The 57671-nt window shown below is 61.3% G+C and carries 47 protein-coding genes (2 of these 47 only partly in view); 28 read left to right on the top strand and 19 right to left on the bottom strand.

The window, feature by feature from the left end:
* From QDT79_RS03190 to fetB, 3 genes are all read left to right on the top strand, one after another.
* Window positions 1–38: the 3' end of a FaeA/PapI family transcriptional regulator gene (locus tag QDT79_RS03190; protein ID WP_063991729.1), read on the top strand. The gene continues 250 nt to the left of window position 1, outside the view; only the last 38 of its 288 coding nucleotides appear in the window; its start codon lies off the left edge, out of view; its stop codon occupies window positions 36–38.
* A gap of 190 nt (window positions 39–228) precedes the next feature.
* Window positions 229–906, top strand: a complete 678-nt coding sequence (gene fetA, locus QDT79_RS03185; RefSeq protein ID WP_308316197.1) for an iron efflux ABC transporter ATP-binding subunit FetA — start codon at window positions 229–231, stop codon at window positions 904–906.
* Complete coding sequence (gene fetB / locus QDT79_RS03180) at window positions 893–1666, top strand: iron efflux ABC transporter permease subunit FetB (RefSeq protein ID WP_033645324.1); 774 nt, start codon at window positions 893–895, stop codon at window positions 1664–1666. The genes fetA and fetB overlap by 14 nt, the downstream gene beginning before the upstream one ends.
* Window positions 1667–1702: 36 nt before the next feature.
* Here fetB and QDT79_RS03175 read toward each other — a convergent pair whose 3' ends face one another.
* Together QDT79_RS03175 and QDT79_RS03170 are read right to left on the bottom strand one after the other, a co-directional pair.
* On the bottom strand, window positions 1703–2539 hold the full coding sequence (locus QDT79_RS03175) for a TIM barrel protein (protein WP_063991727.1): 837 nt from the start codon (window positions 2537–2539) through the stop codon (window positions 1703–1705).
* Window positions 2540–2571: 32 nt separating this feature from the next.
* Complete coding sequence (locus QDT79_RS03170) at window positions 2572–4014, bottom strand: sugar porter family MFS transporter (protein ID WP_149559750.1); 1443 nt, start codon at window positions 4012–4014, stop codon at window positions 2572–2574.
* 556 nt (window positions 4015–4570) lie between these two features.
* On the opposite strand from QDT79_RS03170, the gene QDT79_RS03165 reads away from it, so the two are divergent.
* The 4 genes from QDT79_RS03165 to QDT79_RS03150 all read left to right on the top strand — a co-directional run bounded on the left by QDT79_RS03165 (window position 4571) and on the right by QDT79_RS03150 (window position 7772).
* Entirely contained in the window at window positions 4571–6076 is a 1506-nt protein-coding gene (locus QDT79_RS03165) for a CoA-acylating methylmalonate-semialdehyde dehydrogenase (protein ID WP_308316196.1), read from the top strand.
* A 77-nt stretch (window positions 6077–6153) separates the two neighbouring features.
* Complete coding sequence (gene iolB / locus QDT79_RS03160) at window positions 6154–6975, top strand: 5-deoxy-glucuronate isomerase (RefSeq protein ID WP_033636349.1); 822 nt, start codon at window positions 6154–6156, stop codon at window positions 6973–6975.
* 174 nt (window positions 6976–7149) lie between these two features.
* On the top strand, window positions 7150–7419 hold the full coding sequence (locus QDT79_RS03155; protein ID WP_033649358.1) for a hypothetical protein: 270 nt from the start codon (window positions 7150–7152) through the stop codon (window positions 7417–7419).
* Between the two features lie 14 nt (window positions 7420–7433).
* Window positions 7434–7772, top strand: a complete 339-nt coding sequence (locus QDT79_RS03150; protein ID WP_038871444.1) for a type II toxin-antitoxin system RelE/ParE family toxin — start codon at window positions 7434–7436, stop codon at window positions 7770–7772.
* A gap of 41 nt (window positions 7773–7813) precedes the next feature.
* Here QDT79_RS03150 and QDT79_RS03145 read toward each other — a convergent pair whose 3' ends face one another.
* Both QDT79_RS03145 and QDT79_RS03140 read right to left on the bottom strand, forming a co-directional pair.
* Window positions 7814–8650, bottom strand: coding sequence for a MurR/RpiR family transcriptional regulator (locus tag QDT79_RS03145; RefSeq protein WP_004930856.1), 837 nt, complete (start codon window positions 8648–8650; stop codon window positions 7814–7816).
* Between the two features lie 203 nt (window positions 8651–8853).
* A complete protein-coding gene (locus tag QDT79_RS03140) occupies window positions 8854–10785 on the bottom strand; it encodes a bifunctional 5-dehydro-2-deoxygluconokinase/5-dehydro-2-deoxyphosphogluconate aldolase (protein ID WP_063991724.1) in 1932 nt (643 codons plus the stop codon).
* A 545-nt stretch (window positions 10786–11330) separates the two neighbouring features.
* Between QDT79_RS03140 and iolD the strand changes: the two genes are divergently transcribed.
* From iolD to iolE, 4 genes are read left to right on the top strand one after another with little or no spacing between them, the layout of a single operon-like run.
* Window positions 11331–13271, top strand: coding sequence for a 3D-(3,5/4)-trihydroxycyclohexane-1,2-dione acylhydrolase (decyclizing) (gene iolD, locus QDT79_RS03135; protein ID WP_063991723.1), 1941 nt, complete (start codon window positions 11331–11333; stop codon window positions 13269–13271).
* 41 nt (window positions 13272–13312) lie between these two features.
* Window positions 13313–14326, top strand: a complete 1014-nt coding sequence (gene iolG, locus QDT79_RS03130; protein WP_033649354.1) for a bifunctional inositol 2-dehydrogenase/D-chiro-inositol 1-dehydrogenase — start codon at window positions 13313–13315, stop codon at window positions 14324–14326.
* 40 nt (window positions 14327–14366) lie between these two features.
* Complete coding sequence (locus QDT79_RS03125) at window positions 14367–15251, top strand: sugar phosphate isomerase/epimerase family protein (protein WP_308316195.1); 885 nt, start codon at window positions 14367–14369, stop codon at window positions 15249–15251.
* Window positions 15252–15310: 59 nt separating this feature from the next.
* Window positions 15311–16207, top strand: a complete 897-nt coding sequence (gene iolE / locus QDT79_RS03120; RefSeq protein WP_019455194.1) for a myo-inosose-2 dehydratase — start codon at window positions 15311–15313, stop codon at window positions 16205–16207.
* A 61-nt stretch (window positions 16208–16268) separates the two neighbouring features.
* Here iolE and QDT79_RS03115 read toward each other — a convergent pair whose 3' ends face one another.
* Together QDT79_RS03115 and QDT79_RS03110 are read right to left on the bottom strand one after the other, a co-directional pair.
* On the bottom strand, window positions 16269–17447 hold the full coding sequence (locus QDT79_RS03115) for a P1 family peptidase (protein ID WP_107227983.1): 1179 nt from the start codon (window positions 17445–17447) through the stop codon (window positions 16269–16271).
* The gene (locus QDT79_RS03110; RefSeq protein WP_060441401.1) at window positions 17440–17955 is read right to left on the bottom strand and encodes a GNAT family N-acetyltransferase; all 516 of its coding nucleotides are present in this window, start codon (window positions 17953–17955) and stop codon (window positions 17440–17442) included. Before QDT79_RS03110 ends, QDT79_RS03115 begins: the two co-directional genes overlap by 8 nt.
* A gap of 389 nt (window positions 17956–18344) precedes the next feature.
* On the opposite strand from QDT79_RS03110, the gene QDT79_RS03105 reads away from it, so the two are divergent.
* The 4 genes from QDT79_RS03105 (at window position 18345) to gntK (ending at window position 22613) form a co-directional block, all read left to right on the top strand.
* Window positions 18345–19040, top strand: coding sequence for a pirin family protein (locus QDT79_RS03105; protein ID WP_308316194.1), 696 nt, complete (start codon window positions 18345–18347; stop codon window positions 19038–19040).
* Between the two features lie 291 nt (window positions 19041–19331).
* Window positions 19332–20327, top strand: a complete 996-nt coding sequence (gene gntR / locus QDT79_RS03100) for a gluconate operon transcriptional repressor GntR (protein WP_063991719.1) — start codon at window positions 19332–19334, stop codon at window positions 20325–20327.
* Window positions 20328–20667: 340 nt separating this feature from the next.
* A complete protein-coding gene (gntT, locus tag QDT79_RS03095; protein ID WP_033636339.1) occupies window positions 20668–21984 on the top strand; it encodes a gluconate transporter in 1317 nt (438 codons plus the stop codon).
* Window positions 21985–22085: 101 nt separating this feature from the next.
* Window positions 22086–22613, top strand: a complete 528-nt coding sequence (gene gntK / locus QDT79_RS03090; RefSeq protein WP_063991718.1) for a gluconokinase — start codon at window positions 22086–22088, stop codon at window positions 22611–22613.
* A 30-nt stretch (window positions 22614–22643) separates the two neighbouring features.
* On the opposite strand, the gene QDT79_RS03085 is transcribed toward gntK, so the two are convergent.
* A complete protein-coding gene (locus QDT79_RS03085) occupies window positions 22644–23237 on the bottom strand; it encodes a YhgN family NAAT transporter (RefSeq protein WP_060431488.1) in 594 nt (197 codons plus the stop codon).
* 193 nt (window positions 23238–23430) lie between these two features.
* On the opposite strand from QDT79_RS03085, the gene asd reads away from it, so the two are divergent.
* The 6 genes from asd (at window position 23431) to glgP (ending at window position 34591) form a co-directional block, all read left to right on the top strand.
* Window positions 23431–24534, top strand: a complete 1104-nt coding sequence (gene asd, locus QDT79_RS03080) for an aspartate-semialdehyde dehydrogenase (protein WP_049205578.1) — start codon at window positions 23431–23433, stop codon at window positions 24532–24534.
* Between the two features lie 443 nt (window positions 24535–24977).
* Window positions 24978–27164 carry a 1,4-alpha-glucan branching protein GlgB gene (glgB, locus tag QDT79_RS03075; RefSeq protein ID WP_063991717.1) on the top strand — a complete coding sequence of 729 codons (2187 nt, stop codon included), beginning with the start codon at window positions 24978–24980 and terminating at the stop codon, window positions 27162–27164.
* A complete protein-coding gene (glgX, locus tag QDT79_RS03070) occupies window positions 27161–29143 on the top strand; it encodes a glycogen debranching protein GlgX (RefSeq protein ID WP_308316193.1) in 1983 nt (660 codons plus the stop codon). Before glgB ends, glgX begins: the two co-directional genes overlap by 4 nt.
* Before the next feature lie 15 nt (window positions 29144–29158).
* Window positions 29159–30436: a glucose-1-phosphate adenylyltransferase gene (glgC, locus tag QDT79_RS03065; RefSeq protein WP_004930810.1), complete on the top strand. Its 1278-nt coding sequence runs from the start codon at window positions 29159–29161 to the stop codon at window positions 30434–30436.
* Between the two features lie 135 nt (window positions 30437–30571).
* On the top strand, window positions 30572–32002 hold the full coding sequence (gene glgA / locus QDT79_RS03060; RefSeq protein WP_308316192.1) for a glycogen synthase GlgA: 1431 nt from the start codon (window positions 30572–30574) through the stop codon (window positions 32000–32002).
* A 141-nt stretch (window positions 32003–32143) separates the two neighbouring features.
* Window positions 32144–34591, top strand: coding sequence for a glycogen phosphorylase (glgP, locus tag QDT79_RS03055; protein WP_063991714.1), 2448 nt, complete (start codon window positions 32144–32146; stop codon window positions 34589–34591).
* A gap of 59 nt (window positions 34592–34650) precedes the next feature.
* Here glgP and glpD read toward each other — a convergent pair whose 3' ends face one another.
* The 5 genes from glpD to malT all read right to left on the bottom strand — a co-directional run bounded on the left by glpD (window position 34651) and on the right by malT (window position 41347).
* On the bottom strand, window positions 34651–36159 hold the full coding sequence (gene glpD / locus QDT79_RS03050; RefSeq protein ID WP_107227978.1) for a glycerol-3-phosphate dehydrogenase: 1509 nt from the start codon (window positions 36157–36159) through the stop codon (window positions 34651–34653).
* Window positions 36160–36406: 247 nt separating this feature from the next.
* A complete protein-coding gene (locus QDT79_RS03045) occupies window positions 36407–37165 on the bottom strand; it encodes a DeoR/GlpR family transcriptional regulator (RefSeq protein ID WP_004930797.1) in 759 nt (252 codons plus the stop codon).
* Window positions 37166–37215: 50 nt separating this feature from the next.
* A complete protein-coding gene (gene glpG, locus QDT79_RS03040; protein ID WP_063991712.1) occupies window positions 37216–38052 on the bottom strand; it encodes a rhomboid family intramembrane serine protease GlpG in 837 nt (278 codons plus the stop codon).
* A gap of 171 nt (window positions 38053–38223) precedes the next feature.
* On the bottom strand, window positions 38224–38550 hold the full coding sequence (gene glpE / locus QDT79_RS03035; RefSeq protein WP_063991711.1) for a thiosulfate sulfurtransferase GlpE: 327 nt from the start codon (window positions 38548–38550) through the stop codon (window positions 38224–38226).
* 82 nt (window positions 38551–38632) lie between these two features.
* A complete protein-coding gene (gene malT / locus QDT79_RS03030; RefSeq protein ID WP_063991710.1) occupies window positions 38633–41347 on the bottom strand; it encodes an HTH-type transcriptional regulator MalT in 2715 nt (904 codons plus the stop codon).
* A 460-nt stretch (window positions 41348–41807) separates the two neighbouring features.
* On the opposite strand from malT, the gene malP reads away from it, so the two are divergent.
* Together malP and malQ are read left to right on the top strand one after the other, a co-directional pair.
* On the top strand, window positions 41808–44213 hold the full coding sequence (malP, locus tag QDT79_RS03025) for a maltodextrin phosphorylase (RefSeq protein WP_063991709.1): 2406 nt from the start codon (window positions 41808–41810) through the stop codon (window positions 44211–44213).
* Window positions 44214–44222: 9 nt separating this feature from the next.
* Window positions 44223–46313 (top strand): 4-alpha-glucanotransferase, encoded by a 2091-nt coding sequence (gene malQ / locus QDT79_RS03020; protein ID WP_308316191.1) that lies wholly within the window; start codon window positions 44223–44225, stop codon window positions 46311–46313.
* Window positions 46314–46382: 69 nt separating this feature from the next.
* Here malQ and nfuA read toward each other — a convergent pair whose 3' ends face one another.
* Together nfuA and gntX are read right to left on the bottom strand one after the other, a co-directional pair.
* The gene (gene nfuA / locus QDT79_RS03015) at window positions 46383–46958 is read right to left on the bottom strand and encodes a Fe-S biogenesis protein NfuA (protein ID WP_025304558.1); all 576 of its coding nucleotides are present in this window, start codon (window positions 46956–46958) and stop codon (window positions 46383–46385) included.
* A 58-nt stretch (window positions 46959–47016) separates the two neighbouring features.
* A complete protein-coding gene (gene gntX, locus QDT79_RS03010; protein WP_130018327.1) occupies window positions 47017–47700 on the bottom strand; it encodes a DNA utilization protein GntX in 684 nt (227 codons plus the stop codon).
* Between the two features lie 40 nt (window positions 47701–47740).
* Here gntX and bioH point away from each other — a divergent pair, with 40 nt between their 5' ends.
* Both bioH and QDT79_RS03000 read left to right on the top strand, forming a co-directional pair.
* The gene (gene bioH / locus QDT79_RS03005) at window positions 47741–48511 is read left to right on the top strand and encodes a pimeloyl-ACP methyl ester esterase BioH (RefSeq protein ID WP_063991706.1); all 771 of its coding nucleotides are present in this window, start codon (window positions 47741–47743) and stop codon (window positions 48509–48511) included.
* A gap of 270 nt (window positions 48512–48781) precedes the next feature.
* Window positions 48782–49066: a YdgH/BhsA/McbA-like domain containing protein gene (locus tag QDT79_RS03000; protein WP_004930765.1), complete on the top strand. Its 285-nt coding sequence runs from the start codon at window positions 48782–48784 to the stop codon at window positions 49064–49066.
* A 43-nt stretch (window positions 49067–49109) separates the two neighbouring features.
* On the opposite strand, the gene QDT79_RS02995 is transcribed toward QDT79_RS03000, so the two are convergent.
* The 5 genes from QDT79_RS02995 to greB all read right to left on the bottom strand — a co-directional run bounded on the left by QDT79_RS02995 (window position 49110) and on the right by greB (window position 55522).
* Window positions 49110–49349 carry a FeoC-like transcriptional regulator gene (locus QDT79_RS02995; RefSeq protein WP_308316190.1) on the bottom strand — a complete coding sequence of 80 codons (240 nt, stop codon included), beginning with the start codon at window positions 49347–49349 and terminating at the stop codon, window positions 49110–49112.
* Complete coding sequence (gene feoB / locus QDT79_RS02990) at window positions 49349–51664, bottom strand: Fe(2+) transporter permease subunit FeoB (RefSeq protein WP_063991704.1); 2316 nt, start codon at window positions 51662–51664, stop codon at window positions 49349–49351. Before feoB ends, QDT79_RS02995 begins: the two co-directional genes overlap by 1 nt.
* A gap of 62 nt (window positions 51665–51726) precedes the next feature.
* Window positions 51727–51951, bottom strand: a complete 225-nt coding sequence (gene feoA, locus QDT79_RS02985; RefSeq protein WP_025304553.1) for a ferrous iron transporter A — start codon at window positions 51949–51951, stop codon at window positions 51727–51729.
* A 606-nt stretch (window positions 51952–52557) separates the two neighbouring features.
* Complete coding sequence (locus tag QDT79_RS02980; RefSeq protein WP_107227975.1) at window positions 52558–54891, bottom strand: Tex family protein; 2334 nt, start codon at window positions 54889–54891, stop codon at window positions 52558–52560.
* A gap of 157 nt (window positions 54892–55048) precedes the next feature.
* Window positions 55049–55522, bottom strand: a complete 474-nt coding sequence (gene greB / locus QDT79_RS02975; RefSeq protein ID WP_038878177.1) for a transcription elongation factor GreB — start codon at window positions 55520–55522, stop codon at window positions 55049–55051.
* A 230-nt stretch (window positions 55523–55752) separates the two neighbouring features.
* Between greB and cbpA the strand changes: the two genes are divergently transcribed.
* The 3 genes from cbpA to ompR all read left to right on the top strand — a co-directional run.
* A complete protein-coding gene (cbpA, locus tag QDT79_RS02970; RefSeq protein WP_107227974.1) occupies window positions 55753–56715 on the top strand; it encodes a curved DNA-binding protein in 963 nt (320 codons plus the stop codon).
* A gap of 5 nt (window positions 56716–56720) precedes the next feature.
* Entirely contained in the window at window positions 56721–57026 is a 306-nt protein-coding gene (locus tag QDT79_RS02965; protein WP_049202813.1) for a chaperone modulator CbpM, read from the top strand.
* Window positions 57027–57283: 257 nt separating this feature from the next.
* Window positions 57284–57671 carry the 5' portion of an osmolarity response regulator transcription factor OmpR gene (ompR, locus tag QDT79_RS02960; protein WP_004709363.1) on the top strand. Its footprint extends 332 nt past the window's final position, so only the first 388 of its 720 coding nucleotides appear in the window; its start codon is at window positions 57284–57286; its stop codon lies beyond the right edge, outside the window.

Here is a 57671-nt window from a genome sequence, read left to right as displayed (position 1 = left end):
ACAGCTGCGACGAACAGGCAGCGATAAAAAAAGAGTGATTCGACCCTGGCGGTCGCTTTTGACTATTCCTACAGCTAATGATTAATTAAATTTATCATTTGGCGGGGCGTTTTGCTCCGCCAATCCTCCTCTCCGCTCTCTGTCACCCGCGCAGGCGTTGCTAAGATGTTTTTTGCAGCCATATACTTATCGCTCAGACGGGAACAGGTGTAGGGAGCCGGCATCGTAATGAAGGAAAAGAAAGACATACTGAGATTGGATGATATTCATTATCAAATAGACAACCAGGTGATCCTGGACTCCGTCTCTTTCACGCTGGGTGAAGGCGAGTTCAAACTGATCACCGGGCCTTCCGGCTGCGGGAAAAGCACGCTGCTGAAAATCATCTCCTCTTTAATGGATCCGACGAGCGGGAACCTCTATTTCGACGGACGGGCGATCGGCGAGATATCGCCGGAGGCGTATCGCAAGCAGGTTTCCTACTGCTTCCAGACGCCGGCGCTGTTCGGCAATACGGTTTACGACAATCTGGCGCTGCCCTACCAGATCCGTCAACAGTCGCCGGATGAACGAAAAATGCAGGCCGATCTGACGCGTTTTGGGTTGCCGGAGGTGATGCTGACCAAAAGCATCAATGAGCTGTCCGGCGGGGAGAAGCAGCGCGTGTCCCTGATCCGCAACCTGCAGTTTATGCCCCGGGTGCTGTTGCTCGATGAGATCACCAGCGCGCTGGACGAAGAAAACAAGCGCAACGTCAACGAAATCGTTCATCAGCTGGTAGCGGAGCACCGGCTGGCGGTGCTGTGGGTGACGCACGATACCGAAGAGATAGCGCATGCGGATGAGGTGATCACCCTGCGCGCGCACGGCGCCGAACAACAGGAGCAACAGCATGAATCAGCATAACATCACCAACGAATCCTTAGGCTTGTCGATGGTGCTGGTGGTGGTCGCCATCCTGATCAGCCACCGGGAAAAGCTGGCGCTGGAAAAGGACATTATCTGGAGTATCTGCCGCGCGGTGGTGCAGCTGATCATCGTCGGCTACGTGCTGAAGTATATTTTCGACCTGGATAACGCGGTGCTCACCGTGTTGATGGTGCTGTTCATCTGTTTTAACGCGGCCTACAACGCCAAGAAACGCAGCAAGTACGTCGAACATGCGTTCGTGACGTCGTTTATCGCCATCACCACCGGCGCGGTGCTGACGCTGGCGGTGCTGGTATTGACCGGCTCCATCGAATTTACGCCGATGCAGGTGATCCCCATCTCCGGGATGATCGCCGGTAACGCCATGGTGGCGGTGGGGCTGTGCTACACCAACCTCGGCCAGCGTTTCAAGAGCGAACAGCAGAAGATTCAGGAGATGCTCAGCCTGGGGGCGACGCCCAAGTTCGCTTCGGCGGCGCTGATCCGCGACAGCATCCGCGCTTCGCTGATTCCGACCGTGGACTCGGCGAAAACCGTTGGGCTGGTTAGCCTGCCGGGCATGATGTCTGGGCTGATCTTCGCCGGTATCGACCCGGTGAAAGCGATCAAATACCAGATTATGGTGACCTTCATGCTGCTTTCCACCGCCAGCCTGTCGACCATTATCGCCTGCTATTTGGCCTACCGTAAGTTTTACAACGAGCGCCACCAGCTGGTGGTCGGCAACCTGAAGTAACGCCATGAAAAACGGCCTCCGCGGAGGCCGTTTTTTTCACTCTTGCAGCAGGGCGATGCTCTGGCGGATTTCCCGTTCGATATCCGCTTCGCTCCAGCCGTCCAACTGCGAAGAGAAAGGCTCGAAGGCATAGACGCCGGTATAGCCCAGGCGTTCCAGGTTCTGTACCTGGCGGCGGCTCTCCAGCCGATCGCCCTCGCTCAGCATGATGCGTTCTTCGTCGCTCAGCGCGCCTTTATCCCGCCCATCCTCCACGCCGGACAGATGCACCAGGCCGATCTGCGCCACCTGGATTTGCGCGTCGAAGTCGGCCTGCGTCACGCCGCTCAGGTAGTGGTGGAAAGTATCGAGCACGATGCGGTACGGTGCGCCCGAATCGCGGATGAGCGCCTGGGTCAGCAGCGACGATCGCAGCGAGCTGATGCCGAAGCCCAGAGGCTCGACGTATCCCTGCACGCCATAGCGCGCAAACAGCGGCGCCAGCAGCTGCAGCGCGGCGAGGGTGTCGTCCCGTTTTTGCTGCTCGCTGCGCATGTCGTCGGCGCTGCAGTGTGGGCACAGCACCAGCGCTCGGCTGTGGATGGCCTGCGCCTGCGCCAGCAATGCTTCGGCGCGCTGCAGCAGCGCCGCCGGATTATCCATCAGATTGAACATGCCGAGGGCGTTGATCGTGACGATCTCGATGCCGTATTGCGCAGCGAGCGCATTGAGCTGCGCGTCGCTAAGATCGTCGGTTACCTTGCCGCTGGGCATGTCGTTGCGCAGCTCAACGTTGCTGAGCCCGCAGCGTTTCACCAGGCGGAAAAAACTGTCCAGATCGAGATTCGGCGCGATCTTGCGGTTAATGCAGAAGCGGTCCAGCGCAATGGTCATGAGGCATTACTCCAGCGGTCAGGGTTGAGAGATCAGGATTTGCCGTTTTCCAGCGGCAGCGGCTTGCCGTCGGGCAGGGGGTGGCGGTGGCGTTTGGCCAGCACCACCTGCTCCATCTTTTCCAGCGAAACGCCTTTGGTTTCCGGAATATAGCGGCCGATGAACCAGTAGCTGAACAGGCAGCAGGCGGCAAAGATCCACATCGGGAAGGCGCCGTGGAAATGCGAGAACAGGTAAGGGTGGTCGTTGATCATCGGGAACGACTGCGACACCGCGAAGTTGGCGACCCACATGCAGCCGACGGCGATGCTCATCCCCTGCGCGCGCATGCGGTTCGGGAAGATTTCCGACACCAGCACCCAGGCGCCGACGCCCCAGGACAGCGCATAAAACACCATGAAGAACAGCATGCCGAACAACGCGAAATAGCCGGTGGCCTGGGTATAGAGCGCGTACGAGGTGAGCAGCAGGCCGGCGATGGCGCCCAGCGTGCCGTAACGCATCAAGGGAATGCGGCCCATGCGATCCATCAGCATGGCGCCGATGACCGAACCGACCAGCTGCAGCACGCCGATCCAGATGGTCTGGAACAGCGCTTCCTGCGCGTTTTCGGTGACGGTTTTCAGCACCACCGGTGCGTAGTACATCATTACGTTGACGCCGGTCACCTGCTGCAGCATGGCGATCATGCAGCCGACGAACAGGATGAAACGCACCCGCGCATCGCCGTAGTTCAGCTTCCGGTGCTGCTGCTGTTGATCCTGCTGCAGCGAATCTTTGATTTCTTTCAGCAGATTCTGCGCGTGGGCGGCGTTCGAGACCTTGGTCAACATCGCCAGCGCCTGATCGTCACGGCCCATCATCACGTTCCAGCGCGGCGATTCAGGAATGACGAACACCAGGATGCAGAACAGAATGCAGGGGATCACGCCCGAGGCGAACATCCAGCGCCAGCCCATTTCCACCAGCCAGGCTTCGCTGGCGATGCTGGCGATTTTGAAGTTGACGTAGAAAATCACGATCTGGCCGAACACGATGGCGAACTGCTGCATGCTGAGTGCCCGCCCGCGCATGTCCTTTGGCGACACTTCCGACATGTACATCGGCGACACGGTGGCGGCAATGCCGACCGCCAGCCCGCCGATGATGCGGTAGATGACGAACCAGGTGAAAGTCGGGGCCAAGGCTGCGCCGACGGCGGACACGGTGAACAGCAGCGCCGCCAGCATCAGCGCCTTTTTACGGCCCCAGCGCGCCGCCAGCGGCCCGGCGGCAAAGGCGCCGACGACGCAGCCGATCACCACGTTGGAGACTGCCCAACCGGTTTCGGCCGGGCTGAGACTGAAATAGGTTTTCAACGCTTCGATCGCGCCGGAGATCACGGCGGTATCGTAACCGAACAGAATGCCGCCCAGGGCGGCGATGCCGCAAATTCGCAATATGTAGCCGGTATTGTGCTTACGCTGATATGACATGTGTTGCTCCGATTTTTATCCTGGCTTCCGTCCGCACGGTTGGGGTGTCGGGAAGAGGGCGAGCGGAAGGGTGTGAACCGTGCCTGTCATCAAGGCGATGTCGTCGATAAATGCTGGAACAAACAAGAACATTTATTTCATAATTAGTGAATAATGGAATATTGATTTTTAGATCCAGTTCAAAAAAAACCGTCGCGAGCGATTCGGGCACCTTGGGCGAACGGGGGCGGGCGATAACGACGACAGCGCTGGCGCGGCGCGGGCTTTCTGTAGCAAAGTCAGTGTGTACTACCCTTGTTTTCTCCGCCGTCGTTGCGCTTTCCCTGGCACGCTAATGAAAGTGCTAATCCGATCGACACTACAAAATTGCGACCTCACGCACTAAAAACAAATTTTTCAAAACAATTTATTTGAAACTTTTTTTTCAATGAAATAGAGTTTGCTGCATCCGGTCAGGATTTAGCCGGCTTGCCGACGGGGTTTGGCGAGCGGGACGATTAACGCCGCGCCGCCGGCGTGTGGCCAGGCGACAGCGGACTTGAAAAGAGGGCGTGACATGAAAACCGTGGGTAACTTTATTGGCGGGCAGGTATGCCTGAGCAGCAGCAATCAAACCGTCGACGTGCACAACCCGGCCAGCGGGCAGGTTGAGCGGCGCGTCACGCAGAGCACCGCCGCCGAAGTCAAACAGGCCATCGACGTGGCCCATCGGGCGTTTGCCGACTGGTCGCGCACCACGCCGTTGCGCCGCGCGCGCATCATGTTCAATTTCAAGGCGCTGCTGGAACAACACCGCGACGAGCTGGCCGAGCTTATCGTCAGCGAGCACGGCAAGGTGTACTCGGATGCGCTGGGCGAACTGACGCGCGGCATGGAAGTGGTCGAATTCGCCTGCGGCATCCCGCATCTGATCAAGGGCGAGTATTCACCGGACGTCGGCAGCGGCGTCGACAGCTTCTCGCTGATGCAGCCGCTGGGCGTGGTGGCGGGCATTACCCCGTTCAACTTCCCGGCGATGGTGCCGATGTGGATGTTCCCTATCGCGCTGGCCTGCGGCAACACCTTCATCCTCAAGCCGCCGGCGCTGGTGCCTTCCGCCTCGGTGCGCCTGGCGGAGCTGCTGAAAGAAGCCGGCCTGCCGGACGGCGTGTTCAACGTGGTGCACTGCGCCAATGAAGACGCGGCGCAGCTGTGCACCGATCCGCGCATTCAGGCGGTGAGCTTCGTCGGCTCCTCTACCGTAGCGGAACATATCTACACCACCGCCAGCGCGCACGGCAAGCGGGTGCAGGCGTTCGGCGCGGCGAAGAACCAGGCGATCGTCATGCCGGACGCCGATCTGGACGCCACGGTCAACGCGCTGATGGGCGGCGCGTTCGGCTCCGCCGGCGAGCGCTGCATGGCGTTGCCGATCGCCGTGGTGGTCGGTGACGATACCGCCGATAAACTGATCGCCAAACTGAAGCCGCTGATCGCGCAGCTGCGCGTCGGGCCGGGCTTGCAGCAGGGCGGCGAAGAGAATGAAATGGGGCCGCTGGTGTCGTCCGCCCACCAGAAAAAGGTGCTGGGCTACATTGATTTGGGCGTGGAAGAAGGCGCGACCCTGGTGGCCGACGGCCGCAATTATCAGGTGTCGGGCTATCCTGAAGGCTACTACGTCGGCGGCACGCTGTTCGACCATGTGAAGCCGAACATGCGCATCTACCGCGAAGAGATCTTCGGGCCGGTGCTGGGGATCGTGCGGGTGCCGGATTACCGTACCGCCATCGACACGGTGAACGGCCACGAGTTCGGCAACGGCAGCGCCATCTTTACCGGCAGCGGCCACTACGCGCGCCAGTTCGTACAAGAAGTGCAGGCCGGGATGGTCGGCGTCAACGTGCCGGTACCGGTGCCGATGGCGTTCCACAGCTTCGGTGGCTGGAAGCGCTCGGTGTTCGGCGCGCTGAACGTGCACGGCACCGACGGCGTGCGCTTCTATACGCGCATGAAGACCGCCACCGCGCGCTGGCCGGCCGGGCAGCAGACGGTGTCCGAATTCAGCATGCCGACGCTGGGTTAAGCGATCGCAGAGTATAAACGGGCCGTTGTTCCCTTGGGGCAACGGCCTTTGCACGGGGAGTTAACAGGAGAATCGAGATGTCTTCACTGCTTGCCAAATGTCAAACGCCGAACGCCGAGGGGCGCATCCAGCACGTGACGCCGGAAAATGCCGGGTGGCGCTATGTCGGCTTTGACGTTTATCGCCTGGCCGCCGGGCAGTCGCTGCAGCTTGAGTGCGGCGACAAGGAGCTGTGCCTGGTGCTGGTGGCCGGTATCGCCTCCGTCGCCACGCTGCGCGCCGAGTACCCGCATATCGGCAAACGCATGAGCCCGTTCGAGCGCACGCCGCCTTACGCGGTGTATGTGCCGCACCACGATCGCATCGACGTGCGGGCAGAAACCGATCTGGAGCTGGCGGTGTGCAGCGCGCCCGGCAGCGGCCACCTGCCCTCACGGCTGATCACGCCGGCGGATATCGGCGTGGAGCGGCGTGGCAAGGGGCGCAACCAGCGGTTGGTGCACAACATTCTGCCGGACAGCGAGCCGGCTGACAGCCTGCTGGTGGTGGAGGTTTACACCGACGAGGGCAACACCAGCTCTTACCCAAGCCACAAGCACGATCGGGAAGACTCGCCGGACGAAACCTATCTCGAAGAGACCTATTATCACCGCATTCAGCCGGAGCAGGGGTTCTGCATGCAGCGTGTCTATACCGACGATCGCACGCTCGACGAGTGCATGCCGGTCTACAATCGCGACGTGGTGAAAGTGCCGCGTGGTTATCACCCGGTGGCGACCCTGGCAGGCTACGACAACTATTATCTTAACGTGATGGCCGGGCCGGTGCGGCAGTGGAAATTCACCTGGGAAAAAGACCACGCCTGGATTAACGGCGACGGCTATCCCGCCGCGCAATAAGCGTTTGAGGCCCGGCTTGCCGGGCCTTCTTTTTATCAGGGTATAAATTTGACCTAAATTTGCCCTCCCTCTTGCTCAAATGATAACCTGTCCGCACGCGATCGCTCCCCGACTGAGTGACTCCAAAGAACCGCTGTGATACAGCGAGATTGCCTATGCGCAGGAGGAAAAACCATGACGACCACCATGTCCCAAAAAGCGGCGCGCGAAGGATTAGGTTCACCCGATCTGTTTGAAGGCGGGGTTTACGTCACAAAAAATGGTGTTGCCGAACTGTTTGTGCAAACGGCGGCTGAGAGAGAGGCCGAAATTCGGGAACGCAATCTGGAGCGCCAGTCCAATGCGTTGTTGAAACTGACTATGCTGGCGAAACAAGAGATTAAAAATCAGCGCGGTCTGTCGCCCGAAGAAACCTTGCAGCGGCTGCGTGACGCGCGGAAATAGGCCCGAGGTGCAGGATGCCTCAGGAAATACGTTTTACCGTCGCGCCGGCGGCGGAATGGAGCCTGAAAGACATCGAGTCTTACAAGAGTGGAACGATAGGGGCCGCCGCAGCCGGGGTGTTCGTGGACAATCTGTTGCTATCGTCTCTTGCGGCAATCGCGGACGATCCTGCCCGCTATCGCTTCAACGCCGTGCTGGCGGGCATGGGGGTACGGTTGCACGAGCGATTGGATCCCGACAGCGAATATCGCGTCATTTATGACTACGACGGCCAGACGGTGGAGATTCTGCTTTTCATCAGCATGAAGCAAGATCTGGAAAGCGCGCTCTACCGCTATTTGTTGCTGCAATAATCCCGCCGCGCCCGAGCCTGCCGGGCGCGTTCACCCCAGCCTTACTCGTCCCGGGCGTTATTCAGCGCCAGCGAGACTGCCAGCGTCTGCGCCAGGCACATCGAAGCCACCTGCGAGCGGAAGCCGTCCACCTGCGCTTCGCGCACCACGAAACAGACATCGCTAAAGGCGGCCAGCGGGCTGACCTGGCTGTCGGTGATGGCGATCTGCTGCGCGCCGCGCTTGGCGCCCAGTTCCACCAGTTCCACCGCCTCGCGGGCGTACGGCGAATAGCTGATGGCGATCACCACGTCCTTCGGTTTCACCATGCTCAGCTGTTCGGTGAACATACCGCCCAGGCCGTCGATCAGAAACGCGCGGCGCTCCAGATGGCGCAGCGCATAGGTGAGATAGGAGGCGACGCTGAACGAACGGCGCAGGCCGATCACGTAGATGTTTTCGGCGTTGTTGAGCAGTTCGACGGCGCGATCCAGCTGCTCGGGGGCGATCTGCATCGCCAGCTGCTGCAGCGCTTGCGCGTTGACCATGGTGAATACGTTGAGAATTTCCGCCGGTTTCTCCGGTGCGACGTTGTCGTCGGTGGAGGTTTGGCGGAACAGGCGCGCGCGCTCGGTATAGTTCACCGTTTCTTCCATCAGATGCTGACGGAACACCTGCTTCATTTCGTTGAAGCCGCTGAAGCCGAAGGCATTGGCGAAACGGATCAGGGTGGAAGGCGGCACGCTGGCCTGTGCGGCGATGGAGGCAACGGTATCGAAAGCGATGCTGTTACTGTTATCCAAAATATAGCGCGCCACCTGCTTCAAACGCTTGCTCAGCGTTTCATAACGGTGGCGAATCTCGTCCTGTAACAGCGAAAGTTGAGTTGGGTTGTTCATCCATTCGGCTCGCAGTGGGGTGAAGGCGCATGGGCCTGACGCCTGAAATATTGACAGGGTATTTTAACAGACGGAGCGGAAATTTCATTTCCTCAAAAAGCGATTTATTCGATCGCACATTGCGCGACTTCACAGAAAAGGGGCAAAAAAATCCCCTTAAAGCGGCGAAATAGCCTTAAGGGGACGTGAACTCGCGCTCGCTGTCAGTGCGCGCCGCTCGCCTGCGGACGGTACTGGCGCCAGAAACCGATCAGCGTCAGGTATTTTTGTTTCACCTGCTCGATCAGGGCCGCGTCGTCGATTTCACCCTGCAGCCAGCGGCGCGAAGGCTGGCCGAAGATGGTGCGGCCGACGGCGAAACCTTTCACCCAGCGCGCATCCGCAGCGGCGGCAAAGCCCGCCTTCAGCACCGCCTCCGGGGAGTCGAGCCCCAGGATCAGCACGCCGCGGCAGTGGGGATCGTAGGTGTCGATCAGCGCGCCGACCCGCTGCCAGTTTTCCGCACTCAGCGGCGGCAGTTTCCACCAGTCCGGCTGAATGCCCAACCGGTAGAAATGTTCAATCATCTCCAGGTAATGGCGCTCATCCTTGTCGGGGTTACTGTCCGGCAGGATCACCTCCAGCAGCAGCTCGTGGCCGGATTTGCAGCAGCCGCGGTAAACGTCGGCAATCAGCTCATCCTGTTCGCGGCGCAGTTCCGCCGCGTCGTGCGGGTGATAAAACACCAGGCACTTCACCACGTGCTCCTGCGGCCAGTCGATCAATTGCGAGCCAATATTGCCGTGCTCCAGGCGCAGCGGGCGCGAGCTGGGCAACTCTACCGGCCGGCCGATCCACCATCCCTGGCCGGTGATTTCGTTCAGCGCCGCCTGTCCGTAGGTGGTGTCGGCCAGAATGCCGCTGTTGCCGTTGAGCCCCGCCTGCGCGGCAGCCTGTTGCGCCGCGGTGAGCAGCAGGGTTTTCAGGCGCGGAATGCGTTCCTCGCCGACGCCGGCTTCGCGCGCCATGTCCGCCAGCTGCTTGCGGTGATCGAAAGCGAACACGCAGAGCTCCGGCCACTGTTGCCTGCGGGTGGTGACCCGGTGCAGGTGATTCAGGCGTGCGTCGCGGTCCGGGCGCGTGACCTGTTGTTCACGCTGCAGATAGTCATCCAACTCCTGCTTGGTCGGCATGGCCGGCGCGCAGCCGTGGCGCGAGACCACCAATGCGCCGCAGGCGTTGGCGTAGCGGCAGGCCTGATCCCAGCCCTCATCGTTCAGGTAGCCGCGCAGCAGGCCGGACATAAAGGCGTCGCCGGCTCCCAGTACGTTCAGCACCTCAACCCGCACGCCGGCGTGCAGTTTCACCTGCGCCCAGTCGTCGGCGATTTCGCCTTCGAATACCGAGCAGCCCTGCGCGCCACGCTTGCACACCAGCGTGGCCGCCGTGGCCCGGCGCACGTTTTTCAGCGCCGCCAGCGTGTCGGTGCTGCCGCCGGCAATATGAAACTCCTCTTCGGTGCCGACGATCAGATCGAAATGGTGCAGGACCTCCTGCAGCTCGCGCGTGACCTGGTCCGATTCCACAAAGCGGGTTTCGCCGTCGCCCAGCGACGTCAGCCCCCACAGCACCGGGCGGTAATCGATGTCCAGCGCGGTGCGCAGGCCGTGGCGGCGCGCGTATTCCAGCGCCTTCAGCACCGCGGCGCGGGTGTTCGGGTGCGACAGGTGCGTGCCGGTGATGGCCAGCGCGCGCGCGGAGGCGATGTAGGCCTCGTCGATGTCGTCCGGCGTCAGCGCCATGTCCGCGCAGTTTTCGCGGTAGAAGATCAGCGGGAAGGTTTCCTGATCCTTGATGCCGAGGATCACCAGGCCGGTTAACCGACGTTTGTCGGTGATCAGACAGCGGGTATCGGCCCCGACGCGCTGCAGCTCTTCGCGCAGAAAGCGGCCCATGTGCTCGTCGCCGACCCGCGCCAGCATGCCGGATTTTAACCCCTGAATGGCGGTGCCGTAGGCCACGTTGCCGGAAGAGCCGCCGAGGTACTTGGCGAATGTGCCGGCGTCTTCCAGCCGCGCGCCGATCTGCTGAGCATAGAAATCGACGGCGATGCGCCCGAGACAAATGACATCAAGCTGTTTTTCTTGTGTAGCCATACCCGTTTCCTTCTGTTTAAGCAAAACTCCGGCGGCGGCCCGAGCGTGGCGCCCTGCAGGAAGCATGTGGTCAGTATGGGGAATGAAAATTTCAATTTCAATATAGAATGAAATTTACACCCCGAAAATGTGATGCGTTTAAAACATCGGCAGGGGAACGGGAAAAGCCGATGAAGTGACTATAAGACGGCGACCGGGCGCGCGCAGAAAAGGAGGGTTAGGTCAGGATAAAGGCTGTCAGCTGGTGTGCTAACGGCTTCTATCGGACGGTGCGCGGCGCGAAGCCAGTGAAAGCTGAATCACGAGATGAAACGGGCTTTTCATGCAATATGCGATCTTTATCGCAAAATGAAATGTTTCTTCTGTAATGTGATTTTATGAAAAATATATTTGTTTATAATCGCTTCACGTTTCAGGTTGTCGACTTCGTGAGCAGCGGGCATCGCCTGCTCAAGATAATAGCTGCCGCCGCGTAATACAAACACGGGATTGTCGGCTCGGCGCGAGCCCTTTCCGGGGCGGCCCTCAATCTAAAGGGTGAGTAAATGGGCAAGATCAGGCTAACCATGGCGCAGGCGCTCGTCAGATTCCTCGATAACCAGTATCTGCTGGCCGACGGCGTGGAAACCAAATTCGTCGCGGGCATTTTCGCGATTTTCGGCCACGGCAACGTACTGGGGCTGGGGCAAGCGCTGGAGCAGGATAGCGGCGAGCTGCGGGTGCATCAGGGCCGCAACGAGCAGGGCATGGCCCATGCGGCGATCGGCTTCGCCAAACAGAAGCTGCGCCGGCAGATCTACGCCTGCACTTCATCGGTCGGCCCCGGCGCCGCCAATATGATCACCGCCGCGGCCACCGCAACCGCCAACCGCATTCCTTTATTGCTGCTGCCGGGCGACGTTTACGCTTCCCGCCAGCCGGATCCGGTGCTGCAGCAAATCGAACAATCTTACGATCTCAGTATCAGCACCAACGACGCGTTCCGCGCGGTGAGCAAATACTGGGACCGCATCGTGCGGCCGGAACAGCTGATGAGCGCCTGCATCAACGCGATGCGCGTGCTGACCGATCCGGCGGATACCGGCGCGGTGACGCTGTGTCTGCCGCAGGACGTGCAGGGTGAAGCCTACGACTATCCCGACTATTTCTTCCAAAAACGCGTGCATCGGCTCGATCGCCGCCCGGCGACCGACGGTATGTTGGCGGACGCGCTGGCGCTGCTGACCGCCAAGCGCAAACCGCTGCTGGTGTGCGGCGGCGGCGTGAAATATTCGCAGGCCGGGCGGGCGCTGCGCGAATTCGCCGAGCGCTTCGGCATTCCGTTCGCCGAGACCCAGGCAGGCAAAGGCACGGTGCCGAGCGACCATGAATTCAACCTCGGCGGCATCGGCGAAACCGGCTGCCTGGCGGCCAACACGTTGGCCCGGCAGGCCGATCTGGTGATTGGCGTCGGCACCCGTTACACCGATTTCACCACCTCGTCCAAATGGCTGTTCCAACACCCGGACGTCAGCTTCCTCAATATCAACGTCAGCGCCTTTGACGCCGGCAAGCTCGACGGCCTGCAGGTGCTGGCGGACGCCCGCGAGGCCCTGAGCGAACTGGGCGCGCGGCTGGCGCAGGCTGATTATCGCGCAGGCTGGGGCGACGCCATCGCCGCGGCGCGCGGTGCCCAGCGTGAAGAGACCGCGCGGGTTTACGCGGTGGAATACAGCGGCGCGGGCTTTGTGCCGGAGATCGACGATCACCTCGATCGCGAGCGGGTGTTCGCCGAATTTATCGCCCAGACCGACTCGGCGATGACGCAAAGCCGAGTGCTGGGGGTGCTGAATCGCGAGCTGCCGCCGGACAGCGTGATCGTCGCCGCCGCCGGCAGCCTGCCGGGCGACCTGCAGCGGGTGTGGCACAACCGCGGCGAGCACGGTTATCACGTGGAATACGGCTACTCCTGCATGGGGTACGAGGTGAACGCCGCGCTGGGGGTCAAGTTGGCCGAGCCGCAGCGCGAAGTGTACGCGATGGTGGGCGACGGTGCCTTCATGATGCTGCATTCCGAACTGGTCACCTCGATTCAGGAAGGCTGCAAGATCAACGTGGTGCTGTTCGACAACATGACCAACGGCTGCATCAATAATTTGCAGATGGAACACGGCATGGACAGCTACACCACCGAATTCCGCTTCCGCAATCCAGAGGGCGGCAAGCTCGACGGCAAACTGGTGCCGGTCGATTTCGCCATGCTGGCGGCGGCTTACGGCTGTAAAACCTATCGCGTCACCACCGAGCAGCAGCTGCTCGATGCGCTGGCCGACGCCCGCAGGCAGACCGTGTCCACGCTGCTGGACATCAAGGTGCTGCCGAAGACCATGGTGCACAAATATCTCAGCTGGTGGCGCGTGGGCGGCGCTCAGGTGGCCGACAGCGAGAAAATCGTCGCAGTGGCGCGCAAGCTGCAGGAAAACATCGATAAGGCGCGCGATTACTGATTCGTTTTCGAACACAACACACTTTCCAGAGGGTAGCGAAAATGACATTGAACATTGGGGTTATCGGCACCGGCGCCATCGGCCGCGATCATATCCGTCGCTGCAGCAAAGTGTTGCAGGGCGCCCGCGTAGTGGCGGTGAACGACATCAATCGCGACAACGCCGCCAAGGTGGTGAGCGATCTGCAGCTGGATGCGCGGGTGTATGACAACGGCCACGATCTGATCAAGGCCGCCGATGTGCAGGCGGTACTGGTCACCTCTTGGGGGCCGAGCCACGAAGAGTTCGTGTTGGCGGCCATCGCCGCCGGCAAACCGGTGTTCTGCGAGAAGCCGCTGGCGGTGACCGCGCAGGGCTGCAAAAACATCGTCGATGCCGAAGCGAAACACGGCAAGCGGCTGGTGCAGGTCGGCTTTATGCGCCCTTATGACCAGGGCTACCGCGCGTTGAAACAGGTGCTGACCAGCGGCCAGATCGGCGAGCCGCTGATGCTGCACTGCGCGCACCGTAACCCGACGGTCGGCGAGGCCTACACCACCGATATGGCGATCACCGACACCCTGATCCACGAAATCGACGTGCTGCGCTGGCTGCTCGACGACGACTATGTGTCGGTGCAGGTGGTGTTCCCGCGCAAGAGCCCGAAGGCGTTCCCGCACCTGAAAGATCCGCAGATTGTGCTGTTTGAAACCGCCAAGGGTACGCGCATCGACGTCGAAATCTTCGTCAACTGTCAGTACGGCTACGACATTCAGTGTGAAGTGGTGGGGGAAACCGGCATCGCCAAACTGCCGGAGCCGTCCTCGGTGCAGATGCGCAGCGGCGCCCGCCTGTCGACCGAAATCCTGACCGACTGGAAAGATCGCTTTATCGACGCCTATGACGTCGAGCTGCAGGGCTTCATCAACGACGTGGCCGCAGGCAAGCTGACCGGGCCTTCCGCCTGGGACGGCTACGCCGCCGCGGTGACCGCCGACGCCTGCGTGGCGGCCCAGCTCAGCGGCGAAATCGTGCCGGTGACCCTGCCGGCGCGCCCGGCGTTTTACAACAAATAACCGGCTTGCACCACGTACCCACGATTGCAGAGGAGTGACCATGAAGATCGCTTTTGATGTCGACGTTATACGGGATTTGGGCATCACCAAAATGGTTCAACAGGTGGCGGACTGGGGCTACAAATACATCGAGCAGTCGCCGCACCCGCAGATCAACCCGTTTTACAAGCATCCGAAGGCCAGCCGCGAAATCATGGCGGAGTATAAAAACGTCCTGAAAGCGACCGGCGTGGAGATCTCCTCATTTATCGTGGTGTATCGCTGGTCCGGGCCGGGCGAAGATCGCCGTCAGGCGGCGGTCAAAAACTGGCGGCGGATGATCGAAATCGCGGTGGAAATGGGCGTGCAGGTGATCAACACCGAATTGGCGGGCAACCCCAACGAACCGGAGATCTGCGAGGAGCTGTGGTATCGCTCGATGGAGGAGCTGCTGCCGATCGTCGAGCGCGAGGGCATCCGTATGGAGATCCAGTCGCACCCGTGGGACTTCTGCGAGCTGAGCAACGAAACCGCCGATCTGGTGAAATCGCTGCGCAGCGACCACGTCAAATACCTCTACAGCGTGCCGCACACCTTCTACTACGACAAGGGGCAGGGCAACGTGGCCGGCATGTTGCAGTACGCCGGGGACGATCTTTCCCACGTGCTGATCGCCGACACCATGAATCACACCAAACATTGCCGTTATATCGTCAACCCGCCGGGCGTTGACGCTGCGGTGCACCAGCACGTCGGCATCGGCGAAGGCGAGGTGAATTTCGACGCCCTGTTCCAGACGCTGCGCGACATGGAATTTGCCAACCGCAGCTTCAAGGTCGGCGGCGAATCGATCATCTGCACCTCGCTGTTCGGCTACCCGGAAAAGATGCCGAGCCAGGCGGTGGCGACCAGAGAGCGCATCGAAAGAGAGCTGTTGGGCAAATAATCTTATTCGGCTCGCCGGCGGCGTTTGCACCGGCGGCCCTCCAAGGACCGAGGCAGACCATGAATAAAGACAACGTGAAATTGGCCATCGCGCCAATCGGCTGGACCAACGACGACATGCCCGATCTGGGCAAGGAAAACACCTTCCAGCAGTGCGTCAGCGAAATGGCGCTGGCCGGCTTCACCGGCAGCGAAGTGGGCAGCAAATACCCGCGCGATCCGGCGGTGCTGAAACCGATGCTGGACATTCGCGGCATCCAGATCTGCAATGCCTGGTTCAGCACCTTTTTCGCCGACGGCCAGAAAGACAAAACCATCGATGAATTTATCAACCATATGAATTTCCTGCATGCCATGGGCGCCAGGGTGATCGGCTGCTCCGAGCAGAGCAAGAGCATTCAGGGTACCACCAAAGGCGTATTCGAAGAGAAGCCGTACTTCAGCGATGAAGAGTGGCAGCGGGTGGCCGACGGTTACAACGAGCTGGCGAAGATCGCCGCCGGCAAAGGCATGCAGGTGTGTCTGCACCACCACATGGGCACCGGCATTCAGACCACGGCCGAAATCGATCGCTACATGAGCATGGTCAACGACGACGTCTACCTGCTGTTCGATACCGGCCACGCCTACTATTCGGAAGGCAGCCAGCAGGCGATGATGGCGATCCTGGAGAAGTATCTGCCGCGCATCAACCACGTCCACCTGAAGGACGTGCGCGATGAGGTGGTGGCGGAAGTGAAGGCCAACAAGCTGAGCTTCCTTGATGGCGTGAAGAAGGGCACCTTCACCGTGCCGGGTGATGGCGTGATCGACTTCCGGCCGGTGTTCAAGCTGCTGGACGAGCGTGGTTACAAAGGGTGGATGGTGGTGGAGGCCGAGCAGGATCCGGCGCTGGCCAACCCGTTCGAGTATGCGGTGAAAGCGCGCCGCTATATTCGGGAAACCGCCGGTATTTAAGCGGCGAGGGTCAATAAAGATCGAGGGGCGCCGCCGGCGCCCCTTTTTTGATGGCGGCGTGTTAGCCGCCGAGCGTTTGCCAGGTTGCGACCTGGCTGCCCGGCCACGGCGTGGCGGCATGCACGCCACGGGCGATCGCCCGGGCCAGGGTGTCCGCCGCCAGCGCGCCGATTTGCAGCACCGCCAGTTCACGGCTGCCCTGAACCTCGCGCTGCCCGGTGGACAGGGCGAACACGACGTCGCCGTCAAACGGGCTGTGCAGCGGGCGGATGGCGCGCGCCATGCCGTCTTGCGCCATGATGGCCACCCGTTTCAACTCCACCCGCGTCAGCGCCAGATCGGTGGCGATGCAGGCCAGGGTGGTGTTCTTTCTGCCGCCCTGCGGCTCTTGTTCCATCCAGTCTTCGCCCTGCGCACGCAGTTGCGCCAGCGCCGCTGCGCCGCCGTTGCCGAATTCACCGTCAATTTCATAGGGGGTCGCCCAGAAGGCGCGGGTGCCGGGCGCGACCACTGCACCCAAACTGTTGACCGCCACCAGTGCGCCGACGGTAGCGCCATTGGTGGCAATGATAGATGCCGAGCCGAGGCCGCCTTTCAGCTTGCCCATGCCGGTCATGGCGCCGTAGCCGGCGCCGACGGTGCCCAGCGGAAAGTCCAATCCGGCCTTGCCGACCGCATCGATGCCCAGTTGGCGATACGGCGGCGTGAGCTGCCAGTTTTTGTCGCCGCCGTTGGCCAGATCGTACAGACAGGCGGTGGGCACGATAGGGGAGACCGGCACGCCGGGGGCCGGGCGCAGCGCGTAGCCTCGGCCCTGTTGCCCCAGCCAGGCCGCGACGCCGTCCGCCGCCGCCAGGCCGTAAACCGAGCCGCCGCTGAACGTCAGCGCATCGACGGTCTGCACCAAATTGTCTTCACCCAGCGCGTCAGTTTCCCGGGTGGCGGGGCCGCCGCCGCGCACGTCCACGGCGGCGATCGCCGGGCTGTCCGGCAGGATAACCGTCGCGCCGGTACGCACCCGGCTGTCCTGCGCCACGCCGACCTTCAGGCCCGGCACATCGGTAATCAGGTTGCGGGCGCCTGGGCGCCCGGCGGCGGAAGTTGGCATAGCGGCACCTAATGGGGTGAGAGGAGAGAATATGCCGGCGGCGGTCAGGCCGGCCAGCGCTTGTAAAAAGGTTCGGCGGTTGATGCACAGGGGCCGGCGCAGCGGCCCCTGCGGGTGAGGACGATTACGCATCGCCGTGCGGCTGCCCGGAGCGCAAACGGGCCATATGGTAGGCGTCGACCAGCACACCGTCGCGCATGGCATAGGCGCGGCTGGTGCCCTCTATCTCGAAACCGAATTTGCGGTACAGCGCAATGGCCGCCGGGTTGTCGGTGAACACCGTCAGCTCGATGCGCTCGATGGCCGCCCAGTTGTCGCACAGATCAATCATCGCCTGCATCAGGCGGCTGCCGACGCCTTTGCCGTGGTATCGCGGATCGACGCCGATGCCGAAGGTGGCCACATGGCGGCGGCGCACGCGCTGATTCAGCATGACGGCCAACTGGCCGGCAAGCTGCCCGTCGATGAAGGCCGCCAGGTTATGCGTACCCGGTTCGGGATTGGCGAGGCGCTTCTGCCAGGACTCGACGGACGGTAGCGGGAGCTGCAGCGTATCGCGATAGACGGGCGTCTGAGAATAAAGATGATGCAGAGCCTGCGCATCCGTCGTTTCCACGTGGCGTATCACGATCTCGCTCATCTCGCTGCTCCTGTTGCTTACCGGTTGAATAACCTCTGAATTTATCCGTTTACTGCCTTGAGTCAATATTATTTGAACGGGTCAAAAAAAACGCTTTACAGGTGCGAATGATAATGATTATTATTGCGATGCGTTCCGGGGAGGGCATCAACCCTTGATACTCTCGCTGCGAAGGCACGACATTGCTCACATTGCTTCCAGTGTTTACTTAGCCAGCTCGGGTGCTGGCTTTTTTTTTGCCCTTTTTCAACCGCTTCCGCCTTCAACAAATCCGTTGCCCATCCGCCGTTTCATTCCATCGAAATTTTTGAACAGAGGCATGAGTTTTTTACGCTTTCTTATTCTGCCCGCAGGACTAGACTGTAAAAAAACATTGAGGAGAGTTGAATATGATTTATGTACGTAAAGCGGAAGACCGCGGCCACGCCAATCATGGCTGGCTGGATAGCTGGCACACCTTCTCATTTGCCGACTACTACGATCCGAACTTTATGGGGTTCTCGGCGCTGCGTGTGATCAACGAAGACGTGATCGACGCGGGGCAGGGTTTCGGTACCCACCCGCATAAAGACATGGAAATCCTGACCTACGTGCTGAGCGGCACGGTGGAGCATCAGGACAGCATGGGCAACAAGGAGCAGATCCAGGCCGGCGAATTCCAGATCATGAGCGCGGGCACCGGGGTACGTCACTCCGAGTACAATGCCAATCAGGATCGTCCGCTGCACCTGTATCAGATTTGGATCATTCCGGATCAGGTCGGGCTGGAGCCGCGCTACGAGCAGCGCATGTTCGACGCGCCGCAGGGTCGTCAGCTGGTGCTGTCGCCGGATGCGCGCGACGGCTCGCTGAAGGTGTTCCAGGACATGACGCTGTCGCGTTGGGCGTTGAATAAAGGCGAGCAGGGTGAGTATCCGATCGCCGCCGGCCGTCGCGTTTGGATCCAGGTGGTGCGCGGCAAGGTCTCGGTCAACGGCGAAGCCGCCGGCATCAGCGACGCATTCGCGGTGTGGGATGAATCGGCGCTGACGATTCAGGCCGACGAAGAGAGCGAAATCCTGCTGTTCGATCTGCCGCCGGTGTGATTAAGCGGTAAATTTCAAGGGCTCACGATGTGAGCCCTTGAGGTTAACGACAAGCCTGATGACGTTGCCCGACTGAAAGCCGGGAGCATATAAAAACAAGGAAAATCAATTTATTGATTTTCGGCTGACAATCACAAAGGGGAAAAACCACGCTTTTTCCCCTTTGTCACCGTATGAAGGGTTCACGATGTGAGCCCTTTTTTGCGTTGACCGTCGCATAACCGACAATATCGGCCCGCCGTTTTTTTTGCTAAAATGACTGCCCATTCACGGTTAGTCAGTTCATTGATAATGAAGAAAAAACGGCCGGTACTCCAGGATGTGGCGGACAAGGTGGGCGTGACCAAGATGACGGTGAGCCGTTATCTGCGCAATCCCGACCAGGTTTCTGCCGCCCTGCAGCAAAAAATCGCCGTCGCGCTGGATGAGCTGGGCTACATCCCCAACCGCGCGCCGGACATCCTCTCCAACGCCACCAGCCGGGCGATTGGCGTGCTGTTGCCGTCATTGACCAACCAGGTGTTCGCCGAAGTGCTGCGCGGCATCGAAAGCGTTACCGACGCGCACAACTACCAGACCATGCTGGCGCACTATGGCTACCTGCCGGAGCGTGAAGAAGAGCGTTTGACCTCGCTGCTTTCTTACAATATCGACGGCCTGATCCTGTCTGAGCGCCATCACACGCCGCGCACCCTGAAAATGATCGAGGTGGCGGGCATTCCGGTGGTGGAGCTGATGGACTGCGTCTCGCCGTGCATCGATCTGGCGGTGGGCTTCAACAACTTCGAGGCGGCGCGCCAGATGACCCAGCAGATCATCGCGCACGGCCACCGTCACGTGGTCTATTTCGGCGCCCGTCAGGATGAGCGTACCATCATCAAGCAGCAGGGGTATGAGCAGGCGATGCGCGAATCCGGCCTGGAGCCGTACAGCATCATGACCGCGCGCTCTTCCTCCTATTCTGCCGGCGGTGAGCTGCTGCGCCTGGCGCAGCGCGACTACCCGCAGATCGACAGTATCTTCTGCACCAACGACGACCTGGCGATCGGTGCGGCCTTCGAGTGCCAGCGGCAGGGGCTGTCGATCCCGCAGGACATGGCGATCGCCGGTTTCCACGGCCATGATATCGGCCAGGTGATGGTGCCGAAGCTGGCCAGCGTGCTGACACCGCGCGAACGCATGGGGCAGATCGGCGCCGAGCGCTTGCTGGCCCGGCTGCGCGGCGAAACGGTGTGCCCGCGCATGGTGGACGTCGGTTTCACCGTGATCCCCGGCGGCAGTATCTGAGCCATTTTAACGTTCTGTTTTAACACCCTTTCTTTTTGCAGCGCGCCCTGAGGCGCGCGGGCTATCCCGCCTGTAAGCCCGCCGCTCGTTGCCGGCATAAGTTTGATCTCTGTCCCAGAACGCGAATTTTAGCCGCTTACCCGGTTCCGGTGCTTATTCTGTTACCGGTATCATGATACCGGTAACAATGAGTGTGCGGTCATCTTGCTGCAAGACTGAACCTCTGACTCAACAACACCTACAGCTCTTCTTAAACACCGGGACAGAGCCTAAAAATAAAACAACCGCACGCTTTACGCCTATCGTAAAGAGAGTCGCGATAAAAGGTTGGAGAAAAATTATGCCATTAGTGATTGTTGCAGGCGGCGTAGCGCTGCTGCTGCTGCTGATGATCCGCTTCAAGCTGAACGGCTTTATCTCTCTGGTGCTGGTTGCTCTGGCGGTCGGGATCGCACAGGGTATGCCGGTCGATAAAGTCATCGGCTCCATCAAGGCTGGCGTGGGCGGCACGTTGGGCAGCCTGGCGCTGATCATGGGCTTCGGCGCCATGCTCGGCAAACTGCTGGCGGACTGCGGCGGCGCGCAGCGCATCGCCACCACGCTGATCGACAAGTTCGGCAGAAAACATATTCAATGGGCGGTGGTGCTGACCGGCTTCACCGTTGGCTTCGCGCTGTTCTACGAAGTGGGCTTCGTGCTGCTGCTGCCGCTGGTGTTCACCATCGCCGCCTCCGCGCGCATCCCGCTGCTGTACGTCGGCGTGCCGATGGCTGCCGCGCTGTCGGTGACTCACGGCTTCCTGCCGCCGCACCCGGGCCCGACCGCCATCGCCACCATCTTCCATGCCGATATGGGTAAAACCCTGCTGTACGGCACGCTGCTGGCGATCCCGACGGTCATCCTGGCCGGCCCGGTCTATGCCCGCTTCCTGAAAGGCATCGACAAGCCGGTGCCGGAAGGCCTGTACAACCCGAAAACCTTTACCGAAGCAGAGATGCCGAGCTTCGGCGTCAGCGTCGCCACGTCGCTGGTGCCGGTGATCCTGATGGCGCTGCGCGCGGTCGCTGAAATGGTGCTGCCGAAGGGCCACAGCCTGCTGCGCTTCGCCGAGTTCTTCGGCGACCCGGTGATGGCGACCCTGATCGCCGTGCTGATCGCCATCTTCACCTTCGGCCTGAACCGCGGCCGCACCATGGATGAAGTGATGGGCACCATCACCGATTCGATTAAAATCATCGCCATGATGCTGTTGATCATCGGCGGCGGCGGCGCCTTCAAGCAGGTGCTGGTGGACAGCGGCGTCGAGCAGTACATCGCCGGTCTGATGGAAGGCAGCAACGTTTCGCCGATTCTGATGGCCTGGTCGATCGCCGCCGCGCTGCGTCTGGCGCTGGGTTCCGCCACCGTGGCAGCGATCACCGCCGGCGGCATCGTCGCCCCGCTGATCGCCACCACCGGCGTCAGCCCTGAGCTGATGGTGATTGCGGTCGGTTCCGGCAGCGTTATCTTCTCGCACGTTAACGATCCGGGCTTCTGGCTGTTCAAGGAGTACTTCAACCTGAGCATCATGGAAACCATCAAATCCTGGTCGGTGCTGGAAACCATCATCTCGGTGTGCGGCCTGGTGGGCTGCCTGCTGCTGGCGACGGTCGTATAATCTTTATCCGACGCCCTGCGGGGCGTCGGCGTTCCAGAGTATCTTTATCAGTTGGGACGCATTTGGCGCGCTCGCGCCAGTTCCCATAGGGGCATGACACAATGAGTAATCCGCAGAATCACGTATTTATCCTGATGGGGGTGTCCGGCAGCGGCAAATCCGCCGTAGCCAGCACCGTCGCCCACGAGGCCGAGGCCGCCATGCTGGACGGCGATTACCTGCATCCGCGCGCCAACATCAACAAAATGGCTGCCGGGCACGCGCTGGACGACAACGATCGCGCCCCGTGGCTGGCGGCCTTGAACGACGCCATCTTCGCCATGCAACGCACCAATCCGGTGTCGCTGCTGGTGTGTTCGGCGCTGAAAAAAAGCTATCGCGACCGCCTGCGTGAAGGAAATAGCAACCTGCATTTCCTCTACCTGAAAGGCGACAAGGCGGTGATCGAGGAACGCCTGAAGCAGCGGAAAGGTCACTTCTTCAAACCGCAGATGCTGGTTTCGCAGTTCGCCACGCTGGAAGAGCCGGGCGAGCAGGAGCCGGATGTGCAAGCGATCGACATCAACCAGCCGCTGGACGGCGTGGTCGCCGATACGCTCGCCTGCATCAACCGCATCACCGCCCGCTAAGCGCGGGCCGTCGTCGGCGCCGCCAGGCGCCTACAGCTTCATGTAAGCCCGTATGCCGTCCAGGAACATCTGGGTCGACAGCATCACCAGAATCAGCCCCATCAACCGTTCCAGCGCGCTGACACCTTTGCTGCCCAGCAGGCGCAGGAACAGGTTCGACATCAACAAAATGGCCGCAGAGAGGCCCCAGGCGATCAACAGCGCCGCCACCAGATGGGGCAGCTGATGCGGATACTGGTGCGACAGCAGCATCAGCGCCGCCAGAATCGACGGCCCGGCCACCAGCGGGATCGCCAGCGGCACCAGGAAGGGCTCCTCGCCGGCGGACAGCCCGGAGCTGTTGCCCTCCTGAGACGGGAAAATCATCTTGATGGCGATCAGAAACAGGATGATGCCGCCGGAAATGGAGACGGTTTCAGTGCGCAGGTTGAGGAACGCCAGAATTTTCTCGCCGGCGAACAGGAAGATCAGCATCAGCAGCAGGGCGATCAGCAGCTCGCGGATCAGCACCACCCGGCGCCTGCGCGGCTCCAGGTGTTTGAGCACCGACATGAAAATCGGCAGATTGCCCAGCGGATCCATAATTAAAAACAGCAATACCGTAGCGGAAATCATCTCTGTCATGGTGACCTCGTGATCGGGAAAACGCCTCGGCCTTTCCGGCCGCGTCCTTGCCTATAAGAAGGATTGCTGAGAAATCCCCAGCCATCGAATAAATTCACTTTGCGCCCGCGCCGACATTTTGTAAGGTGAGGAGATATTGCACACAACTCGTTATCACCTACATAAGCCCTTATCCGGGCGGGACACAGATATTATGAAAAACGTTGGTTTCATCGGTTGGCGCGGAATGGTCGGCTCGGTTCTCATGCAACGCATGACGGAAGAGCGCGATTTCGACGCCATTCGCCCGGTCTTTTTCTCCACCTCGCAGCACGGTTCCGCCGCGCCGGCCTTCGGCGGCCAGCAGGGCACGCTGCAGGATGCGTATGACATCGACGCGCTGAGCGCGCTCGATATCATTATTACCTGTCAGGGCGGCGATTATACCAACGAAGTTTATCCTAAGCTGCGCGCCAGTGGTTGGCAGGGGTACTGGATTGACGCGGCCTCTTCGCTGCGCATGCAGGACGACGCCATCATTATCCTGGATCCGGTCAACCACGCGGTGATTCAGCAGGGCCTGGACAAAGGCATCAAAACCTTCGTCGGCGGCAACTGCACCGTCAGCCTGATGCTGATGTCGCTCGGCGGTCTGTTCGCCAACGATCTGGTGGAGTGGGCGTCGGTCGCCACTTACCAGGCGGCTTCCGGCGGCGGCGCGCGCCACATGCGCGAACTGCTGACCCAGATGGGCATGCTGCATGCCGACGTGGCGAAGGAGCTGCAGGACCCGGCTTCCGCCATTCTGGATATCGAACGCAAGGTGACCGAGGCCACCCGCAGCGGCAAACTGCCGACCGATAACTTCGGCGTGCCGCTGGCCGGCAGCCTGATCCCGTGGATCGACAAGCAACTCGACAACGGCCAGAGCCGTGAAGAGTGGAAAGGCCAGGCGGAAACCAACAAGATTCTGAACACCGGCAGCGTGATCCCGGTCGATGGTCTGTGCGTGCGCGTTGGCGCGCTGCGTTGCCACAGCCAGGCGTTCACCCTGAAGCTGAAAAAAGACGTGTCGCTGCCGGACATCGAGCAGATGCTGGCGACGCACAACGACTGGGTGCGCGTGATCCCGAACGACCGCGAGCTGACCATGCGCGAACTGACGCCGGCGGCGGTGACCGGTACGCTGAATACGCCGGTCGGCCGTCTGCGCAAGCTGAATATGGGGCCGGAATACCTGTCGGCGTTCACCGTGGGCGACCAACTGCTGTGGGGCGCGGCCGAGCCGCTGCGCCGCATGCTGCGTATCCTGCTGTAAATCCTTGCTTTCAGGGGGCTGGCTGCTTTCAGCCCCCTAAAGCCTTATTTTCCGCTTTTTTGTTCGCCGCGCACCGCGCCGGGCAACGTCACCGCAAGCCTCGTTTCACCGGGCTCTTCCCCGCATATCTCCTCGTCGGCCGCCGCATGCAGATGACGGCAGGCTGGCAGTTTTCTTAATGAAGAATTTTCCTGAGCAATGCTGAGCAGTTTTTAACAGACATTGGCTATGCTTAACGCATGGGCGAACAATTTTTCACCATGACTGAAATATTTCAAAAAATAAGCATAAAGAGCGAAATTCAGGTCGGCAGAGTAAAGATTGGTCAATAACCGACCGCAATCACGCTTTGGATACCGAATGCATTGCATGATGACCAAAACGGCCAAGGAATAACCAACAAGCCGTGCTTAGATCATGCTGTTAATCTAAGGAAGAAGACTATGCCTGTACTTCCCGATCGTGACGTGATTGATCAGATCATCTCCGGCCATTACGCCGACCCCTTTGCTCTGCTTGGCATGCATGCGACCGATAACGGTCTGCAGGTGCGCGCGCTGCTGCCGGACGCCGGCGCAGTCTGGCTGGTGGAACAGCAAACCGGCCGGCGGCTGGTGCAGTTGAACTGCGACGATCCGCGCGGCTTCTTCAGTGCCGTGGTGCCGCGGCGCAAAAATCCTTTCCGCTATCAGCTGCAGGTCAGCTGGCGCGATCACCAACAGACGGTCGACGATCCCTATCGGTTCGGCCCGCTGCTGCAGGATATCGACAGCTGGCTGCTGGCCGAGGGCACGCACCTGCGCCCCTATGAACGCCTGGGAGCTCACCTCGCCACGTTGGATGACGTCGACGGCGTCAGCTTTGCCGTTTGGGCGCCCAACGCCCAGCGCGTCTCGGTGGTGGGGGAGTTCAACTTCTGGGACGGCCGCCGCCATCCGATGCGTCTGCGGCGTGAAAACGGCATCTGGGAGCTGTTCCTGCCCGGCGTGCGGGCCGGCCAGTTGTACAAATATGAAATCGTCGATTGCTACGGCAATACCCAACTGAAAGCCGATCCTTACGCCTTCGAGGCGCAGATGCGCCCGGACACCGCCTCGCTGGTGGCGCCGCTGCCGGAGGTGGTGCCGTCGACGCAGGCGCGCCGCCGCGCCAACGATTTTGACCAGCCGATCGCCATCTACGAGGTGCATCTCGGCTCATGGCGCCGCCACACCGATAACCACTTCTGGCTCAGCTACGGCGAGCTGGCGGTGCAGCTTATCGACTATGTGAAGGACATGGGATTCACCCATATCGAGCTGCTGCCGATCAACGAGCACCCGTTCGACGGCAGCTGGGGCTACCAGCCGCTGGGGCTGTATGCGCCGACCCGGCGCTTCGGCACGCCGGCCGATTTCAGGGCGTTCGTGGCGGCGGCGCATGAGGCGGGCATCAACGTGATCCTCGACTGGGTGCCGGGGCACTTCCCGAGCGATGCCTACGGCCTGGCGAATTTCGACGGCACCGCGCTGTACGAATATGCCGATCCGCGCGAGGGCTACCACCAGGACTGGAATACGCTGATCTACAACTACGGCCGCCACGAGGTGCGCAACTACCTTGCGGGCAACGCGCTGTATTGGCTGGAGCGTTTCGGTATCGACGCGCTGCGGGTCGATGCGGTGGCGTCGATGATCTATCGCGATTACAGCCGCGCCGACGGCGAGTGGGTGCCGAATTACTACGGCGGCAACGAGAACCTGGAGGCGATCGCCTTCCTGCGTTATACCAACCAGACTATCGGGCAGGCGCAGCCGGGCGCGGTGACGCTGGCGGAGGAGTCCACCGACTATCCCGGCGTCACCCTGCCGCCGGACGCCAACGGTCTTGGGTTCCACTACAAATGGAACCTCGGCTGGATGCACGACACGCTCAATTACATGAAGTGCGATCCGGTGCACCGCAAGTATCACCACAACCAGATGACCTTCGGCATGCTGTACGCCTATACCGAGAACTTCGTGTTGCCTATCTCGCACGATGAAGTGGTGCACGGCAAAAAATCGATCCTCGACCGCATGCCGGGCGACGCCTGGCAAAAGTTCGCCAACCTGCGCGCCTATTACGGGTTTATGTGGGCGCATCCGGGCAAAAAGCTGCTTTTTATGGGCTGCGAGTTCGCGCAGGGGCGTGAGTGGAATTTCGATACCAGCCTCGACTGGCATTTGCTGGAGGGGTTGGATAACTGGCACAACGGCGTGCAGCGGCTGGTGCGAGATCTGAACCATTGCTACCGGCAGCAGGCGCCGCTGTACGAGCGTGACTACCGCCCGGACGGCTTCGAGTGGCTGGTGGTTGACGATCACGACAATTCGGTGTTCGCCTTCGCGCGCTACGATTCGCAGGGCAATGAGCTGATCGCCATCAGCAACTTTACCCCGGTGCCGCGCTACCGCTACCGCATTGGCCTCTCGCGCGCCGGCGGCTACCGCGAGATCCTCAATACCGATTCGCACCACTATCATGGCAGCAACGCCGGCAATCAGGGGCGGGTCTCTTCCGAAGCGGTCGGCAGCCATGGCCGCGACTTTTCCATCTGCGTGACGCTGCCGCCGCTGGCGACCATTTATTTGCTGCGGGAGGCGTCATGACGGAGCTGACGGCCGGCCTCGCCGCGCCGCTGGGCGCCCATTACGACGGCGAAGGCATCAACTTTACCCTGTATTCGGCGCACGCCGAGCGGGTGGAACTGTGCCTGTTCGACGGCCAGCAGCGCGAGGTGCGCCTGCCGCTGCCGGCGCGCAGCGGTGATATCTGGCATGGCTATTTGCCGGGCGGCAGGCCGGGGCAACGTTACGGTTTCCGCGTCTACGGCCCGTTTGACCCGGCGAACGGGCAGCGTTTCAACCCCAACAAACTGGCGCTCGATCCGGCAGCGCGCGCGGTAGAAGGGCCGGTGGGGGACCACCCGCACCTGCACGGCGGTTACGATCAGCCGGATCCGCACGACAGCGCCGAGCTGATGCCGAAATGCGTGGTGGTGGACGAACAGTACGACTGGCAGGACGATCGCCCGCCCGCCACGCCCTGGGGGCAGACGGTGATTTACGAAGCGCACGTGCGCGGCCTGACGCTGCTGCACCCGAAAATCCCGCCGGCGCTGCGCGGCAGTTTCGCCGCGCTGGGGCACCCGGTGATGATCGCCCACTTCAAACGCCTCGGCATCACCGCGCTGGAACTGCTGCCGGTGCAGCAGCATACCTCCGAACCGCGCCTGCAGCGGCTGGGGCTGATCAACTACTGGGGCTATAACGTGCTGGCGCCCTATGCGCCGGACAACCGCTACGCCAGCCTGAGCACCGAGGGCACGCCGCTGAACGAATTTCGCGATGCGGTCAAGGCGCTGCACCAAGCCGGCATCGAGGTGATCCTGGATGTGGTGTTCAACCACAGCGCCGAGCTGGACAGGGACGGGCCGATGCTGTCGCTGAGCGGCATCGATAACCTGAGCTACTACTGGCTGACGCCGGAGGGTGACTACGTCAACGACACCGGCTGCGGCAACACCCTGCGATTGGATCAGCCGCAGGGCGTGGCCTGGGTGATGGATTGCCTGCGTTTTTGGGTACGGGAGTGCCACATCGACGGTTTCCGTTTCGATCTGGGCAGCGTGCTCGGCCGCACGCCGGGGTTCGATCGCGATGCCCCGCTGTTCCAGGCGATGCTGGCGGACGATGTGCTGTCGCGCTGCAAGCTGATCGCCGAACCCTGGGACGTTGGCCCCGGCGGCTATCAGGTGGGGGCGTTTCCCGGCCGCTTCGCCGAATGGAACGACCATTACCGCGACGACATGCGCCGTTTCTGGCTGCAGAGCGGCGTGTCGCTCGGCCAGTTCGCCCGGCGTTTTGCCGCCTCCAGCGATGTGTACAACCAGCGCGGGCGAGCGCCTTACGCCACCGTCAACATGCTGACCGCCCATGACGGCTTCACCCTGCAGGACGTGGTCAGCTTCAACGAGAAACACAACCAGCCGAACGGCGAAGGCAACCGCGACGGCAGCGATCGTAATTTCAGCAACAACCACGGTGTGGAAGGCCTGGTCGCCGACGACGCCATTGTGCAACGCCGCAGGGCCAGCCAGCGGGCGATGCTCGCCACGCTGTTGCTGTCCCAGGGAACGCCGATGCTGCTGGCCGGCGATGAACAGGGACACAGCCAGCAGGGGAACAACAACGCCTATTGTCAGGACAACGCCACCACCTGGCTCGACTGGTCCACGGCGGATGACGCGCTGACCGACTACGTCGCGGCGCTGATCGCGCTGCGCCGCCAGATCCCCGCGTTGCAACAGGATCGCTGGTGGCAGCAGGACGATGGCTGCGTGCAGTGGCTGAACGCGCAAGGCCAGCCGCTCGACGCGCAGCAGTGGGAGCAGGGCGATCTGCTCATGCAGATCCTGCTGTCGCAGCGCTGGCTGCTGCTGGTCAACGCCACGCCGCAAACGGTGGAGATGAGGTTGCCGGAAGGCGATTGGCAGGTTGTCGCTCCGTTCACTCAGGAAGACTCACGGGCGGTGTTACCCGCCTGGCACCTGGACGCGCGCTCGCTTTGCGTTCTGGTACGGAAATAATAAAAGGAGTCCGCTATGGTTAGGTTTGAAAATAAAGACCCCCTGATGTTGGCGCGCCAGTTGCCGATTAAATCCGTAGCGCTGATCCTGGCCGGCGGCCGCGGCTCGCGTCTGAAAGATTTGACCTCCACCCGCGCCAAGCCCGCCGTCCACTTTGGCGGCAAGTTCCGCATCATCGATTTCGCCCTGTCGAACTGCCTGAACTCCGGCATCCGCCGCATCGGCGTGATCACCCAATACCAGTCGCACACGCTGGTGCAGCACATTCAGCGCGGCTGGTCGTTTCTCAACGAGGAGATGAACGAGTTCGTCGACCTGCTGCCGGCTCAGCAGCGCCTCAGCACCGAACATTGGTACAAGGGCACCGCCGACGCGGTGTACCAGAACCTGGACATCATCCGCCGCTATGAGGCCGAATACGTGGTGATCCTGGCGGGCGACCATATCTACAAGATGGATTACTCGCGCATGCTGATCGACCACGTCGAGAAGGGCGCTCAGTGCACCGTGGCCTGTCTGCCGGTGCCGCGCAGCGAGGCCGGCGAATTCGGCGTGATGAAAGTGGATGAAAGCGACCGCATCATCGAGTTTCTGGAAAAGCCCGCCGATCCGCCGGCGATGCCGGGCAACCCGGATATGTCGCTGGCCAGCATGGGCATCTATATTTTTAATGCCGCCTACCTGTTTCAACTGCTGGAAGAGGATATGTCGACCCCCGGCTCCAGCCACGATTTCGGCAAGGATCTGATCCCGAAAATCACCGCGCAGCAGGCGGCGTGGGCGCATCCGTTTACCTTGTCCTGCGTGACGTCCAACCCCGATCTGCCGCCGTACTGGCGCGATGTGGGCACGCTGGACGCCTACTGGCGCGCCAATCTCGATCTGGCGTCGGTGACGCCGGAGCTGGACATGTACGACCGCGCCTGGCCTATCCGCACCCACATGGAGCCGCTGCCGCCGGCCAAGTTCGTGCAGGATCGCTCCGGCAGCCACGGCATGACCATGAACTCGCTGGTGTCCGGCGGCTGTATCGTCTCGGGCTCGGTGGTGGTGCATTCGGTGCTGTTCCCGCGCGTGCGAGTGAACTCGTTCTGCACCATCGACTCTACCGTATTATTGCCGGACGTGAACGTCGGCCGTTCCTGCCGCCTGCGGCGCTGCATCATCGACCGCGCCTGCCACATTCCGGAGGGCATGGTGATCGGGGAAAACGCCGATGAGGACAGCAAGCGCTTTTATCGCTCGGAAGGCGGCATCGTGCTGGTGACGCGCGAAATGTTGTCAAAATTGTGAGTTAACGTGGGCGGCAGAACGATAGCCTGCCGCCTGATGAACGGTTCGATGGCTTGCGCAACGCGGCACGCATAACAGCGGCAAGCCTGCTTTATTTCTTATCCAGAGGCCTTCGGCCGACTTTCAGGAGTGATAATGCAGGTCTTACACGTATGTTCTGAAATGTTCCCCCTGCTGAAAACGGGCGGACTCGCAGACGTGGTTGGCGCGTTGCCGGCGGCGCAAATCGCCGAAGGCGCCGATGTTCGGGTGCTATTGCCCGCTTTTCCTGACGTACGCAACGGCATCCCCGACACCTCGCTGGTGGCGGAAATCGACTCGTTTGCCGGCCGGGTCGGCCTGCGTTACGGCACCTACCATGGCGTGGGCATCTATCTCATCGATGCGCCCTGGCTGTATGACCGGCCGGGCAGCCCGTACCACGATCAATCGATGTACGCCTACCCCGACAACCATCGCCGCTTTGCGCTGCTGGGCTGGATGGCCTGCGAGCTGGCCAAGGGGCTGGATCGCTACTGGCGCCCGCAGCTGGTGCACGCCCACGACTGGCACGCCGGCCTGAGCTGCGCCTATCTGGCCGCCAACGACCACCCGGCGCGTTCGGTGTTCACCGTACACAACCTGGCCTATCAGGGGCTGTTTTCCGGCCATCACGTGACCGAGCTGTGGCTGCCGGCGTCGTTTTACGATGTCTATGGCCTGGAGTTCTACGGCCAGATGTCGTTCCTCAAGGCCGGGCTGTTTTATGCCGACCACGTGACCGCCGTCAGCCCGACCTATGCGCGCGAGATCACCCGGCCGGAGTTCGGCTACGGCATGGAGGGGCTGCTGCAGGAGCGGCAGCGGCAGGGCAAGCTGAGCGGCATCCTCAACGGGGTGGACGACAAGATTTGGGATCCGGCCCACGACCCGCGGCTGAGTGCCCGCTACGACGCCGACGATCTGAAAAGCAAGGTCAAAAACAAGCTGCATCTGCAAAAGGCCATGGGGCTGAAGGTGGACGAATCGCTGCCGGTGTTCGCGGTAGTGAGCCGATTGACCAGCCAAAAAGGTCTGGACCTGGTGCTGCAGGCATTGCCTGAACTGCTGGCGCAGGGTGGGCAGTTGGCGCTGCTGGGCGCCGGCGATGCGGTGCTGCAACAGGCGTTTCTGGCCGCCGCCGCCGATTATCCCGAGCAGGTAGGGGTGCAGATCGGCTATCACGAATCCTTCTCCCACCGCATCATCGGCGGCGCCGACGTGATTCTGGTGCCGAGCCGCTTCGAGCCCTGCGGCCTGACGCAGCTCTACGGCCTGAAATACGGCACGCTGCCGCTGGTGCGCCGCACCGGTGGGCTGGCGGACACGGTGGTGGACTGCGCGCTGGAAAACCTGGCCGACGGCACCGCCAGCGGCTTCGTGTTCGACGATTGCGACGCCGTCGCGCTGGGCAACGCCATCCGCCGCGCCATGGTGCTGTGGAGCCGGCCGAAACACTGGCGCCACGTTCAGCGCCACGCCATGAGCGTGGACTTCGGCTGGCCGGTGGCGGCGAAAGAGTATTTATCGCTTTATCAACGCTTGTAGCCCGCGTTTCGCGTCTCGGGTTGACGCGCGGCGGGCAGCCATAAGAGTAGATTGTCGGGGCGCGGCGTACCGCGTCCATGTTCAGCGGGGCCAGCTATTCCGCGGCGAATGGCTGGGCTCCCTACAAGGGATTAAAAAGCCATGACTTCACCGTTTAGTTACACCTCACCTACGGTCAGTGTGGAAGCGCTGAAACACTCCATCGCCTATAAGCTGATGTTTATCGTCGGCAAGGATCCGGCCATCGCCAACCGGCACGACTGGTTGAACGCCGTGCTGTTCGCGGTGCGCGATCGCATGGTGGAGCGCTGGCTGCGTTCCAACCGCGCCCAGCTGTCTCAAGACGTGCGGCAGGTGTATTACCTGTCGATGGAGTTCCTGATCGGTCGCACGCTGTCGAACGCGCTGCTGTCGATGGGCATCTATCAGGATATCGACAACGCGCTGAACGAGATGGGGCTGAACCTGGCGGAGCTGCTGGAGGAAGAGAACGATCCCGGGCTCGGTAACGGCGGTCTGGGCCGCCTGGCGGCCTGCTTCCTCGACTCGCTGGCGACGCTGGCGCTGCCGGGGCGCGGCTACGGCATTCGCTACGAGTACGGCATGTTCAAACAGAACATCGTCAACGGCCAACAGATGGAGTCGCCGGACTACTGGCTGGAGTACGGTAATCCGTGGGAGTTTCCGCGCCATAACACCCGCTACAAGGTGCGCTTCGGCGGCCGCGTGCAGCAGGAGGGCGCCAAGGCGCGCTGGCTGGAGACCGAAGAGGTCGTGGCCATCGCCTACGATCAGGTGATCCCCGGTTTCGACACCGATGCCACCAACACCCTGCGGTTGTGGGGCGCGCAGGCCAGTAACGAGATCAACCTCGGCAAGTTCAACCAGGGCGATTACTTCGCGGCGGTGGAAGATAAAAACCACTCGGAGAACGTGTCGCGCGTGCTGTATCCGGACGACTCGACCTCCTCCGGGCGTGAGCTGCGGCTGCGACAGGAGTATTTCCTGGTGTCGGCCACGGTGCAGGATATTCTCAACCGCCATTGGCTGATGCACAAAACCTTCGACAACCTGGCGGACAAGATCGCCATTCACCTCAACGACACCCACCCGGTGTTGTCGATTCCCGAGCTGATGCACCGGCTGATCGACGAGCACAAATTCAAGTGGCTCGACGCCTGGGAAGTGGTGGAGCAGGTGTTTTCCTACACCAACCACACGCTGATGAGCGAGGCGCTGGAGACCTGGCCGCTGGACATGATTGGCCGCATCTTGCCGCGCCATCTGCAGCTGATTTTCGAAATCAATGATCACTTCCTCAAGATGGTGCAGGAAGTGGCGCCGGGCGACAACGACCTGCTGGCGCGGGTCTCGATCATCGATGAAACCAACGGCCGCCGGGTACGCATGGCGTGGCTGGCGGTGGTAGCCAGCCACAAGGTCAACGGCGTTTCCGCCCTGCATTCCGAACTGATGGTGCAGTCGCTGTTCGCCGACTTCGCCCGGCTGTTCCCCAATCGTTTCTGCAACAAAACCAACGGGGTGACGCCGCGCCGTTGGCTGGCGCTGGCCAACCCGCCGCTGGCGGCGGTGTTGGACGACTGCATCGGTCAGACCTGGCGCACCGATCTCAGCCAGCTGAGCGAGATCAAAGCCAACGTCGATTACCCGAGTTTCCTGCAGGCGGTGCAGCGCGCCAAGCGGCAGAACAAGGAGCGGCTGGCGCTGTACATCGCCAAAACGCTCAACGTGGTGGTCAACCCGGATGCGCTGTTCGACGTGCAGATCAAGCGCATCCACGAGTACAAACGGCAGCTGCTCAACGTGCTGCACGTCATCACGCTGTATAACCGTCTGCTGGACGATCCGGAGATCGAGCGCGTGCCGCGGGTGGTGATCTTCGCCGGCAAGGCGGCGTCGGCCTACTATGCCGCCAAGCAGATCATCCGCTTGATCAACGACGTGGCCAAAGTGATCAACAACGATCCGCGCGTGCATACCCAGCTGAAGGTGGTGTTCATTCCGAACTACGGTGTCAGCCTGGCGCAGATCATTATCCCGGCGGCGGATCTGTCGGAACAGATCTCGCTGGCGGGCACCGAGGCCTCGGGCACCAGCAACATGAAGTTCGCGCTGAACGGTGCGCTGACCATCGGTACGCTGGACGGCGCCAACGTCGAGATGCGCGAGCACGTGGGGGAGGAGAATATCTTTATCTTCGGCAATACCGCCGAGCAGGTCGAGGAACTGCGCCGCAACGGTTACAACCCGCGCCAGTACTATGAGCAAGACCCAGAGCTGCATCAGGCGCTGACGCAGATCGCCACCGGCGTGTTCAGCCCGGAAGAGCCGAAACGCTATGGCAATTTGTTCGACTCGCTGGTCAACCTCGGCGATCACTATCAGCTGTTGGCGGATTACCGCAGCTATGTGGACACGCAGGACAAGGTGGACGAGGTGTATCTCAATCAGGACGAGTGGACGCGGCGTGCGGTGCTGAATATCGCCAACATGGGCTACTTCTCCTCCGATCGCACCATTCAGGAATACGCGGACGAAATCTGGCACATTCAGCCGGTGAAGCTGTAAAGCGGGAGAGGAAAAAAACAAAGGGCCGGATAACCGGCCCTTTTTCATTACGCTGTGGCTCAGGAAGCCAGAGACAGCGCTTTCGTTTTCGCGTGTTCTGCCAGCCAGGCTTGCACTCGCGCCTGCTGCGCTTCGTCCAGCCACATGCCCAGCTTGGTGCGGCGCCAGATGGCGTCGGCCAGCTCTACGACCCACTCTTTCTCGGTCAGGTAGCGCAGTTCGGCTTCATACAGACCGTGGCCGAAATCTTCGCCCAGATCGGCGAGGCCGTTGGCGCCGGCCAGGATCAGCTCGCTCTGGCTGCCGTAGGTACGGGCATAGCGGCGCGCCAGGGCTTCCGGCAGCCAGCCGTGCGCACGGCGCAGTTTGGCCGCGTAGCCGTCGCGATCGCCGCCGATGTCGCCGCCTGGCAGCGTGGCGTTTTTGGTCCACGCCGGGCCGCAGCCTGGGTAGTAGTGGGCCAGTTTTTCCATCGCGTGCTCGGCCAGCTTGCGGTAGGTGGTCAGCTTGCCGCCGAAGACCGACAGCAGCGGCGCCTTGCCTTGTTCGTCGTGCACGTCCAGCGTGTAATCGCGGGTGATCGCCTGCGGTGAATCGGATTCGTCGTCGCACAGCGGACGCACGCCGGAGTATGTCCAGACGATGTCGTCGCGGCCCAGCTGCTTCTTGAAGTGATCGTTGTACACTTTCAGCAGATAAGCGATTTCATTCTCGTCGATCTTCACATCTTTCGGATCGCCTTTGTACTCCACGTCGGTGGTACCGATGATGGAGAACTCGTCATTCCACGGGATCACGAACACGATGCGGTGGTCTTCGTTCTGCAGAATGTAAGACTGCGGCTGATCGTGCACGCGCGGCACCACGATGTGGCTGCCTTTGATCAGGCGGATGCCGTAAGGCGATTTCAGCTTCAGGCCGTCGTCGAAGAAGTTTTTCACCCACGGGCCGGTGGCGTTCACCAGGCCTTTGGCGCGCCAGGTGAAGGTTTTGCCGCTGTCGATATCGACCGCTTCCACCATCCACAGGCCGTTTTCACGCCATGCGCGGGTCACTTTGGTGCGGGTGCGCACTTCGCCGCCGCGTTTTTCCACTTCCTGCGCGTTTAGCACCACTAGGCGAGCATCGTCGACCCAGCAGTCGGAATATTCGAAACCGCGCTTCAGTTCAGGCTTCAGCACCGACTCTGGTCCAAAGCGCAAACCCTTGCTGCCCGGCAGGCTGGTGCGTTTGCCCAGGTGATCGTACAGGAACAGGCCGATACGGATCATCCAGGCCGGACGCAGGTGCGGCTGGTGCGGCAGGCGGAAGCGCATCGGGAACGCGATGTGCGGCGCCAACTTCAGCAGCACTTCACGCTCGGCCAGCGCTTCGCTCACCAGACGGAATTCGTAGTGTTCCAGGTAGCGCAGGCCACCGTGGATCAGTTTGGAACTGGCGGAAGACGTAGCACAGGCCAAGTCTTGCGCTTCCAGTAGCAGTACCGACAGCCCGCGCCCGGCAGCATCCGCCGCGATGCCGGCACCATTGATGCCGCCACCGATAACGATCAAGTCTTTGGTTTCCACGTCATCTTCCTCCAGATGTTCGAAATAGCTCTTTCATGTTCGTTTTCGCTCATGATTGTAATCAAAAACCAACAAGCAAGCCAAGACTTAACCAAACAAAAACATTTAGGCGTGATAGAGGTAACAGTTTGGTGATGATAGTCACATAAATGATGTGGATATGGCGCGAGCGCGCAAACGGCTGTCGATAAGGGGGCGAGGGCGGGAAACGGGGCGGCGGCGCGCCGCCCCACAGGTTACGGCTGAATCAGCACAGCTCCAGCTGCACGTCGTACTGTTCGATGATTTTCATCACGCTCGGCGGCGGTAACTGATCGGTAAACAGGTAGTCGATCAGATTCATGTTGCCCAGGTTGACCATGGCGTTGCGGCCGAATTTGGAGTGGTCGGTGACCAGCATCACGCAGCGGGAATTTTCGATAATCGCGCGTTTGGTGCGCACTTCATGATAGTCGAATTCGAGCAGGGAGCCGTCCATATCGATGCCGCTGATGCCGAGAATGCCGTAATCGAGGCGGAATTGGGAGATGAAGTCCAGGGTGGCTTCGCCCATGATGCCGCCGTCGCGGGTGCGCACTTCGCCGCCGGCCAGGATCAGGCGGAAGTCTTCCTTGGCGGTCAGCAAGGTGGCAACGTTGAGGTTGTTGGTGACCACGCGCAGGTTCTTGTGGTTCATCAGCGCATGGGCCACCGCTTCCGGCGTGGTGCCGATATCGATGAACAGCGTGGCGCCGTCCGGGATCTGGCTGGCGACGCGCTGCGCGATGCGGGCTTTCTCTTCCGACCACATCACCTTGCGATCGTTATAGGCAGCGTTGACCGAGCTGGAGGGCAGCGCCGCGCCGCCGTGGTGACGCTGGATCTTGTTCTGGTCGGCCAGGTCATTCAAATCGCGGCGAATCGTTTGCGGGCTGACGTCAAAATGTTCGACCAGCTCTTCCGTGCTGACGTAACCCTGCAGGCGCACCAGCTCGATAATTGCGTCATGACGCTGTGTTTGCTTCACGATAATCCCCTAAAACGCCCGCTATGCCCGCTGGGCACAGCTCCCGGCTGTTATTGTTCGTTGTGTGCGCGATGACGCGTATCCCAAAATGCCATCAATAACCCTAACACTAAACCGGCTACGTGTGCCGCGTTGGCGATCGACATTCCTAAAATATCGAAATATCCGGCCACCAGCCACAGCACCGAGAACACCATCAGGCCACGCGGCAGCATCAGGCCGCGCTCCGGCGCCCGTTCACCCGTCAGCCACACATAGCCCATCAGCGCGTAAACCACGCCCGACAGCCCGCCGAACAGCGCGCCGCTGAACAGCGATTGCGCCCAGCCGCTGAAGAAGGCCGACACCACCGCCAGCACGAACAGCTTGCCGGCGCCGAGGCGTTTTTCCATCTGGCCGCCGAGATACCACCACCACATCAGGTTAAACAGGATATGCAGCAGGGAGAAATGCAGGAACGCATGGCTGACCCAGCGCCACAGTTGCGTGTATTGGCTGCTGTCCTGTGGCCAGGAGAGCCAGTACATCACGGTGTCGTCGCCCAGCGCCTGCATCAGGATGTAGACCGCGATGCACAGTACCATCACGCCGAGCGTCAGCGGCCCGGCCTTGCTGCGCAGGGTGTGCAGGTAGGATTCGCTCTGATAGTGCAGGCCGGCGTCGGTATGGCCGGTCTGCCAGCTGGCGGCCTGATAACGGCGGTTGAGCGGATCGGCCAGAAACTGCTGCAGTTCGTGTTGCACCTGTTCGAGGTGGCCGTCGTCGGCCAGCCAGATTTCCGCCGCCTCGCCGCTGTTGCGCAGCTCAAGCCGGATGCCCTGGGTCGCCATATAGTCGACAAAGGCCAGCGCCAGGCGCGGGTTGGATATGGCGATTACTCTAACCATTGCTCTTCCGTCGTAAGTGAATGATTTTGGCCGCGGCTTGCTCGTCGGCGACCCTGACGGCCGATTATAACGTCGAAATCCTGAGCGCTGGCAAACGGATCTGCGAAAAACCCGCGAAAACGCGCATAAAATCGAAGGGAAAGCCCGCCGACGAGCGGCGGGCGGCGGGAATCAGGCAGAGGTTTCCACGTCTTGCGGATACTGGCGAGCCCAGGCTTCGAAGCCGCCGTCGATGCTGTAGACCGCGTCGAACCCCTGGTGCAGCAGATACTGCGCCGCGCTGCGGCTGCTGTTGCCGTGGTAGCACATCACCATCACCGGCCGCTCGAAGTCGTTTTGCTGCATAAAGGCCGACAGGGTGGCGTTGGTGAGGTGAAAGGCGCCCGGCGTATGCCCGGCTTCAAAACTTTGCGGATCGCGGATGTCGACCAGGGCGGCGCTGCCTTCTTTCCAGCGGCTGTACGCCTGCTCAACGTTGATCGCTTCGAACTGTTCCATACTGCTGACTGCCTCGTAATTGGGGGACGCCGCTATTGTAACCAACTCTGCGGCGTTTAAGACCAGAGGGACATCAGGGTTTTTAAGCGCCGTACCCCATCATCTTCAACAGCTGCTGCGCCTGCTGCACCGCTTCCTGGCGATGGGCCACGCCGAGCTTCTGGTACAGGTTGCGGATGTGCGTCTTGATGGTGGTGGCTGCTACATCCAGTTCGCCGGCGATCTGGTCGTTGCTGTAACCGGAATAAATCAGCCCCAGCACCTGCCATTCGCGCTGGGTGAGCGGGCTGGTGCGGATCAGCTCCGGCACCTGCGGGTGGGTCAACAGCTTATCGACGAAGTTCTCGTCAAAATGCGCGAACTTGTGCCGATGATGCTGGTTGATGTCGCGCAGGATGCGCTGGGCGCGATGCTGTTCCAGTTCCGGCAGCGTGTTGAGCTGGATCAGCTGGCGCAGCTGTTGCGCCATCGCTTCGCCCTCGATGACGAAATGGCTGATAAAGCCGGTGCGGTTAGCCAGCGACAGCGCTTCGATCAACGCCTGCTGCGCTTCGCCCTTGCGCTCTTGCAGCCAGTACAGCTGGTTGCTGAGGAGCAGGTTGCGGTTGAGATCGCTCACCAGCCGCAGGCGGCGGGCGTTCTCGTTCAGCTCATCCAGCACCACGCCGGCCTCATCATACTGGCCGAGCAGGATCTGCACCCGCGCGATGTTGCGCCACTGGCCCTGCGTGAAGTGGTTGTCCGCCATGCCGGGCTTTTCGGTGTGGCGCAGCCACTGGGCGGCGGCAGCGGTGTCGCCGGTCATCTGCCAGTGGATCACCCGCGACTTGTCGGTGTTGGTCAGCCAGTCGCGATGGTAGTGGGCGCCGTGCAGCAGGGTTTCGCAGCGCTGCAGGTGGGTATTGGCATTGTCCAGATCGCCGCGCGCCAGCGAGCACTTGGCCAGCATGGCGATGCACTGCAGCTGTTGCTGCGGCTGGTAGTTCGCCAGGATTTTCAGCCCGGTGCGCGCCGCGTCTTCCGCCTCGTCCAGCCGCGACCACGACCACAGGATCTGCGCGCGAATGCGCAGCAGGAATTCGTGCATCGGCAGCTGTTCCAGATGCTGTTCGCGGATCAGTTCGAACGCCTTGTCCTGGGTTTCGTAAGCGGCCTGCAGGAAGCCCTGGGCGATGAGGATTTCGCTCTGCTGCAGCAGCGCCCAGAGTGCGTAGTGGTTGGCCTGATGACGACGCGCCATCTGCTCCGTTTGCTGCATCATCGGCAGCGCGCGCGCCAGCTCGCCCTTACAGTGGTGCACTTCGCCGGTCACCGAGGTGGCGACGATGCGGCTGTAATAGCTGGACAGCGGCAGGAATTTCAACGCTTCGGTCGCCAGCCGTTCGGCCTCTTCCGGTTTGCCGGCGTTGATCGCCACCTGGGCGCGCAGGGCGTCGAACTCGGCGTGCAGCGTTTGGTCTATCTCGATTTTCTGTTCGCGCATGGTGCGCTCGGCGCGCTCCAACAGGGTGTTGACCTCGCCGTAGCGGTGCTGGCTCTGCGCCAGCCAGGCCTGCAGCAGCGCCAGCTTGGGGTTCTGAATCAGGCGCTCATAGGGCAGTGCGTTCAGGCACTCCTCCAGCAGGGCCAGTTCGCTGTGGTGGAACAGCGACCAAGCGTGTTGCAGCAGGATATCGCGCAGCATGCTGACGTCGCTGGCCGCCAGCGCATGGTGAATGGCCTCCGCCGGATATCCCAGCGCCAGCCAGCCCTCTGCGGCGGCGCGGTGCAACCCCGGCAGCTCCAGCGCCAGTTCCCATTGGCAACGCTGGCGCAGGAAAGAGGCGAACAGCGGATGGAAGTTGAACCATTCGCCGGTGTCGTCCATGCGGTGGATAAACAGCCCCTGGCGTTCCAGCTCCTCCAGCCGTTGCTGGCCGTTGTCTTCGCCGGTCAGCCGCACGATCAGCGCATCGTTCATCGAACGTAGCACCGAACAGCGCAGCAGGAAGGCGCGCGCCTCGGCATCGACGTGGTCCAGCACTTCGTCCACCAGGTAGTCGGACAGGTGACTGGCGTTCAGCCCCGCCAGGCGCTTGGCCGACAGCTGGGCCGACGAGGCGGACTGGCGAGCCGACAGCGCGATCAGCTGCAGCGCGGTGGCCCAGCCTTCGACTTCGTCGCACAGGCGGCTGCTGTCCTGCTGTTCCATCGGCGCCGCCAGGCGGCAGTCGAAGAACTGTTTGGCCTCCTGATGGGTAAACGCCAGCTGCTGCGTGCCCATTTCCAGCAACTGATCGCGCACCCGCAGATTGGCGATGCCGAGCGGCGGCAGGGTGCGCGAGAGCAGGATCAGCGTCAGATTTTCCGGCTGATGGCGCAGGAAAAAGCGCATGGCTTCGTGGATGGCGTCGTTGGTGATCAGGTGGTAGTCGTCGATCACCAGGTACAGCGGCTGGTGCCAGTCGGCCAGCTCGATAAACAGCTGGGCGAACAGCGCCGACAGGCTGGCGTACTGATGTTTCTGGCTCAGCGCCTCGCTCTTGACGCAGCGGCCGCCGCTGGCCTGCTGCAGCGCGGCGATCAGGTAGCTGGCGAAGCGTTCCGGCTGGTTGTCGCTCTCATCCAGGGAATACCAGCCCAGATCGGCCTTGCCGGCCGCCCATTGGGCGATCAGCGTGGTTTTCCCGTATCCCGCCGGGCAATTGACCAGTGTCAGGCGATAGTTGCCCGCGCTGGCCAGTTTGGCCAGCAGGCGATCGCGGATCACGGTATTTTGCAGCCGTACCGGGCGGCTCAGTTTTGATGGGATCAGCATAGTATTCCAGGGTATAAATCGCGGTTCCCGCCGGGATTGGAGTGGCGCTAATTATTTTATGGTTCGTAATTAATAGCTCCCCCTAACTTCTGCCAACCCTAAACGTATTGCAACAAGCTTCCGCATCGGCTTGGAGTTAAGTTGCTATCGATCACACTTTTTTACGTTTGGCACCGGCGCGCGGCGATGCGGTTGCAGATCGCATTTCCGGCCATGGACAAAACTTCAGCAGCGCGAATACTTGTGCTAACGTCATGGTTAACGTTCTCAGTGCTCGCCGCACGCGTTGGCGGGCTTTTTTGCATCGTTGCAAGGGAGTCAAAAAGTGCCTGAGATCACAATTCCAACTACGCCCCAATCCTCCTCCCCAGCTAATCCCCAGGCGGGATGATGCCGTCAGGCTTTCTCACCGGCACGATAGCGGCAATTTGACCCACTTACTGGATAGAGAGTTTTCCTTATGTCACAGCCTACGCTCAAGAAGGATGCTTTTCTGGCGGCGCTTGCCCGCCAGTGGCAACGGTTCGGCCTCAGTTCCGCACAGCAGATGACGCAACATCAATGGTGGGAAGCCGTCAGTGCGGCGCTGGCCGAGCAGCTGGCCGCACAGCCGGCGCCGCGCAAAAGCGCCAAACCGCTGCGCCACGTGAACTACATCTCGATGGAGTTTCTGATCGGCCGGCTGACGGCGAACAACCTGATCAACCTGGGCTGGTACGACACCGTCGAGCAGGCGCTGGCGGAGCAGGACGTCAAGCTGGCGGATCTGCTGGAGCAGGAAACCGATCCTGCGCTGGGCAACGGCGGGCTGGGGCGCTTGGCGGCCTGTTTCCTCGACTCGATGGCGACGGTGGAGCAACCGGCCACCGGCTATGGGCTGAACTACCAGTACGGGCTGTTCCGCCAGTCGTTCCAGGGCGGGCAGCAGCAAGAGGCGCCGGATAACTGGCAGCGCGAGAGCTACCCGTGGTTCCGCCACAACGCTGCGCTGGCGGTGGACGTGGGCATCGGCGGCAAGCTGGAAAAGCAGGCCGACGGCCGCGAACTGTGGCGCCCGGCCTTCACCCTGCGCGGCGAAGCTTGGGATCTGCCGGTGCTGGGGTATCGCAACGGCGTGGCACAGCCGCTGCGCCTGTGGCAGGCGACCCATCAGCATCCGTTCAACCTGAGCGATTTCAACGACGGCAAATTCTTGCAGGCGGAGAAGCAGGGCGTAGAAGCCGACAAGCTGACCAAGGTGCTCTACCCGAACGACAACCATCAGGCCGGCAAGCGCCTCCGCCTGATGCAGCAGTATTTCCAGTGCGCCTGCTCGGTGGCGGACATTTTGCGCAAGCACCATCAGGCCGGCCGCAAGATTGAAGAGCTGCCGAAGTACGAAGTGATCCAGCTGAACGACACCCACCCGACCATCGCCATTCCGGAAATGCTGCGCATTCTGCTGGACGAACACCAGCTGGAGTGGGAGGCGGCCTGGGCGATCACCAGCAACACCTTCGCCTACACCAACCACACCCTGATGCCGGAAGCGCTGGAATGCTGGGATGAAAAACTGGTGCGCAGCCTGCTGCCGCGCCATTTCTCCATCATCAAACAGATCAACGCCAGGTTCAAAAAGCAGGTGGATAAGCACTGGCCGGGCGACGAGGCGGTGTGGGCCAAACTGGCAGTGCACCACAACAAGCAGGTGCGCATGGCCAACCTGTGCGTGGTCAGCGGCTTTGCGGTCAACGGCGTGGCGCAGCTGCACTCGGATCTGGTGGTGAAAGATCTGTTCCCGGAATATCACCAGCTGTGGCCGAACAAATTCCATAACGTCACCAACGGCATCACGCCACGCCGCTGGCTGAAACAGTGCAACCCGGCGCTGTCGGGCCTGATCGACGAGACGCTGAAGGTGGAGTGGGCGAACGATCTCGACGCGTTGCGCGGGCTGGAAAAATTCGCCGACGACGCGGCGTTCCGCCAGCGTTATCAGCAGATCAAACGCGACAACAAGGTAGCGCTGGCCCATTACGTGCACGGTGTGATGGGGTTGACGCTCGACCCGGATGCGATTTTCGACGTGCAGATCAAGCGTCTGCACGAATACAAACGCCAGCATCTGAACCTGCTGCACATCCTGTCGCTGTATCGCCAGCTGCGCGACAACCCGAATCTGGACATCGTGCCGCGCGTCTTCCTGTTCGGCGCCAAGGCGGCGCCGGGCTACTACCTGGCGAAGAACATCATCTACGCCATCAATCAGGCGGCCGAGAAGATCAATCACGATCCGTTGGTGAAAGATCGCCTGAAAGTGGCGTTCATTCCCGACTACCGCGTGTCGGTGGCCGAACTGATGATCCCGGCGGCGGATATCTCCGAGCAGATCTCCACCGCCGGTAAAGAGGCCTCCGGCACCGGCAATATGAAGCTGGCGCTGAACGGCGCGCTGACGGTCGGCACGCTGGACGGCGCCAACGTCGAAATCGCCGAGCAGGTGGGCGAAGACAATATCTTTATCTTCGGCAATACCGTGGAGCAGGTGAAAGCGATACTGGCAAAGGGCTACGATCCGCTCAGCTACCGCAAGAAAGACAAGCACCTGAAGGCGATTTTGGACGAGCTGGCGAGCGGCGCGTTCAGCCACGGCGACAAGCACGCGTTCGACATGATGCTGCACAGCCTGCTGGAAGGTGGCGATCCCTATCTGGTGCTGGCGGACTTCGCCTCGTACTGCCAGGCGCAGCGCCGGGTCGATGAACTGTACCGCGATCGGGACGAGTGGACGCGGCGGACTATCCTTAACACTGCGCGCGTCGGCATGTTCAGCTCGGATCGCTCGATTCGCGATTACCAGCAGCGCATCTGGCAAGCCAAACGTTAAGGAGAGCGAATGGATCGCAAGCGTATCGATCAGGCGGCAGCGCAGGCGGGGATCGCTGCCGATTTCATCAATGCCCACGGCAAGCGGCAGGCGATTGAAGCGGAGACCAAGCGCAAGCTGCTGGCGGCCATGAACCGGGCCGATGCCGCGCAGGAAGGGGCGGCATCGCCGTTACCGGCGGTCAAGGTGTTCTATCAGGGCGCGCCGCTGGCGCTGACTCCGGCGGGCGAAGGCGAGTACCTGTGGGCGCTGCAGCGTGAAGACGGCGAATGCCTGCAGGGGCGCGTCGGCGCGCGCAAGACCCTGACGCTGCCGGGCGATCTGCCGGCGGGTTACCACCAATTGACGCTGAGCCAGGGCGCACGGCAGTGGTCATGCCGAGTGATCGTCGCGCCGAGGCGCTGCTTCGAACCGGACGCCTTGCTGACCGGCAAGAAACTGTGGGGCGCCTGCGTTCAGCTGTATACGCTGCGTTCCGATCGCAACTGGGGCATTGGCGATTTCGGCGATCTGCGCCTGATGGTGGAGCAGGTGGGGGAACGCGGCGGCGCCTTCGTCGGTCTCAATCCGATCCATGCGCTGTATCCGGCCAACCCGGAGAGCGCCAGCCCTTACAGCCCCTCGTCGCGCCGTTGGCTGAATCTGGCGTATATCGACGTCAACGCGGTGGAGGATTTCCAACGCAGCGACGCGGCTCAGCGCTGGTGGCAGACGCCGGTGACGCAGAAGCAGCTGGCCAAGGCGCGCGCCGCGGAGTGGGTGGATTACAGCGCCGTGATGCAGTTGAAGCTGGCGGGGCTGAAGTTGGCGTTCCCGCTGTTTCAGGCGCGCAAGCCGAACGACGCGCAGCGTCAGGCGTTCGAACGGTTCGTGACTGAGGGCGGCGATAGCCTATATCAGCAGGCTGCGTTCGACGCGCTGCATGCCCATCTGGCAGCCAAAGACGCCAGCCAGTGGGGGTGGCCGGCCTGGCCCGAGCGCTATCAACGGGGGCAGAGCGAAGCGGTGCGGCAATTCTGCGACGAACATCAGGACGCGGTCCGCTTTTACCTGTGGCTGCAATGGCTGGCAGGCACGCAGTTTGCGCAGTGTTTTGAGCAGAGCCGGCAGCAGCAGATGCCGATTGGTCTGTATCGCGATTTGGCGGTCGGGGTGGCGGAAGGCGGAGCGGAAACCTGGTGCGACCGTGAACTGTACTGCCTGAAAGCGTCGGTCGGCGCGCCGCCGGACATCCTGGGGCCGCTGGGGCAAAACTGGGGCCTGCCGCCGATGGATCCGCACGTGATGGCGGCGCGCGGTTATCAGCCGTTCATCGATCTTTTGCGCGCCAACATGACCAGCTGCGGCGCGTTGCGTATCGATCACGTCATGGCGCTGCTGCGGCTGTGGTGGATCCCTTATGGCGAAACCGCCGATCGCGGCGCCTACGTCAAATACCCGGTGGACGATCTGCTGGCGGTGCTGGCGCTGGAAAGCCAGCGCCACCGCTGCATGGTGATCGGCGAGGATCTCGGCACGGTGCCGGTGGAGATCGTCGGCAAGCTGCGCGACAGCGGTGTCTATTCTTACAAAGTGCTGTATTTCGAAAGCGACGGCGAACACCATTTCCGCGCGCCGCAGGCCTATCCGGTGCAGGCGATGGCGACCATCACCACCCACGATCTGCCGACGCTGCGGGGTTACTGGCAGAGCGGTGATCTGACGCTCGGCGACCGGCTGGGGCTCTATCCGGACGCGGAGATCCTGCGGGAGTTGTTCGCCGATCGGGAACGCGCCAAGCAAGGGCTGCTGGACGGGTTGCATCGCTATGGCTGCGTGCCGCAGAAGGTGGGCAAGAAGGCGGCGCTGCTCGGCATGAGCCCGCTGCTCAACCGCGGCCTGCAGCGCTATGTCGCCGACAGCGCCAGCGCCTTGCTCGGCCTGCAGCCGGAAGACTGGCTGGACATGGCAGACCCGGTCAATATTCCCGGCACCAGTGACCAGTACCCTAACTGGCGGCGCAAGCTGATCCAAACGCTGGAGGAGATGTTCGCCGATCCGCGAATAAACCGGCTGCTGAAGGATTTGGACAAACGGCGACGCAAGGTGTCGGTGGGGTGAAAACGACAATGCCGGAACGGGTTCCCCCTTCCGGCATTGTGTTATCCACCGCGGCGCGAGCGCCGGGGATCAGTAATAGGAGTGCTCGCCGCGCTGGTGCTCGGTCAAATCGCGCACGCCCTTCAGTTCCGGGAACTTCTGCAGCAGCTCTTTCTCGATGCCTTCTTTCAGCGTGACGTCGACCATCGAACAACCGTTGCAACCGCCGCCGAACTGCAGGATCGCCATGTTGTCGTCGGTGATCTCCATCAGCGTCACGCGGCCGCCGTGGCCCGCCAGCTGTGGGTTGATCTGCGACTGCAACACGTATTCCACGCGTTCCATCAGCGGCGCGTCGTCATCGACCTTGCGCATCTTGGCGTTTGGCGCCTTCAGCGTCAGCTGAGAACCCAGCTGGTCGGTCACGAAGTCGATTTCGGCGTCTTCCAGATACGGCGCGCTCAGCTCATCGACATAGGCGGACAGCTTGTCGAACTTCAGTTCGGTATCCGTCGCTTCTACCGCGTCCGGCGGGCAATAAGAGACACCGCATTCGGCCGTCGGCGTGCCCGGGTTGATCACGAATACGCGGATTTGGGTGCCTTCTTCTTGATTTGCCAGCAGTTTGGCAAAGTGTTCCTGTGCAGTATCTGTTATACGGATCATAGCATTAGCTCAATAGTTGACTTCTATAGTCGGTTATAATACGCCCATTGCCGTGGCACTACAACGTGCGGCAAACGCACCATATCTGCACCGAGGCGGCGCCTTGCCGCCGCAGCAGCGCCGCGATCTCCGCGACGGTGCTGCCGGTGGTCACCACGTCATCCACCAGGGCGATATGCCGGCCGGCAACCGATGCTGTGCAGACGAAGGCGCGCTGCAAATTGCGCCTGCGTGCCCCGGCGCTCAGCCGCTGTTGCAAGGCGGTTTTGCGCACCCGGCGCAAGGCCGCGGGGCGATAGACGCAGCCCAGCCAGCGCGCCAGCGGCCGGGCCAGCAGATCGCTCTGGTTATAACCACGGCGCCAGCAGCGTGATGTATGCAAGGGTACCGCTAAAATCAGGTCGGGTCTGTTCAGATTCTGCTCTCTGCGCGCCTGCTGCCACCGCAACAGCATCAGGCGTGCCAGCGTCGGCGCCAGCTCGGGCGCGCGGTGAAACTTGAACCTCTTTACCAGTTGGCTGAGGGGCACTACGTAGTCGCCGACGAACACCAGCCGCTGCCAGGGCGGCGGCCGTTGCAGGCAGCGACCGCAGGGCATTTGCGTTTCCCCGGCGGGCAATCCGCAGCACGGGCAACACGGCGGGTGGGCCGGCAGATGGCGCAGGCAGCAGCTGCAGATGCCATGACGCATCAGGCTCAACGGCTGTCGGCATAGCCAACAGCGGCTGCGGATTGATAGCATAGAGCCTCCGAGACGGATAAGCATGAAAGGACAATAACCCATGACAGCGCTGTATTGGCAAACAATAGGTGAAGGCGAACGCGATCTTGTGCTGCTGCACGGCTGGGGATTGAACGCCGAAGTGTGGAGTTGCATTCAGGCGCGACTGGCACCGCATTTTCGCCTGCACCTGGTCGATTTGCCGGGTTATGGCCGCAGCCAGGGGTTCGGTGCCCTGTCGCTGGAGCAGATGACGGAAATCGTGCTGGCGGCCGCCCCGCCGCAGGCCTGGTGGCTAGGTTGGTCGCTCGGCGGGCTGGTGGCCAGCCAGGCGGCGCTGATGCAGCCCGAGCGACTCAAGGGGCTTATCACCGTGGCCTCCTCGCCGTGCTTTGCCGCCCGCGATGAGTGGCCGGGGATCCGCCCGGACGTGCTGAGCGGTTTCCAGCATCAGTTGAGCCTGGATTTCCAGCGCACCGTCGAGCGTTTTCTGGCGTTGCAGACCCTGGGCACCGAGAGCGCGCGTCAGGATGCGCGCCAGCTGAAAGCGGTGGTGCTCAACCAGCCGACGCCGAGCGTCGAGGTGTTGAACGGCGGGCTGGAGATCCTGCGCACCGCCGATCTGCGCGCGCCGTTGGCCGCGCTGGAGCTGCCGCTGCTGCGGATCTACGGTTATCTGGACGGGCTGGTGCCGCGCAAGGTCGCCGAGCTGCTCGATACCGCCTGGCCGAATTCTGCGTCGCAGATCGTGGCCAAAGCCGCCCATGCGCCGTTTATTTCTCATCCCGATGAATTTGTGACGATGATCGAAGCGTTTATTGCAGCACATTGAATCCGGTGGGAAAACGCACGATAGAGCGCTAAAAAAAACGCCGCCGGGTGGATAAAAGACAAAGCTGTTCGATACTTAGTGAGTCAATGCGTTGGCTGCAAAATGAAAAGACCGCGTGCGGCGCTTCTCATTTTGGCGTTTCGTCTCTGGGAAACAGGCCCCGTCAGGGAAAGCAACGAGGCCTGAGGATGTCGCGGCAGCCTGCGGTACTACGCATGGATTCTTGACGGCTTTCATAACAGATAAATTATCCATTGAGAGGTTAGTGTCATGAAATCATTGAAGATGATTATTGCAGCGGCAGTGCTGGGTTCGGTGTCTTTCGGCTCCATGGCGGCAACCCTGCTGACCAAGGAAGATCTGGATAAGAATCCGGGTAAATACGAGAAGATCGGCACCGTCACCACGACGGCAGAAACCACGTCACCGATGGATGCCAAGGAAGAGCTGTCCAAACTGGCGGACGAAAAAGGCGGTCAATACTACGTGATCCTGGCAGGCCGTGAACACGGTAAATTCAGCGCCATCGCCGAAGTTTACAAAGACAAGCAATAAGCCTTGAACGGCAGAGGGGCGCCCGTCATGGCGCCCCTGATCGTCAGGCCTTCAGCCGGTAGAACACCGTGCTGCATCCCTGGCCCTGCGGGCAGCGTTTGCAACTGCCGCTCAGACAGGCGCCGTCATCCTGTTCGATGCGTTCCACTTTTCCCATCGCCGTCAAACGGTCCAGCATCGCCTGCACCAGCGGCAGCGGCGTCGCCAGCGATAGGCTGAGCTGCTGCGCCTGGGCGCTGCCGCGCAGCGCCAGCGCATCGCGCACCTGCAGCAGCCCGGCCATCAGTGACAGCTGCCTTTGGCGCTCTGGCAACAGGCCGCCGGCGTGGCGTTGCCCAGGCGCACCGTGACGCGGCTGCGTGCCCTTCGCAGGCCGAACAGCACCAGCAGATTCACCAGCACCACCACCAGGATCGCCGTCAGGCTGTACTGCGGGTGTTGGTTGAAGGTGGCCACCTGATAGAACAGCGTCGCCAGCGAGTAGGCCACGTTCAGCCCCCACAGAATAGAGAAGGTCATCCAGCCGCGGCTCGATTCACGGGCGATGGCGCCCATCACCGAGACGCAAGGCACATACAACAGCACGAAGATCAGATAGCTGTAGGCGGAGATGCCGGAGCCGAATTTGCTGCTCATCACACCCATTGAGCCGACGCCCATCTCACCGTCGCCCTTGCTGGCTTCGATCGGGTTGGAGAGCACGCTCAGGCTGAAGGTGTTTTTCAGGCCGTCCCAGGTTTCGTTCAGTGCGCCGCCCAGTTCATCAAGCAGGTTGAAGTTGGCGGCGTCGAACGCCTCTTTGTTGATGTGCTCGGCGGTATACAGCGTATTCAGCGTGCCGACCACCACTTCTTTCGCCATCGCACCGGTTACCAGGCCGACGGTGGCCTGCCAGTTATCGCTGTGGACGCCCATCGGCTGCAGCAGCGGCGTCAGCACTTTGGAGACCGAGGCCAGCGCGGAGTCGTTGATGTTGTCGACCGTCTTGCCGCTAAACGAGAAGCTGTTCAGGCCGCCGATGAATATGCTGGCCACCACGATCACCTTACCGGCGCGCAACACGAAGCCTTTCAAGCGCTGCCAGGTTTGCAGCAGCAGGCTTTTCAGGTGCGGCACATGGTAGACCGGCAGCTCCATCACGAACGGCGAGGCTTCGCCGCGCATGAGGGTGTATTTGAGCACCAGACCGGTGAGGATCGCCACCGCAATGCCGAGCATGTACAGCGAGAATACCACCCCGGCGCCGTCCTGGCCGAAGAAGGCGGCGGCGAACACCGCAAAGATCGCCAGACGGGCGCCGCACGACATGAACGGCGCCATCATGATGGTGATCAGGCGCTCGCGCTGGGCATCCAGCGTCCGAGCGCCCATGATGGACGGCACATTGCAGCCGAAGCCGACGATCAGCGGCACGAAGGATTTGCCCGGCAGCCCGAGCGCCTGCATCAGGCGATCCATCACGAACGCTGCGCGCGCCATGTAGCCGGAATCCTCCAGGAAGGACAGGAACAGGTACATCATGCCGATCTGCGGCACCAGCGGCAGCACGGTGTTGATGCCGCCGCCGACGCCCTGCGCCAGGAAAACGGTCAGCCAGTCGGGGAAGTGCAGGGTGTAGCCGAGCCACTGAATGCCCTGAATAAAGATCGCCGCCGAGCCGATATCGAAGATCGGCTGCAGCGCGCCGCCGATGTTGATCGCCAGCAGGAACATCAGGTACATCACCAGCAGGAAGATCGGCACGCCCAGCCAGCGGTTGAGGATCACTTTATCCAGCAGCTCGGTCAGGCGGTTGGGCATTGCCTGCTGCGAGTTGCTGACCGCGTCGCACAGGGCGGCGATAGACTGGTAGCGTGCGTCGGCGATCACCAGCGCCGGGTCTTCTTGCTCCTGCTGTTGCAATGCCTGAATGGCCGCAGGCAATAGCGCGACGGCGGGACCGGCCAGCCGGTGGCTGTAGATGTCGCCTTCCAGCATTTGCAATGCCAACCAGCGGCGCTGCACCGCCGGCAGCGTTTGCGGCATGGCGTCGCTCAGCGTGGCGACCTCTTTCAGCAACAGCGGCGGATAGTTCACCAGCGCCTGCTGTTCGTTGATGTGATGATTGTCGATCATCTGTTTCAGCACGCCGATGCCGTCGGCGCGGGTGGAGATCATCGGCACTACCGGGCAGCCGAGGCGCGCCGACAGCGCGGCGACGTCGATATCGATATGCTGGCTTGTGGCGATGTCGAGCATGTTCAGCGCCACGATGCAGGGGATGCCCAGCTCCAGCAATTGCAGCGTCAGATAGAGGTTGCGCTCCAGGTTGGAGGCGTCGACCACGTTGATCAGCAGATCGGCGTCGCCGCTCAAAATGTAGTGGCAGGCGATCTGCTCATCGAGCGAGGTTTGCTCTGAAATGGTGGTCAGGGAGTAGGTGCCGGGCAAATCGACCAGCCGCACATCGGACTGCGGGGTGGTGAAATGGCCTTCTTTGCGTTCGACCGTCACGCCCGCCCAGTTGCCGACCCGTTGGCGTGCGCCGGTCAGCTGGTTGAACAGCGTGGTTTTGCCGGAGTTCGGATTACCGATTAAGCCGATGGTGAGTTTTTTCATAGTTCAGCGTGTCGTCTTCAAGGAGAACAGCGCCGGCGCAAGAGCGCGTCGGCAAACGGAGGTCAGGGCTGGCCGTCGAGCTGCAGCAGTGCCAGATCCTTCCTGCGCAGCACCAGGCTGACGCGGCGAGTTTTAATTTCTATCGGATCGCCCAGCGGCGCGACGCGCACCACGTCGAATGAAGAGCCGGGCAGCATGCCGAGCGATAACAGTTTCTGGCGGTAGGCCGGCGCAATTTCACCGGAAAAGCCGACAATCTTATAGGTGCGTTTAGGTTGAAGCTGCATGTGATTAACCTTCCGGGTGCCGATGAACATCGGGCTGATGATAATTGGACGTTGCCGGCGAAAATGCCACGCCGTCGGCGGTATTCATCCATAAGGTCATGCAATAAAATGAGCGCAAATAATAGTAATTATCATTATCGCGTTCAATACAAAAAGTAAGGGTATTGTAACCAATTATTATGGCGACGACAGTTTTTGATGGCGTTGTCTTGATTAACGACGTTTTACCACCGCTTGCGAGCGGGAACAAATGAGAATGGCGAGTTAAATCAGTTACGTATTTGTAGCCGAGTTCTCTCATTTGCAAATATCGATGATGTTTTCCCTTTATTTATTTCCGCCTAAAGGCAATTCGATAACATTATTCCACCGTAATGCGAGCGGTAACCATTTGTGTTTCTCTCACAATTCACAAGATGAAAAATGCGTGTTAACAAAGTTGTTAATAAATGGCTGCAGAAGGCATTTTTGTTGTCTGAATAATGCGAGGGCGGTCACGCAGGAACGGGAAATAAAAAGATGGCGGTTTATTGAGGCGGGTCAAGAAATGCCGCAAGTTTTATTCATCGGAAAGGGCGGAGCAGGCTCCGCCCTGTCGGTTCCGACTTAGCGTTTCTTGCCGAATGCCGCCGCCAGCGCGTCGCCCATGGCGCTGTTGCCGGCCGGCGCCGCGTTGCGCGGTTTGGCCTTGTTGCCGCCCGCCGAACGGTTGGCGTTGTCGCGCGTCTGCGCAGGCGCGTTGCCGCCGCGGCGCGGTGAACCTTCGCCCGGCTGCTCATCCAGGCGCATGCTCAACGCGATGCGTTTACGCTGCAGATCGACTTCCATCACCTTCACTTTGACGATGTCACCGGCCTTCACCACGGTGTGCGGATCTTCGACGAACTTGTCCGCCAGCGAGGAGATGTGCACCAGGCCGTCCTGATGCACGCCGATATCCACGAAGGCACCGAAGTTGGTGACGTTGGTGACCGACCCTTCCAGGATCATGCCCACCTGCAGATCGTTGAGGGTTTCCACCCCTTCGGCAAAGGTTGCGGTTTTGAACTCCGGACGCGGATCGCGGCCCGGCTTCTCCAGCTCTTTCAGGATATCGGTGACCGTCGGCACGCCGAACTTGTCGTCGGTGAAATCGACCGCTTTCAGGCTGCGCACCGCCGAAGCGTTGCCCATCAGATCCTGCAGTGCCTGCTCGGTGGCGGCCAGAATGCGCTGCACCACCGGGTAGGCTTCCGGGTGAACGGTGGAGGCATCCAGCGGGTTGTCGCCGTGGTTGATACGCAGGAAGCCGGCGCACTGTTCGAAGGCTTTCGGCCCCAGGCGGCTGACCTTAAGCAGCTGTTCACGGTTGCTGAAGCGGCCGTTCTCGTCGCGCCAGTTGACGATGTTCTGCGCCATCATGCGCGTCAGGCCGGCCACGCGGGTTAGCAGCGGCACCGACGCGGTGTTCAGATCGACGCCGACGGCGTTCACGCAGTCTTCCACCACCGAGTCCAGCTTCTTCGCCAACTGGCTCTGGCTGACGTCGTGCTGATACTGGCCGACGCCGATGGATTTCGGATCGATCTTCACCAGCTCCGCCAGCGGATCCTGCAGGCGACGGGCAATGGATACCGCGCCGCGCAGCGACACGTCGAGATCCGGGAATTCCAGCGCCGCCAGTTCGGACGCGGAATACACCGACGCGCCCGCTTCGCTGACGATCACTTTCTGCGCCCGGACCTCGCCGAACTGCTTTTGCAGGTCGAGATAGAAGCGCTCGGTCTCACGCGAAGCGGTGCCGTTGCCGATGGCCACCAGCTCCACGTTATGTTTGATGCACAGCGCCGCGACGATGGCGGCGGCTTTGGCCGCTTGCCCGGTGTGCGGGTAGACGGTGTCGGTGGCGACCAGCTTGCCGGTCGCGTCGACCACGGCCACTTTCACCCCGGTGCGCAGGCCCGGATCGAGGCCCATGGTGGCGCGCATGCCGGCCGGCGCGGCCATCAGCAGATCGTGCATGTTGCGGGCGAACACGTTGATCGCTTCATCTTCCGCGCGCTCGCGCACCGTGCCCATCAGCTCGGTTTCCAGGTGCAGCAGCACCTTGATGCGCCAGGTCCAGTTGACCACCGCCTTGCGCCAGGCGTCGGCCGGGGCGTTATTCAGACGCAGGTTGAGGTGATTGATGATGATCAGCTCCGCCTGGCTTTCACGCGGCGCTTCCTCAAACTGCGGATCGGCGTTCAGCGCCAGCTGCAGCACGCCTTCGTTGCGGCCACGGAACATCGCCAGCGCGCGGTGCGAAGGCACCTGGGAAATCGGTTCGTGGTGATCGAAATAGTCGCGGAACTTGGCGCCTTCTTCTTCCTTGCCCTCGACCACTTTGGACACCAGATGGGCGTTTTTCCACAGGTAGTCGCGCACCTTGGCCAGCAGTGAGGCATCTTCGGCGAAGCGCTCCATCAGGATATAGCGCGCGCCGTCGAGGGCGGCCTTGACGTCCGCCACGCCTTTGTCGGCGTCGACGTAGCGTTCAGCCAGCTGTTCCGGCTGCTGTTGCGGATCCTGCCACAGCGCGTCCGCCAGCGGTTCCAGGCCGGCTTCGATGGCGATCTGGCCGCGGGTGCGGCGCTTCGGTTTGTACGGCAGATAGAGGTCTTCGAGCTCGGTCTTGCTCAGCGTGGCGTTGATCGCCCCCGCCAGTTGTTCGGTCAGTTTGCCCTGTTCATCGATCGACTTCAGGATAGTCTGGCGACGATCTTCCAGTTCACGCAGATAACCCAGGCGGGTTTCCAGCTGGCGCAGTTGGGTGTCGTCCAAACCCCCGGTGACTTCCTTACGATAGCGTGCAATAAAAGGCACGGTATTACCTTCATCCAGCAGACGGATGGCGGAGTCGACTTGCTCCGGCCGGGCCTGCAGTTCTGTTGCAATAATGCGGCTCAGTGGGTCATTCATAGGTCTGGTATCTGTATTGAGAACGGTGAATAAACAGGGGACAGTTATACGGATTGATCGGGGAAAATGCCAGTGGAGCGGGCCGCCGCCGCGCGGCTGCGGCGTGGAGAACTGCGCAGGCGGCGGCGTTGGCGGCGGTTCGGAAAAAGCTGAAAGCTTACTTCGGGTAGTCTATCTCGTTAACGTACCACTGCGCCTCGCCCAGTGGCGTATTGACGGTGGCGACGTCCCCGACCTCTTTTTTCAGCAGGGCGCGCGCCATCGGCGCGTCGATGGAGATGTAATCCTTGCGGCCGAAGATTTCGTCGTAACCGACGATGCGAAAGCGTTTGGTCTCGCCGTCTTCGTTCTCTACTTCCACCCAGGCGCCGAAGAACACCTTGCCTTCCTGCTGCGGGGAGTAATCGACGATCTTCAGCTGCTCCAGGCATTTGGTCAGATAGCGGACGCGGCGGTCGATCTCGCGCAGCCGCTTCTTGTTGTACTGGTAGTCGGCGTTTTCGCTTCTGTCGCCCAGGCTGGCGGCCCAGGTCACTTTCTTGGTCACCTCGGGGCGTTCTTCGCGCCAGAGGTAATCCAGCTCTTGTTTGAGCTTGTCATACCCTTCACGGGTTATCAGTTGAGTTCTCATGGTGATTTATCTTTATGGGGCCACCGCCACAGTGTACGTGAATGCGGGGGGCTTTAGAAATGGCGCGCGGGCCTGTGCGTTGTCGCACGGTTTTTATTCAGTTTGCGCAGCTTTTAACAATCGGGAGTATGCTTAGCGATAGCGGAAAAGGAATGTGACGAAAGGAGGATATCTGGCGAGAGAGACAAGGAATTTTGGCGCACAACCCAACACATTGAAGGTATTACCGCATGGAATTTAAAGATTACTACGCAACGATGGGCGTTGAGCCCAACGCCGATCTGAAAACCATCAAAACGGCCTACCGCCGGCTGGCGCGTAAATATCACCCTGACGTGAGCACTGAAGACGACGCCGAGAGCAAATTCAAGGAGCTGGCCGAAGCCTATGAGGTGCTGAAGGACGAAGAACGCCGCGCTGAGTACGATCAGATCCGGCTGCACCGCAACGATCCGAACTTTGGCCGCCAGGCGCGCGGCGATCAAGGCGGCTACCAGCAGAGCGCTTCATGGCACGGCGGCGGCGCCGACGCGCAAGACTTCTCCGATTTCTTCGAAAGCATGTTCGGCGGGCGGGCGGCGGGCGGGCATCGCTCCGCTTCGCACTCGCACGGCGGACATGGCTTCCGCGGCCAGGATCTCGAGATGGAGGTGCCGCTGTTCCTCGAGGAAACGCTGCATGGCCAAAGCCGCGAGATCTCCTACAAGCTGCCGGTGTATGACGAGCTGGGGCGGCAGGTGAGCGAAGCCAGCAAAACGCTGAACGTGAAAATCCCGGCCGGCGTGGGCGACGGCGAGCGCATTCGCCTCAAGGGGCAGGGCGTTGCCGGCGTGGGCGGCGGCCAGAACGGCGACCTGTATCTGGTCATCCGCCTCGCGCCGCATCCGCTGTTCGAGATTGACGGCCACAACCTGAGCATCGTGGCGCCGCTCGCCCCGTGGGAAGCGGCGCTGGGGGCCAGCATCGAGGTGCCGACGCTGACCGGCAAAATCGCGCTGACCGTGCCGGCCGGCAGCCAAAGCGGCAAACGGCTGCGGGTCAAGGGCAAGGGGCTGGCAGGCAAGAAAGAGCCAGGCGATCTGTATGTCATTCTCAAGGTGGTGATGCCGCCGAAGCCGAACGAGAAGGCCAGCGCCCTGTGGCGTGAACTGGCTGAACAGGCGGCGTTCAACCCGCGCGCGGAATGGGAGTAAAGCACATGATGAAAAAAGAGATCACATTCACCGTGGTGGAACTGTGCCAACGGGTGGAGATTTCAGAGGATGAGCTGGTCGAGATCGTCGGCCTGGGCGTGATCGTGCCGCTGGAGCCGGCGCAGCCGAGCTGGGAGTTCGATTACCCGGCGCTGAGCCATCTGCAGCGTGCGCGCAGGCTGCGGGCCGAGCTGGATCTGGATTGGCCGGGGATCGCCATGGCGCTGACGCTGCTCGACCGGGTTGATGCGCTGCAGCAAGAGAACCGGCAGCTGCGTCGGCAGCTGGCGCGTTTCCTGCAGACTTCCTGACTCGCCGACAAAACGCCACCGTGCGGTTCGCCGGTGGCGAAATTGCGTAAAATTGGGCCGCCGCCCCACATTGCGCCGATAAAGGGCGAAATTTTGACGAACCCCCGTCGACATTCGATGAAAATTGTTGATAAATGGGGAAAAGAATAAGCTTTGTAACAATTTCGTCTAGAATACATACCATTAAACGCTGTCTCAAATGGCAAGGTTTTCTAACAATATTCGAGTCAGGCAATAAAGCCTTTGGGAGTAATACCATGCAAGAGAATCATAAGATCCTGGTTGTCGATGATGACATGCGCCTGCGCGCGCTTTTAGAACGTTATTTAACCGAGCAGGGCTTCCAGGTTCGCAGCGTTGCCAACGCTGAGCAAATGGATCGCTTGCTGACCCGTGAATCCTTCCATCTGATGGTGCTCGATCTGATGTTGCCGGGCGAAGATGGGCTGTCCATCTGCCGCCGCCTGCGCAGCCAGAGCAACCCGATGCCAATCATTATGGTTACCGCCAAAGGCGAAGAGGTCGATCGCATCGTGGGGCTGGAAATCGGCGCCGACGACTACATTCCTAAACCGTTCAACCCGCGTGAGCTGTTGGCTCGCATCCGCGCGGTGCTGCGCCGCCAGGCTAACGAACTGCCGGGCG

Source organism: Serratia marcescens, assembly GCF_029846115.1.
In the GTDB taxonomy this organism is placed as follows: Bacteria; Pseudomonadota; Gammaproteobacteria; order Enterobacterales; family Enterobacteriaceae; genus Serratia; species Serratia marcescens_L.
The sequence above is the reverse complement of the archived record's forward strand: the minus strand, read 5'-3'. Positions and strand labels throughout refer to the sequence as shown.

Bases quoted from the DNA above. Each gene is read 5' to 3' on its own strand.
- QDT79_RS03110 (WP_060441401.1), bottom strand. From the start codon at position 17,955: ATGAGCGAGATCGTGATACGCCACGTGGAAACGACGGATGCGCAGGCT.
- QDT79_RS03170 (WP_149559750.1), bottom strand. From the start codon at position 4,014: ATGTCATATCAGCGTAAGCACAATACCGGCTACATATTGCGAATTTGC.
- iolD (WP_063991723.1), top strand. From the start codon at position 11,331: ATGGGCAAGATCAGGCTAACCATGGCGCAGGCGCTCGTCAGATTCCTC.
- iolE (WP_019455194.1), top strand. From the start codon at position 15,311: ATGAATAAAGACAACGTGAAATTGGCCATCGCGCCAATCGGCTGGACC.
- QDT79_RS03155 (WP_033649358.1), top strand. From the start codon at position 7,150: ATGACGACCACCATGTCCCAAAAAGCGGCGCGCGAAGGATTAGGTTCA.
- gntK (WP_063991718.1), top strand. From the start codon at position 22,086: ATGAGTAATCCGCAGAATCACGTATTTATCCTGATGGGGGTGTCCGGC.
- glgX (WP_308316193.1), top strand. From the start codon at position 27,161: ATGACGGAGCTGACGGCCGGCCTCGCCGCGCCGCTGGGCGCCCATTAC.
- nfuA (WP_025304558.1), bottom strand. From the start codon at position 46,958: ATGATCCGTATAACAGATACTGCACAGGAACACTTTGCCAAACTGCTG.
- glgC (WP_004930810.1), top strand. From the start codon at position 29,159: ATGGTTAGGTTTGAAAATAAAGACCCCCTGATGTTGGCGCGCCAGTTG.
- QDT79_RS03165 (WP_308316196.1), top strand. From the start codon at position 4,571: ATGAAAACCGTGGGTAACTTTATTGGCGGGCAGGTATGCCTGAGCAGC.
- fetA (WP_308316197.1), top strand. From the start codon at position 229: ATGAAGGAAAAGAAAGACATACTGAGATTGGATGATATTCATTATCAA.
- gntX (WP_130018327.1), bottom strand. From the start codon at position 47,700: ATGCTATCAATCCGCAGCCGCTGTTGGCTATGCCGACAGCCGTTGAGC.
- QDT79_RS03105 (WP_308316194.1), top strand. From the start codon at position 18,345: ATGATTTATGTACGTAAAGCGGAAGACCGCGGCCACGCCAATCATGGC.
- iolG (WP_033649354.1), top strand. From the start codon at position 13,313: ATGACATTGAACATTGGGGTTATCGGCACCGGCGCCATCGGCCGCGAT.
- QDT79_RS03150 (WP_038871444.1), top strand. From the start codon at position 7,434: ATGCCTCAGGAAATACGTTTTACCGTCGCGCCGGCGGCGGAATGGAGC.
- malQ (WP_308316191.1), top strand. From the start codon at position 44,223: ATGGATCGCAAGCGTATCGATCAGGCGGCAGCGCAGGCGGGGATCGCT.
- feoA (WP_025304553.1), bottom strand. From the start codon at position 51,951: ATGCAGCTTCAACCTAAACGCACCTATAAGATTGTCGGCTTTTCCGGT.
- gntR (WP_063991719.1), top strand. From the start codon at position 19,332: ATGAAGAAAAAACGGCCGGTACTCCAGGATGTGGCGGACAAGGTGGGC.
- QDT79_RS03085 (WP_060431488.1), bottom strand. From the start codon at position 23,237: ATGACAGAGATGATTTCCGCTACGGTATTGCTGTTTTTAATTATGGAT.
- QDT79_RS02980 (WP_107227975.1), bottom strand. From the start codon at position 54,891: ATGAATGACCCACTGAGCCGCATTATTGCAACAGAACTGCAGGCCCGG.
- QDT79_RS03145 (WP_004930856.1), bottom strand. From the start codon at position 8,650: ATGAACAACCCAACTCAACTTTCGCTGTTACAGGACGAGATTCGCCAC.
- gntT (WP_033636339.1), top strand. From the start codon at position 20,668: ATGCCATTAGTGATTGTTGCAGGCGGCGTAGCGCTGCTGCTGCTGCTG.
- glgP (WP_063991714.1), top strand. From the start codon at position 32,144: ATGACTTCACCGTTTAGTTACACCTCACCTACGGTCAGTGTGGAAGCG.
- QDT79_RS02965 (WP_049202813.1), top strand. From the start codon at position 56,721: ATGATGAAAAAAGAGATCACATTCACCGTGGTGGAACTGTGCCAACGG.
- glpG (WP_063991712.1), bottom strand. From the start codon at position 38,052: ATGGTTAGAGTAATCGCCATATCCAACCCGCGCCTGGCGCTGGCCTTT.
- malT (WP_063991710.1), bottom strand. From the start codon at position 41,347: ATGCTGATCCCATCAAAACTGAGCCGCCCGGTACGGCTGCAAAATACC.
- fetB (WP_033645324.1), top strand. From the start codon at position 893: ATGAATCAGCATAACATCACCAACGAATCCTTAGGCTTGTCGATGGTG.
- glpE (WP_063991711.1), bottom strand. From the start codon at position 38,550: ATGGAACAGTTCGAAGCGATCAACGTTGAGCAGGCGTACAGCCGCTGG.
- bioH (WP_063991706.1), top strand. From the start codon at position 47,741: ATGACAGCGCTGTATTGGCAAACAATAGGTGAAGGCGAACGCGATCTT.
- QDT79_RS02995 (WP_308316190.1), bottom strand. From the start codon at position 49,349: ATGGCCGGGCTGCTGCAGGTGCGCGATGCGCTGGCGCTGCGCGGCAGC.
- QDT79_RS03175 (WP_063991727.1), bottom strand. From the start codon at position 2,539: ATGACCATTGCGCTGGACCGCTTCTGCATTAACCGCAAGATCGCGCCG.
- iolB (WP_033636349.1), top strand. From the start codon at position 6,154: ATGTCTTCACTGCTTGCCAAATGTCAAACGCCGAACGCCGAGGGGCGC.
- glgB (WP_063991717.1), top strand. From the start codon at position 24,978: ATGCCTGTACTTCCCGATCGTGACGTGATTGATCAGATCATCTCCGGC.
- greB (WP_038878177.1), bottom strand. From the start codon at position 55,522: ATGAGAACTCAACTGATAACCCGTGAAGGGTATGACAAGCTCAAACAA.
- glgA (WP_308316192.1), top strand. From the start codon at position 30,572: ATGCAGGTCTTACACGTATGTTCTGAAATGTTCCCCCTGCTGAAAACG.
- feoB (WP_063991704.1), bottom strand. From the start codon at position 51,664: ATGAAAAAACTCACCATCGGCTTAATCGGTAATCCGAACTCCGGCAAA.
- QDT79_RS03140 (WP_063991724.1), bottom strand. From the start codon at position 10,785: ATGGCTACACAAGAAAAACAGCTTGATGTCATTTGTCTCGGGCGCATC.
- cbpA (WP_107227974.1), top strand. From the start codon at position 55,753: ATGGAATTTAAAGATTACTACGCAACGATGGGCGTTGAGCCCAACGCC.
- QDT79_RS03000 (WP_004930765.1), top strand. From the start codon at position 48,782: ATGAAATCATTGAAGATGATTATTGCAGCGGCAGTGCTGGGTTCGGTG.
- malP (WP_063991709.1), top strand. From the start codon at position 41,808: ATGTCACAGCCTACGCTCAAGAAGGATGCTTTTCTGGCGGCGCTTGCC.
- QDT79_RS03115 (WP_107227983.1), bottom strand. From the start codon at position 17,447: ATGCGTAATCGTCCTCACCCGCAGGGGCCGCTGCGCCGGCCCCTGTGC.
- QDT79_RS03125 (WP_308316195.1), top strand. From the start codon at position 14,367: ATGAAGATCGCTTTTGATGTCGACGTTATACGGGATTTGGGCATCACC.
- asd (WP_049205578.1), top strand. From the start codon at position 23,431: ATGAAAAACGTTGGTTTCATCGGTTGGCGCGGAATGGTCGGCTCGGTT.